This is a genomic window from uncultured Oceanisphaera sp., assembly GCF_947495715.1.
Taxonomy (GTDB): Bacteria; Pseudomonadota; Gammaproteobacteria; order Enterobacterales; family Aeromonadaceae; genus Oceanimonas; species Oceanimonas sediminis.
On record NZ_CANLZU010000021.1, the window covers coordinates 1 to 57,671 of the forward strand.

The window sequence follows — 57,671 nt, forward strand, 5'->3', positions numbered from 1 at the left end:
CCAGGGTCGAACGGCCTCCCCAGTAACTGTGAAATACTCTATCAACTCATCTAACTTAAACATACAAGGGTCGAATTTATTCGACCAAAATCGGTCGATTGAAATCGACCCTACGGAAGACCATTGTCTGTCTTGCTCACCTCACTCCTCACAACAACTTATTCAGCTCGGGTAATACTTCGAACAAATCGGCGACCAGGCCGTAGTCGGCCACCTCGAAGATGGGCGCCTCGCCGTCCTTGTTGATGGCGACGATGATTTTGGAGTCTTTCATCCCGGCCAGATGTTGTATGGCGCCGGACAGGCCCACGGCAATGTAAAGCTCGGGCGCCACTATCTTGCCGGTTTGCCCTACCTGCATGTCGTTGGCGGCAAAGCCTGCATCCACCGCCGCCCGGGTGGATCCCACGGCCCCGTTCAGCTTGTCGGCCAGTCGTTCCAGCAGGGCAAAATTCTCTTTCGAGCCCATTCCCCGACCGCCGGAGATCACCACCCGCGCCGCCGTCAGTTCGGGCCGTTCGCTGGACGCCAGCTCCTCGCCGATAAAGCGGCTACCTTCAGGGCCGGCAACCGGCGCCAGCACCTCAATTTCCGCCTGTTCATCGCCGGAAGCCATGGCGTCAAAAGCGGTGGTGCGCACGGTCAGCACCTTGACTGGATCCAGCGACTGCACAGTGGCGATGGCATTGCCCGCATAGATGGGCCGCCGAAAAATGTCATCGGCCTCGATGGCAATCACATCCGACACCATGCCCACATCCAGCAACGCCGCCACCCGGGGCAACAGATTCTTGCCCTGAGTGGTGGCCGCCGCCACCAGATGACTGTAACTATCGGCCTGCGACACCACCAGGGCGGCGCAGGGCTCGGCCAACTGATGTTCATAACGGGCATCATCTGCCAGCCATACCTTGCCAACGCCAAGCCCGCGAGCGGCCTCGGCCACCGCCTGGCAACCATGCCCCATCACCAGCAGATCAACCTCGCCCCCCAGTCGGGCGGCGGCAGTCAGGGCATGCAAACTGGCCGGCTTGAGTTCAAGGTTGTCGTGTTCCGCTATCACCAGAGTCGCCATCAGATCACCTTTGCGTCATTTTTCAGTTTATCCACCAGCTCGGCCACATCCGCCACCCTGATGCCCGCCTTGCGCACCGGGGGCGCCGTTACCTTCAGCAGTTGGCTGTGTGCCCGACCTTCCACACCCAGCTCTTCGAAGCCGAGTGTCTCCAGCGATTTCTGTTTCGCCTTCATTATATTGGGCAAGGAGGCATAGCGCGGTTCATTCAGCCGCAGATCCGTGGTGACCACTGCCGGCAGCGTCAGCGCCAGAGTCTGCAGGCCGCCATCCACCTCGCGGGTGACCTGCAGTTCGTCGCCCTGTCGCTCGATGCGGGAAGCGAAGGTTCCCTGCGGCCAGCCGGTGAGCGCGGCCAGCATCTGCCCGACCTGATTGTTGTCGGTGTCGATGGACTGCTTGCCAAGCAGTACCAGGCCGGGCTGTTCTCGCTCGACCAGTTTTGCCAGCAACTTGGCCACCGTGAGCGGTTCAACCACGCCCTCGGCAAGCACCAGCAGCGCCCGGTCGGCGCCCAGCGCCAGGGCCATGCGCAGTTGCTCCTGTGCCGCCTGCGGCCCGATGGATACGGCGACAATTTCCGATACCCAACCCGCCTCCTTCATGCGTACCGCTTCTTCCAGCGCAATCTCGCAGAAGGGGTTGGCCGCCATCTTCACATTGTTCAGATCCACGTTACTTTCATCATTCAGTACTCTGACCCTGACGTGGTAATCGATAACCCGCTTGATTGAAACCAGCACCTTCATCCTTGCCTCCGCAGGTGTTCGGACGTGACTTAATACTATGCCATCCCCCCGAATCCTGCCGATTTAGCCGTTTGTTAAATACCACAACCAATACAATACTTTAGCCATTAGCCCGAAAGGATGGAGCCGGATGATGCAACGGGAATCGATGGAGTTTGACGTGGTGATAGTGGGAGCCGGTCCTGCCGGCCTGGCCGCCGCCTGCCGACTGATGCAGCAGGCCGCCGCTGCCGGCCTGACGCTCAGTGTCTGCGTGGTGGAAAAAGGCGCCGAGGTAGGCGCGCATATTCTGTCCGGTGCCCTGCTCGAGCCTCGCGCCCTGGACGAGCTGTTTCCCGACTGGCGCCAGCGGGGAGCCCCGGTCACCACCGCCGTCAGTGAAGAACGGCTTTATATGCTGACCAGCGAACAGGGCGGTATCGAGCTGCCCCCTGCACTGGTACCGACACCGCTGCACAATAACGGCAACTACATCATCAGCCTGGGTAATCTGTGCCGCTGGCTGGCGGCACAGGCCGAACAGCTGGGGGTGGCCATTTTTCCCGGCTTTGCCGCCCGGTCACCGCTCTACGACGATCAGGGTGCCGTGTGCGGTATTCTCACCGGCGACATGGGGCTGGCGGCCGATGGTAGCCCCAAGCCCGGTCACGTACCGGGCATGGAATTGCGTGCCCGATACACCCTGTTCGCCGAGGGCTGTCGGGGCCATATCGGCAAGGAGCTGATCGCCCGCTTCGGGCTCGATCAAGGTCGGGATCCTCAGCATTATGCGCTGGGCATCAAGGAATTATGGCGGGCGGCGTCGCATCGTCATCAGCCGGGGCTGATATTGCACGGCACCGGCTGGCCACTGGCAGAAGCGCAAGGCGGTTTTTTTCTGTATCACGGCGATGAGGATCTGCTCACCGTGGGCCTGATTGTGGATCTCGACTACAGCAATCCTTATCTCGATCCTTTCGAAGAATTTCAGCGGCTGAAACAGCATCCCTTGCTGGCACACCATCTCTTTGAAGGCAAGCGACTGGCGTTTGGTGCCCGTACTCTTGCCAAGGGCGGTTTGAACTCGCTGCCGCAGATGACCATGCCCGGCGCCCTGTTACTGGGCTGCAACGCCGGCACTCTGAACGGCGCCAAGCTCAAGGGCATTCATACCGCCATGAAGTCGGGCATGCTGGCCGCCGATACCCTGGTACAGTCTTTGGCCGGGGGAGATACCGGCGCACGCAGACTCACCGACTTCGATGCGACCTTCAAGGACAGCTGGCTGCACCGGGAACTGTATCAGAGCAGAAATTTCACTCCCGCACTGCACAAGTTCGGTCCCTGGCTGGGAGGCGCCTTCAATTACCTGAATCACAACTGGCTGGGAGGCAGGCTGCCATTGACCCTGCACGACCGCACACCCGATCACGCCACCCTGTTTCCCGCCGCCGAGTGCCGTAAAATCCATTACCCCCGGCCAGACGGCCAGTTGTCGTTCAACCGGTTATCATCGGTGTACCTGGCCAATACCGGCCACATTGAGGATCAGCCCTGTCATCTGCAACTCGGGGATCCCGAGTTGCCAATACGCGACAACCTGCCCCGCTTCGATGAACCGGCCCAGCGTTATTGCCCCGCCGGTGTTTACGAAATTATTGATACGGACGGTTCACCCCGCTTTCAGATCAATGCTGCCAACTGTGTGCACTGCAAGGCCTGCGACATCAAGGATCCGGCGCAGAATATTCGCTGGACACCGCCGGAAGGCGGCAGCGGGCCCAACTACCCCAATATGTGAACACTAGGGTCTGTTGACCTTTCGAGATGATTTTTGCAGCCGTTTGTGGGGTCTTGATACAAGGCAGCGCTTATGCCGTGTAGTCACTCTACATAAATAAGCGATAACGCAGTAGCAAGCCCCCACAAGCGCTGCCCTGCGGGTTCGGCTAAACGCGTTTTTCTCTTTGTTGAGAGGGCATTGCTTAGAATGACTAGGCTACATCCCTCTCGCCGCGATAAAAACGCGTTTAACTCGAACAAAACTTAACCGCGAAAGGTCAACAGACCCTAAACATAAAAAAATCCCCGAAAGCAGTGATTCAAATGACCGAGGAGAATCAATGCATTCAGGGATATGGCAGTGCTTGTTATTATTTTTTATCGTTAGCTCTGTAGTAACGCCGGGCACGTCCGTTCTTGTGTGCGTTGCAAAAACTCTACGCTTCAGCCCTTCGTTAAACAAGCCAGACTTTAGTCCTACAGCCGCAGGCCGCCGTCCATTTCCAGCATGCGACCATGAAAATAATCGTTGTCGATGAGGTACTGCAGGCTGTGCACCAGCTCGTCGACCTCGGCCAACCGGCCCAGAGGAATGTGTTGGGTAATGCGGGCCATCGCCTCCGGTTTCATCTGCGCCGTCATGGTGGTGTCGATCACACCGGGAGCGATGCCCGCCACCCGAATACCATAACGGCTGAGTTCACCGGCCCAGCACACCACCAGCGCCGCCACCCCGGCCTTGGTGGCCGCATAATTGCTCTGACCCCGGTTACCGGCCCGGGCCACCGACGAGATATTAACGATAAGCCCGCCTTCGTCCCGTCCGGCCATGACTGCCGCCGCTTCCCGCCCGCAGAGAAAGGTGCCGGTCAGATTGACATCCATCACCTGCTGCCACTGCTCCAGGCTCATCTTGCCGGTGAGTTTGCCATCCTCCAGCTTGACCAGCAGGGCATCACGCATCAGGCCCGCGTTATTGACCAGCACCTGCAGCCCACCCAGCTCTCGCACCAGATGGCCAAAGGTTTCCGTTACCTGGGTTTCGTCGGTAATATCACACAGATAAACGCCTACCCGGGCGCCGGTGGCCGCCACCATTTCGCCGCTTTTGGCCAGCGCCGACTCGTCGTTGTCGATCAGCGCCAACGTCGCCCCCTGCCGGGCCAGATGATACGCCATCGCCTGCCCCAGCCCACGGCCCCCGCCGGTAATCGCCACCACCTTGCCTTTGATATCCATGATTATTTACCTCCCTCTGTCGGCCGAAACAGTCGGAACAGGCTGGAAAAGTCCAGCTCCTCATGGCCTGCCACCTGATGCAGGTTGAACAACGCCCTGGCCGCCGATCCCATGGGTACCGGCGAGCCGCTGTCTCGACTCAGATCCATGGCCAGATTCAGATCCTTGCACATCAGTTTGACCAAAAAACCGCCCTGATAACCGCGGGATGCGGGCACCTTGTCCATCACGCCCGGCACCGGATTATAAAGCTGCAGCACCCAGTTATTGCCCGAGCTCAGCTTGATGATCTCCGACAGCACGCCGGGATCCAGGCCGTTGTTGATGCCCATGTTCAGCGCCTCGCAGGTGCCTGCCATCTGCACCGCCAGCAGCATGTTGTTGCAGGCCTTGGCAATCTGGCCCGCGCCGTGCTCCCCCGCATGCAGCACCTGCTTGCCCATCTGCTGCAATACAAGCTTTGCTTTAGCAAACTGCGCTTCGCTGCCGCCAACGATAAAGGTAAGGGTACCGGCCTCGGCGCCGGCCACGCCGCCCGACACCGGAGCGTCAACAAACTCCAGCCCATGGGTCAGGGCCTGAGCCGCCGTGGCCCTGGCGGTGGCCGCGTCTATGGTAGAGCAGTCGATCACCAGGGTGCCCGCGGGCAGATGATCGAACAAGGGGGTCGGACCACTCACGTAGAGTGAGTCCACCTGGGTACCGCTTTGCAGCATGGAGATCACCACTTGTGCCTGCTGCACCGCCTCAACGGCAGAAGTGGCCGGCACGGCTCCCTTCTCGGCGGCACCTTGCACCGCGGCCTGCTGCAGATCGAACGCCTGCACTCTGTGCCCGGCCTTGAGCAGGTTCGCCACCATGGGACTACCCATGTTGCCCAGACCGATAAATGCGATGGTTGCCATCATGCTTACCTCCGTTACAGACTCGCCAGTGGGCTCACCGGCCAGGGTGACGCGAACAAATGCGCCAGCAAGACCTCATCCACCTCGTCGAGACGGCTGAAGGTCCAGTCGGGCCGGTTGTCCTTGTCAATCAGCCGGGCTCGCACCCCCTCGGCAAATTCCCGAAACCGGCACAGTTGCACCGACAGCGCCAGCTCGGACCGAAACACCTCGGCCAGCGAACGATGACGACAACGCTGCAACTGCTCGGCAATGATACGAATGGCCAACGGGCTGCCCGCCGCCAGACTCTGCCGGGCGTGTTGATACCAGGCATCTTCCATTTCGGCACCACGTATCGCCGCCACCTTTTCCGCCAGGCTGTCTTTATCCAGCAAGGAACGGATCTGTTGTTGATGGCGCCGCAACGGCGATACCAATTCGGCAAAAACCTCGTGCGATTCGACTTCCAGCTGGCGCAACACCCGGTTCACCGCCGCCTGGGGTTGATGCCAGTTTTGCACCGCAAGCAGGGCCGGCAGCAACTCGGCACTCTTGTCGGCGGCGATGGTCCTGTTGCCCAGCCCCAGCCAGTGCGCATCCTTCCCATTGATGGCGCACCCGGTCAGCGCCATAAACTCGCCCATTCCCGGCGGCAAATGATTGAGAAACCAGCTACCGCCCACATCCGGATACAGGGCTATGGTCACCTCCGGCATCGCCAATCGGCTGGTCTCGGTCACGATGCGATGCGAACTGGCAGTGAACAGCCCCATGCCACCGCCCATGACGATGCCGCCCCCCCAGCACAGCACCGGCTTGCCGAAGGTATGCAGCAGATAATCGAGCCGGTATTCCTGCTCGAAGAAGCGCGCCGCCAATTCGGGAACCGGCGTCAGCCCCCGCGCGTCGGCAGGCCCGGCTTCTCGGATGGCGTGATACAGACTCACCACATCGCCGCCGGCGCAGAAGGCCTTGTCACCGGCCCCATCCAGCAGCACCACCACCAGCTGCGGGTCCTGCTGCCAGGCCCTCAGAGTCGACAGCATTCGCTCGATCATCTTCAGCGTCAGGGCATTGAGACTGCGTTCGGCATTCAGCCGGATGTGACCGATACGGTTACCATCTTCAGTCGGGTATTCCTCGATGATCAAGCCGCTCATGCATTCTCCTTGGCTTATAAAGTCTCCATTAAAGGTCCGGTCATATGTGCAGGGCGATGGAAACAAAATTTACTGCGAGCTGATCACACAGGCGATGCAGGTACATCAGGGAGAATAAAGGGAACCACAGAGCCGACCGTGACATGCCATGGATGGCATGTCCGAGCCTACAAGGATGTACTCGTGGCGTGTCGGCGTTGTGGTCCCTTTATTCTCTTTTCTCCGGCCTGCATCCGACGTCATCACAACTCCCCGCTTCCTTCCGCCAGCACCCGCCGGGCAATCAGCAGCTTCATGATTTCGTTGGTGCCTTCAAGAATACGATGCACCCGGGTATCACGCAGATAACGCTCCAGCGGATACTCCCGAATATAACCGTAGCCGCCATACAGCTGCAGCGCCTGATCGCACACCCGAAACCCCACATCGGTGGCAAAGCGCTTGGCCATGGCGCAATAGGTGGTGGCATCCGCATGCCCCCCGTCCAGCCTGCAGGCGGCCAGCCGCACCAGCTGACGAGCCGCCACCAGCTCGGTCGCCATGTCGGCGATGGTAAATTGCAGCGCCTGAAACTCGGCCAGCTTGCGGCCAAACTGGCTGCGCTCCTGCAAATACTGCCGCGCCTGATTCAGCGCCTGCTGGGCCGTACCCAGCGAGCAGCTGGCAATGTTGATACGCCCGCCATCCAGCCCCTTCATGGCGATTTTGAAGCCTTCGCCTTCCCGCCCCAGCAGCTGCCCGGCCGGAACTTTTACCCCCTCGAAGGTGACGGTGCGGGTCGGCTGACTGTTCCAGCCCATCTTGTCTTCGGGCCGACCGTAGCTGATGCCGGGACTGTCGGCGTCCAGTGCAAAGGCGGAGATCCCCCCGGCGCCCTCACCGCCGGTGCGGGCCATCACCACCAGTACCTGGGTGCTGCCGGCGCCGGAAATAAACATCTTGCTGCCGTTGAGCTCATAATGATCGTCGACCCGCCGGGCAACCGTTTTCAGGGCGGCCGCATCGGAGCCGGCGTTGGCTTCGGTCAGGCAGTAGGAGCCAAGCAAACGGCCGTCGTTCAGTCCCTCACCCCAGCGATCCCGGCAGCCCTGTGCTCCGAAGCTGGCTATCATCCAGGTGACCATGTTGTGAATGGTGAGAAAAGCGGTGGTAGAGGTGCAGCCCATGGACAGGCGCTCGAAGATAAGACTGGCATCGAGCCGGCTCAGCCCGAGGCCACCGGCCGACTCGGGGGTGTAGAGGCCGCAAAAGCCGAGCCCGCCCGCCTTTTGCAGTACCTCGACCGGAAAGTGATGATCCCGATCCCAGTCGGCGGCGTGAGGCTCCAGTTCATTACGGGCAAAGTCATCGGCCAGCTCGACGAAGGCACGCTGTTCGTCACTCAGTTCAAAGTCCATACACACTCCCTAAGCAAGCGGTAAGCCGTAAGCTGTAAGCGAAAAACAACCCACAGTAACCCCACCCCAGCCCTCCCCTTGCGTTGCACCCCGCTGTCATTCTGTGGCTCACGAGTTCAGGGGAGGGAGCTAACAGCCCCTCCCCCTTGGCAGCGGGACTACAGACATCACAGTGGGGTTTCGCCAGGGGGAGGCTGGGTGGGGGTGTTATTTCTGGCCTTGGCATCGGAACGGCAGAACATGCAACTATCCTGCAGAAGCCCCTCCCCAGCCTCCCCCTGGCGTTGCACATTGGCACTACTCTGTTGAAACAGAGGTCAAGGGGAGGGAGCAAAACCGACCCAGAGGTCTCATTTGGGACCCTTACGGCTGATCGCTTAAGGCTTACGGCTGTCATTTCAGGTGAATCGACATGTTGGGTCCGGCGACGACGTCATCATCAAACCAGCGGGCGGTGACGGTTTTGGTCTCGGTATAAAAACGCACCGCCTGCTTGCCGTAGGCATGCAGGTCGCCGTAGAAAGAGTTGCGCCAGCCGGTGAAGGAGAAAAACGGCAAGGGTACCGGTATCGGCACATTGATGCCCACCTGCCCTACCTGAATTTCGTGCTGATATTTGCGCGCCGCCGCCCCCGAGGCGGTAAAGATCGAGGTGCCGTTGCCGTAGGGATTGGCGTTCACCAGCGCGATGGCCTCCTCCAGGTTGTCTACCGTTATCACCAATAATACCGGGCCGAAAATTTCTTCCTTGTAGATGCTCATCTCGGTGGTCACGCCGCTGAACAGGGTGGGCCCCAGCCAGTTGCCGTCCGGGTAACCGCTCACCTCGGCATGACTGCCGTCGAGCAGGCAGTTGGCGCCCTCGCGCTTGCCCTCGGCAATCAGCCGCAGCACCCGCTCCCTGGCCGATGTGCTGATCAGCGGGCCGTAACCGGCCTTGGGGTCATTCCAGATACCGGGGCGCACTTTTGCCATCGCCGCCTGCAACTCGGGAATCCAGCTGGCGGCTTCGCCCACCAGCACCGCCACCGAAATCGCCATGCAACGCTGGCCGGCAGCACCGACCGAGGCGCCAACCAGATTGTTGATCGCCTGCTGCCGATTGGCGTCGGGCAACACTACCATGTGGTTTTTAGCGCCGGCAAAGGCCTGCACCCGCTTCAGATGATCGGTGCCGGTACGGTAAATATGCTGGCCCACCGCCACCGAGCCGACGAAGGAAATCGCGCGCACCTTTGGGTGTACCAGCAGCCGGTCGACCACTTCCTTACCACCATGCACCACTTGCAGCAGACCGTCGGGGGCGCCCGCTTCCATAAACAGCTCCGCCAGTCGCATCGGCACCAATGGATCCTGCTCCGAAGGCTTGAGCACGAAGGTGTTGCCGCAGGCGATGGCCAGCGGAAACATCCACAGCGGTATCATCGCCGGAAAGTTGAACGGCGTGATGCCCACGCACACCCCCAGCGGCTGGGTCAGGCTGTAGCAGTCGACGCCACTGGCCACGTTTTCCAGCGCTTCGCCCATGCTGAGGGCCGCGATATTGGCCGCCTGCTCCACCACCTCGATGCCGCGCCAGACATCGCCTTTGGCATCTTCGAAGGTCTTGCCGGTATCACGACTGAGCAAGCGCGCCACATCGTCGTGATGCTCTTTCAGCAGCGCCTGATACCGCAGCATTAACCGGGCCCGCTCCGGCACCGGTGTTTCCTTCCAGGTCACAAACGCTTCGCTGGCCGCCTGTATCGCCGCTGCCACTTCCGCCTCGGTGGCACAGGGCAGGCGGGCGATCACTTTCTGGGTGGCCGGGTTGTTGACCTCCAGCCACTGATCGGTGCGGCTGGCCACCATGCTGCCGCCAATCAGCAGCGGAATCTGATACGCCATGGCTATTCCTCCCTTCAGGTTCAATCAACACCGGGTTACATCAGCTCCAGTGCCATTGCCGTGGCTTCACCACCACCGATACACAACGCCGCCACCCCTCGCTTCAGCCCGCGTCGGCGCAGGGCATGCAGCAGGGTCACCACAATACGGGCACCGCTGGCACCAATGGGGTGACCCAGGGCGCAGGCGCCACCATTGACGTTGACCTTGCCCGCATCGAGCCCGAGTTCGTTTATCGCCAGCAGAGTCACTACCGCAAAGGCTTCGTTGATTTCAAACAAGTCCACCTCGTCGACCTGCCAGCCGACCTTGTCCAGCAGCTTTTGAATGGCACCGATGGGCGCCAGAGTGAACTCGGCAGGCAGCTGAGCATGGGTGGCATGGCCCAGTATTCGGGCCAGGGGAACAATACCCTGCGCCCGGGCCTGCTCGGCGGTGGTGACCACCAGCGCGGCAGCACCGTCGGAAATGGAGCTGGAATTGGCGGCCGTGACGGTGCCGTCTTTGGCAAAGGCAGGCTTGAGCCGGCGAATCTTTTCCGGCCTGGCCTTGCCCGGTTGCTCATCGGTAGCCACCGCCACCCTGTCATGCTTATGCTCGACCAGTACGGCGGTAATCTCATCGGTAAATGCCCCTTCGGCCATGGCGCGGCGGGCTCGACTCAGGGACTCGAGTGCAAAGTCATCCATCGCCTCACGGCTTACGCCGCACTTGTCTGCCGTTTGCTGGGCAAAGCTGCCCATCAGCCTCCCTTCGTAGGCGTCTTCCAGGCCGTCGAAAAACATGTGATCGAGCAGTTGAGTATGCCCCATGCGCAAGCCCGCCCGCGCCTTAGGCAACAGGTAGGGCGCCAGGCTCATGCTTTCCATGCCGCCGGCCACCATCAGCTCGGCACTGCCGGCCCTGAGCTGATCGTGCGCCAGCATCAGCGCCTTCATGCCGGAACCACACATCTTGTTGACCGTGGTGCAACCCGTGCCCACCGGCAACCCCGCCGCCAGCGCCGCTTGCCGGGCCGGCGCCTGCCCCAGGCCCGCCGCCAGCACGCAGCCCATCACCACTTCGTCAATTTGCTCCGGCGTGACTCCGGCCCGTTGCAGGGCGGCGGCAATGGCGGTCCCACCCAATTGTGGCGCCGGTACCGTGCCCAGCTCCCCCATCAGAGCCCCCATTGGCGTGCGGGCCGCCCCCACTATCACTATTTCGCTGTTGCTCATGCTGGCTCCACCCATCCGTGAAACAAAGCAGAAAGTGTCTATTTATTCTGCTGAATAAGGACAAAGGGCCAGCTCCGCCGACTCGCTGTGAATACCTCCATGTACGCTCACACATGCCTTCCCTGGCATGTGACGGTCTGCGGAGCCGATCCCTTTGTCCTCTCGCAAATAGCGGCGTCATCTGTATGGAACTCCACCCCCCCACTCCTGCGCACCATCTCAAATACTTATTCAAGCTTAGCCGCCGCCAATCGCCCTGTGGCAACTATAGTTAATTCGGCAACACCGGCAGCAAACGAACCCATATTTGGCACCGCAGTCCCTGCCCCCATCAAGAGGAGGACGCCATGACTCTCAACTCCCCCCTGAATATTGGGTTGGACGACACCCTGACCCTGCTGCGCGAGCAGGTCGCGGCCTTCGCCAAACACGAAGTCGCCCCGCTGGCCGATGCCATCGATCGGGAGAATCGTTTCCCTGCCGAGCTGTGGCCCAAACTCGGTGACATGGGATTGTTCGGCATCACGGTGGACGAGGCCTGGGGCGGCGTGAACATGGGTTATCTGGCCCATGTGCTGGCGATGGAAGAAATAAGTCGGGCCTCGGCGGCGGTAGGGCTGTCTTACGGCGCCCATTCCAATCTGTGCGTCAATCAGATCCATCGCCATGGCAGCGAAGCCCAGAAACAACGCTACCTGCCACCCTTGCTCAGCGGCGAGCATATCGGCGCCCTGGCCATGTCCGAGCCCAATGCGGGATCCGACGTGGTGTCGATGAGCCTGCAGGCCCGGGCCGACGGCGATCACTTCGTGCTGAACGGCACCAAGATGTGGATCACCAACGGGCCCGAAGCCCAGGTGCTGGTGGTGTACGCCAAGACAGAGCCGCAGGCCACAAGCCGCGGTATCAGTGCCTTCATCGTGGAGCGCGACACGCCCGGTTTCAGCCACGCCCAGAAGCTCGACAAACTCGGCATGCGCGGCTCCAGCACCTGCGAACTGGTGTTTCAGGACTGCCGGGTGCCGGCGGCCAATCTGCTCGGTCCGCTGAACGGCGGAGTGGATGTGCTGATGAGCGGCCTCGATTACGAACGGCTGGTGCTGGCCGGCGGGCCGCTCGGCATCATGCAGGCGGCCATGGATCTGGTGCTGCCCTACGTGCGCGAACGCAAACAATTCGGCCGGGCCATCGGCGACTTTCAGCTGGTGCAGGGAAAGCTGGCGGACATGTACACTCAAATGAACGCCGCCCGCTGCTATACCTACATGACCGCCATGGCGGCGGACCGGGGCGAGCTGAATCGCAAGGATGCCGCCGGCGTGATTCTGCTGGCTTCAGAAACCGCCACTCAAATGGCACTGGACGCCATTCAGCTGCTGGGCGGCAACGGCTATATCAACGAGTTTCCCGCCGGCCGACTGCTGCGGGATGCCAAGCTGTACGAAATCGGCGCCGGCACCTCGGAGATCCGCCGCATGCTGATCGGCCGCGAGCTGGTACAGAATCGGTGATTGTTTATGTCTGGAACAGACAGTTTCAAGCTTACAGAGCGGATGAAGGGATCTGCTCAGCCGACCATCACGTGACAGGGATGTCATGTGTTGAGCGTTACAGGGATGTACTTGAAGCGTGTCGGCGGAGCAAACCCTTTACCCGTTCATTAACGGAGCACACACGCAACGCGGGAGTCGGTCATGACCATACTGCCCAATAACGTTAACTCGGAATCGGACCGGTTCCAGCGTAATCATGAGGCCATGGCCGCCGAAGTGACGGCACTGCGGGAGCAGGTGGCGACCATCGAGCTGGGCGGCGGCGAGACCAACCGACAACGACACACAGGCAGAGGCAAGCTGCTGCCTCGGGAGCGAGTCCGCCTGTTGCTGGACCCCGGGGCGCCCTTTCTGGAACTATCGCAACTGGCGGCCCATGAGGTTTACGACGACGCCGTGCCGGCGGCCGGGCTTATCGCCGGTATCGGCCGGGTCAGCGGCGTCGAGTGCATGATAGTGGCCAACGACGCCACGGTAAAAGGCGGCACCTATTACCCGCTCACGGTCAAGAAGCACCTGCGCGCCCAAGAGATTGCCGCCCGCTGCCGCCTGCCCTGTATTTACCTGGTCGACTCGGGCGGTGCCCACCTGCCCAGCCAGGCCGAGGTATTCCCGGACCGGGAGCATTTCGGCCGCATCTTCTTCAATCAGGCGCGTATGTCTGCCGCCAATATTCCCCAGCTGGCGGTGGTGATGGGACTTTGTACCGCCGGTGGCGCCTATGTGCCGGCCATGGCCGACGAGTCAGTCATAGTACGCAACCAGGGCACCATCTTTCTCGGCGGGCCGCCGCTGGTGCGTGCCGCCACCGGCGAGGTGGTCAGCGCCGAGGAGCTGGGCGGGGCCGAAGTGCATACTCGGCAGTCGGGGGTGGCGGATCACGTCGCCGAAGACGACGCTCACGCCCTCTGTCTGACTCGCCGCCTGGTGGCCAATCTCAATCGTTCACCACTGCCCGCCCCGACTCATGCCCCCCTGCCGCCCCGTTACCCGGTAGCAGAGCTCTACGGCATCGTCGGTACCGACTTGCGCAAGGCGTTCGAGGTGCGCGACGTCATTGCCCGGCTGATGGACGACTCGGCCTTCGACGAATTCAAACGCGACTACGGCACCAGCCTGGTCACCGGCTTCGCCCGTCTGCACGGCTACCCGGTCGGCATTATCGCCAACAACGGCATTCTGTTCAGCGAATCGGCCCAGAAAGGCGCCCACTTCATCGAGCTGTGCTGTCAGCGCCGCATCCCCCTGCTGTTTCTGCAGAACATCACCGGCTTCATGGTGGGTAAAAAATATGAAGCCGAAGGCATCGCCAAGCACGGTGCCAAGCTGGTGATGGCGGTGGCCTGCGCCAATGTGCCCAAAATCACCCTGATCATCGGGGGCAGCTTCGGCGCCGGCAACTACGGCATGTGCGGCCGGGCCTATGAACCGGACTTTTTATGGATGTGGCCCAACGCCCGCATTTCGGTAATGGGCGGCGAACAGGCCGCCGGTGTGCTGGCCAGGGTGCGGCGCGAAGCAAAGGAAAAAGCCGGTGACGCCTGGAGCGAACAGGACGAAGTCGAATTCAGGGCGCCCATCGTCGCGCGCTACGAGCGGGAAGGCCACCCCTGGTATGCCAGCGCCCGACTGTGGGACGACGGCGTGATCGATCCCGAAGACAGCCGCACCGTGCTGGCCATGAGTCTGGCACTGGCGCTGAACCGGCCCATGGACGAGCCCCGCTTCGGGGTATTTCGCATGTAGGAGGCAAGATGAAGGAGCCCGTGCTACTGCAGCAATGCCGCCCCGGCGTGTGGGAGCTGATACTGAACCGGCCCGAACGCCGCAACGCCTTCGACGCGCGGCTGATTGCCGCCATGCGCGAGCAACTGGAGCAGGCTGCCCGCCAACCCGGACTGCGGGTGCTGGTGCTGCGCGGGGCCGGTAGCCACTTCAGTGCCGGGGCGGATCTGGGCTGGATGCAACAGACGGCCAGCCTCGATGAGAGACAGAATCTGATTGATGCCCGGCAACTGGCCCAGCTGTTGTGGCAGCTGGATACCTTTCCTCATCCGACCCTGGCGCTGGTGCAGGGCGCCGCCTACGGTGGCGCCCTGGGGTTGATTGCCTGCTGCGACCTGGTGGTGGCCGCGGCGGACGCACGCTTTGCCCTGAGCGAGGTGAAGCTGGGCCTGATTCCCGCCACTATCAGCCCCTATGTGTTGCGCGCCATCGGCGCCCGCCTGGCTAGGCGTTACATGCTCACCGCCGAAGTCATGGCAGCCGACGTGGCCGAGCGGCTGGGGCTGGTGCATCTGCAGGCCTCCCCCGACCAAAGCCTGGATGACGCGGCGGCGCCCCTTATTCAGGCGATAAGTCGCAATGCCCCCCAGGCCCTTGCCGCCGCCAAGCAGCTGGTGCGGGATTTTTCCGGCCGGGTCATCGACGAGGCGTTAATCGAAGACAGTGCCCGCCGCCTTGCCGAGCTGCGGGTCGGCGTCGAGGCCCGGGAAGGGCTGGATGCCTTTATCAACAAGCGCAAGCCTGCCTGGGAGGACAAGGATGTTTAACCGAATACTGATTGCCAACCGGGGTGAAATTGCCTATCGCATCATCCGCACCGCCCACCGGCTCGGCATCGAGACGGTGGCCGTGTATTCCGATGCCGATGCAAATGCCGCCCATGTGGAGCTGGCCGACCAGGCCTGGCGGCTGGGGCCGGCCCCGGCCAGCGACAGTTATCTTTGCCAGGACAAGTTACTGGATATCGCCAAGGCCTGTGGCGCCGAGGCCATTCATCCGGGCTACGGCTTTCTGTCGGAGAACGCCGACTTCGCCCATGCCTGCGCCGAGCAAGGATTAGTCTTTATCGGGCCGCCCGCCGCCGCCATCACCGCCATGGGCTCCAAGTCTGCCGCCAAGGCGCTGATGAGTGCCGCCGGTGTGCCGGTAGTGCCCGGCTATCACGGGACCAATCAAGATCTCGGCCAGCTGAGAACAGAGGCCGAACGCTGCGGCTTTCCGCTGCTGCTGAAGGCGGTAGCCGGCGGCGGCGGCAAGGGCATGCGGGTGGTCCATTCGATTGATGACTTCGACGAGGCACTGGCCTCGGCCCGCCGCGAGGCCAGTGCCGCCTTTGGCAATGACGCCATGCTACTGGAACGCTACCTGCCCCAGGCGCGTCATGTGGAGGTACAGGTATTCTGCGACCAGTTCGGTCACGGCATTTATCTGTCGGAGCGAGACTGCTCGGTGCAGCGCCGTCACCAAAAGGTGCTGGAAGAAGCCCCCGCCCCCCATCTTGCACCACAAACCCGCATCGCCATCGGCGAAGCGGCGGTCAGGGCGGCGCTGGCCATCGACTATCGCGGCGCCGGCACGGTGGAGTTTCTGTATCTGGCCGACGGCGACTTTTTCTTTATGGAAATGAACACCCGCCTGCAGGTGGAGCACCCGGTCACCGAGCTGATCACCGGCCTGGATCTGGTGGAGTGGCAGTTACGCGTCGCCTACGGCGAGCCACTGCCGCTGGCCCAGGAACAAATAAAGCTTCAGGGGCACGCCGTGGAGGCCCGAGTCTATGCGGAAGATCCCGAGCATGAGTTTCTGCCCGCCGCCGGCACCCTGCATTATCTGCACGAGCCCGGCACCGGCACCACTGGCAGTCCAGCGGCCGTTATTCGGCTGGATACCGGCGTGCGCCAGGGTGACGAGGTCGGAATATTCTACGATCCATTGATCGCCAAACTGATCGTCTGGGCCGAGACCCGCGAGCAAGCCCTGCGCCAGCTGGCCCGCTCGCTGGCGCAATATCGTATCGGCGGCGTGCGCACCAATCTGCGCTTTCTGCATAGGCTTGCCGAATCGGCCCCGCTGAAGGCCGCCGAGCTGCACACCGGCTTTATTGAGCAACACGGTGAGCTGTTGTTTACCCCACCTGCCCTGCAGCCATCCCGGGTGCTGGCACTCTGCGCCGCCTTTGTACTGCTCACCGAATCCGACGAAGACAGCTCCCCTTTTGCCAGCCGTCAGGGCTGGCGGCTCAATCTGCCGGCCAGCAGGAAATTAGTGTTGAAACGGGAAGAAAAAATCGGTGAAGTCGACATTGATGCCGATCATTCGGGCTGGCGAATGACGGTTGACGATCAGTCACATAGCATCACCGCCGAACTGCACGGGGACCAACTGCAGGCGGTGCTCGACGGCATACCGCTGCGTTGCCATCTGGCCCGGTACCGGGATCGACTCTGGCTGTTTTATCAGGCCGAGTGTTACCAGGTGCAATTGCACCAGGCCGATGTCCAGCAGACCGGCACCCATGATGGCGGCGGCCTCAGTGCCCCCATGCCCGGGATGGTCAGCCAGCTCAAGGTGGCGGTCGGCGATGTGGTTGCCACCGGCCAGACGCTGCTGGTGCTGGAGGCGATGAAGATGGAGCACCCCATCGTCGCCCCCATTGCCGGGCGGGTAGCCGAGGTGTATTACCGGCAAGGCAGCCAGGTCGATGAAGGTGCCGAATTGCTGCGACTGGAGCCAGAGTTGAAGCCCGAGTTACAGCCAGAGCAGGAGCCAAAGGCGCCATGAACGACAAGGTCAAACTGGTGGAAGTCGGCCCGCGCGACGGCCTGCAGAACGAGCCGGGGCTGGTGCCGACGGCGGTGAAAATCGCGCTGGTCGAGCGTCTCGCCGACTGTGGCCTGGGCCATATCGAGGCCGCCAGCTTTGTCTCGCCCAAATGGGTACCGCAAATGGCCGACGGCCACGCCGTGCTCACCGGTATTCGGCGCCGGCCCCAGGTGATCTACAGCGCCCTCACCCCCAATATGCACGGCCTGGAGGCAGCCCTGACCGCCGGTGCCGACGAAGTGGCGGTGTTTACCGCCGCTTCCGAGTCGTTCTGCCGGCACAATATCCATTGCTCCATCGCAGAGAGCCTGACCCGCTTCGCGCCGCTGCTGGCCAAGGCCCGGCAGCATCGGCTACGAGTGCGCGGCTATGTGTCCACCGTGCTCGGCTGCCCCTATGAAGGCAAGGTGTCGCCCGCCGCCGTGGCCCGGGTGGCCGACGCCTTGTACCAACTGGGCTGCGCTGAAATCTCTCTCGGCGACACCATCGGCATAGGCACCCCGAACCGGGCCCGGGCCATGTTGGCCGCGGTACGCCGGCAGGTGCCGATAGAAAACCTGGCCGTGCATTTTCACGATACCTACGGCCAGGCGCTGGCCAATATTCATGCGCTGCTGGAAGATGGTATTCGCATCATCGACAGTTCGGTCGCCGGGCTCGGCGGCTGCCCCTACGCCCCCGGCGCCTCGGGTAACATCGCCACCGAAGAGGTGGTTTATCTGCTCAACGGGCTGGGCCTGGACACCGGCGTCGATCTGGACCGACTGGTAGACACCGGCCGCTGGATCAGCCAGCAGCTGGGCCGGCACAACGGCTCCAAGGTGGGCCTGGCCTGGCCAAAGTGAGGGGGTAAAAATCTGGCAATGTCGGACAAAGGATCCGCTCCGCCGACTCGCTATGAATACCTCCGTGTACGCTCTCTGTTTCATCCCTGAAACAGAAGGTCGCCGGAGCAGATCCCTTTGTCCTTCTTGATGCTACCGCGTCTTCGGTTAGCCTTGTCTACGGGCAACTCGGTATTCAAGAAGAGGCAACAGAGAACGGCTCCCACGACCGTGAAATGCCAGGGATGGCATTTCCGAGCTTACATGGACGTACTCGTAGCGCGTCGTGGGAGGTGGCTGTGTTGCCTCTGGAGATAAAGCCAATTCATCGTAAAAGGTTAGATCTGTGCATCAGAACCTGCTCTGCAGGTTTTCGCGGCTGAAGCACGCGACTACTCCCCTCAAATCCCCAATCCCTATTCCCCAATCCCTGAACTGAAAAAGGGAGCCGAAGCTCCCTTTTTTAGCGGACCGAATTCGAACCTTACTGGTTAACGAACTCGACACCCTTGACGATATCGCCTTTCAGGGTTTCCAGCATGCCGTCCATCGCGGCCTGTTCGAATGCGCTGATTTCGCCGTAAGGCAGCACTTTCTCAACGCCGTTCTTGCCCAGCAGTACCGGCTGTGCGAAGAATTGAGCGTGCTCGCTGCCGCCGTCGACGTAGGTGCACTCGACCACATTGGCTTCGCCCTGCATGGCCTTGACCAGAGACAGTGCGAAACGACAGGCAGCCTGACCCATGGACAGGGTGGCAGAACCGCCGCCGGCCTTGGCTTCAACCACTTCGGTACCGGCATTCTGGATGCGGTAGGTCATCTTCTCGATTTCTTCATCGGAGAAAGAAGCACCTTCTACCTGAGACAGCAACGGCAGTATGGTCACGCCGCTGTGGCCACCGATCACCGGTACTTTAACATCAGAAACATTCAGACCCTTGGCTTCGGCCACGAAGGTCTCGGCGCGGATCACGTCCAGCGTAGTGATACCGAACAGCTTGTTCTTGTCGTAGACACCGGCTTTCTTCAGCACTTCGGCGGCAATCGGCACAGTAGTGTTCACCGGGTTGGTGATGATGGCGATGCAGGCCTTGGGGCAAGTGGCAGCGGCTTTCTCGATCAGGTTTTTGACGATACCGGCGTTCACGTTGAACAGGTCGGCACGATCCATGCCCGGCTTACGAGCAACACCGGCGGAGATCAGCACGATATCGGCGCCTTCCAGCGCAGGAGTCGGATCTTCACCACCAAAACCAACCACGCTGACGGCAGTCGGGATGTGGCTCAGGTCGGCGGCAACACCGGGAGTGACGGGGGCAATATCATACAGGCTTAATGCAGAACCGGCAGGCAGGTTGTTTTTCAACAGCAGGGCCAAAGCCTGACCGATACCACCGGCGGCTCCAAGTACGGCAACTTTCATAGCTGAACTCCGTTTTATTATGGGTTGTTAGACGTTTCCTAGGGCTTTAGCAACATAGCGAAAGCGCCGTAGAAAGACAATGGGTAAGGCTGGGTGAATGCGCAGTTCTGTGAAGCGCGCGGCTCATCCTTGAGTCTGAAATTCCAGTGCTCGCCGTTCAAGCAGACGAAACAAAAAGGTCAGCAGACCATTCAAAACCAGATAAATGGCGCCCGCCATCCCGAACACCGCCAGGGTGTCGTAGGTCTGGCCGTTAAGCCGCTGGGCCAGGCCCATGATTTCCATGATCGAGATGGTACTGGCCAGCGAGCTGCCCTTGAGCACCAATACCACTTCGTTGGAATAAGCCGGAATCACCCGTCTTGCGGCATGGCGCAGCTTGACGCTCAGCGTCTGCCAGCCATTCATGCCCAGCGCCTGGCAGGCCAGGGTTTCGCCTTTCGGCACCGCCTCCAGCGCGCCCTTGAACAGGCGGCAGGTATAGGCACCGGCATTCATGCCCAGCGCCAGAATGGCACAGAACATGGGCTCGCGCAGATAAGTCCAGGCCCAGCTGGTCTTGATCCAGTCAAACTGGGCCGGGCCATAGTAAACCAGAAAAATCTGTACCAGCAGCGGCGTCCCGGTCAGCAACAGCAAATAACCTTCCGTCAGTTGCGCCAGCACCGGCACCCGGCGCTCCAGCACCCAGGTCAGCAGCAGCGCGATCACCAGCCCCAGTAACAGGCCGGCACCGGTAATGGTCAGGGTGATTTTCACCCCCTGCAGCAGGGTCGGCAAATAATTAAGCCACTCAGTCATAACGGGTTACCCTGGTTCTCAGCCGTTTCAGCCCCTGCTGGCTAAGCACGGTAATCGCCAGATAAATCAGCGCCGCCATGCCGTACCAGGTAAAGGGTTCGTAGGTGCGGGCAGCAATGGCCTTGGCCTGATACATCAAATCGTGCACCCCGATCAACGACACCAGCGCCGTGTCCTTCAGCAGGATCAGCCACTGGTTACCCAGCCCCGGCAGCGCATGGCGCCAGGTTTGCGGCAACACGATACGCACAAAGGTGTACAGGGGCGGCAGGCCCAGTGCCTGCGCCGCCTGCCGCTGGCCCTTGGGCACCGCGTTCAGCGCCCCGCGCAACGTCTGGGCGGCGTAGGCGGCAAACAGCAGCGACAAGGCCGTCACTCCACACCAGAAGGGGCTGAATTCCAGATACTCGCCGGTCAGCAAAAACAGTATCTGGGTCGAGCCGAAATAGATAAAGAATACCACCAGGATTTCGGGCAGGCCGCGCAGTACCGTGGTGAGCAGGGTGGTCGGCCAGCGTAAAACCGCAAAGCGGCTCATCTCGGCGCCGCACAGCAAAATGGCCAGCACCAGGCCGGCCGCCAATGACATCAATGCCAGCCCCAGCGTCATCAGGCTGGCATTCATCAGGTGAGTCAGCATCTTACTGGGGGAAATACTTTTGGTAGAGACGGTCGTAGCTGCCGTTGGCCTTGAGCTCGCTCAGGCCCTGGTTCAGCTTGTCGAGCAGCTCCTGATTCCCCTTGGTCACCGCGATGCCGAAGCCGGTACCAAAGTAATTGTCATCGGTGATGCGCTCACCCAGTACCGCATAGCCGTCGTTCTTGCCCAGCCATTCCCCCACCACGGCGGTATCGGCAAACACCGCATTCAAACGACCGTTGGTCATGTCCAGCAGGGCGTCCTGCACACTCTGATAGGGACGCGCTTCCAGGCCTTCGCTTTCCAGCTTGTCCTGAATGTATTTCTGGTGCGAGGTGCCGTTCTGCACGCCGACTGTCTTGTCGTTAAGATCGTCGATGCCGTCGAACTTGCCGGTTGGCGCCACGAATACGGCGGAATTTTCATAATAGATATCGCTGAAGTCCACCTGCTTGGCACGCTCGGGGGTGATGTCCATGGCGGCGATGGCGGCATGATAACGACGGAACTTGAGGCTCGGAATCAGGCTGTCGAAAGACTGGTTGTGAAAGCTGCACTGCAGGGCGGCCACGTCACACAGCGCTCGGGCCAGATCGAGATCGAACCCCTGCATCTCGTTGTTTTCATCGACAAACTCGAAGGGAGGATAGGCCGCATTGGTAACAAACTTCACTTCTGCCGCCTGAGCGGTGCCAACGGTGGCCAGCAGGGCCAGGGATAACAGGGTCTTGTTCATGATGATGTCCTTATGGTCATTAATGGGTCAGAAACTCGGCCAACCGCTGAGTCTGAGGGTGTTCGAGCAGCCCGGCATCGCCGTATTCCACCAGACGGCCCTGTTCGAGATAGGCCACCCTGGTCGCTATGCGGCGGGCAAAGCCGACTTCGTGGGTCACAATCACCTGAGTGATACCGGTTTGACCCAGCTGCAGTATGATGTCGGCCACTTCCTTGGTGATCTCCGGATCCAGTGCCGCCGTGGGTTCGTCGAACAGCAGCACCGACGGATTCATCATCAGCGCCCGGGCAATGGCCACCCGCTGCTGCTGACCGCCCGACAAGGCGCCCGGCCAGGCATGCCGCTTGTCGGCCAGCTTGAGCTGACTCAGCAGGTAACCGGCCTTATCCTGCGCCTTGGTCTTGTCCATGCCCAGCACCTTGAGCGGCGCCTCCAGCAGGTTCTGCTCTACCGTCAGATGTGGCCACAGGTGATATTGCTGAAACACCATGCCCACCTTGCCGCGCAGTTGCTGCGCTCTTTTCTGCAACTGGCTGCTGCGAACATCGGGAAAGGAAAAATGTTCACCAGCAATGGTCAATTGACCGGAATCCGGAATATCCAGCAGGTTGAGCAACCGTAACAGCGAACTTTTACCTGCACCGCTTGGCCCAAGTAGCACTAATGTCTCTCCGGCATCGCATTTAAGCGAAACCTGGCTTAAAATTTCCTGACCAGCCCAGGACTTGCAAATGCCGCTGAATTCTATGCCCATGCGCTATGTTCACATCATTTGTCAGAGTGTTCGGCTGATTTTATTTTGCATTGTTGTTAATGCAAGCTTATTTTGCATCTTTATGCAAAATAAATGACTATTCCTTGATAAAAAATGGCCACGGATAGACAATATGTCCCATTCAACCACGCTCAGTCGGCTGCAAAAAATGAACGAAAAGCAAGAACAACTGATCAAGGCCTTCAAGGCCCTGCTCAAGGAAGAACGCTTCGGCTCCCAGGCAGAGATAGTGAGTGCGCTGCAGGATTCGGGGTTCGACAATATCAACCAGTCCAAAGTCTCGCGCATGCTGAGCAAGTTCGGCGCCGTGCGTACCCGCAATGCCAAGATGGAAATGGTCTATTGCCTGCCGGTCGAACTGGGCGTGCCCACCAGCAGCAGCCAGTTGAAAAATCTGGTGCTGGATGTGGGCCACAACAGTGCCCTCATCGTGATCCATACCAGCCCCGGTGCCGCCCAGCTGATTGCGCGCATGCTCGACTCGCTCGGCAAGGCTGAAGGCATTCTCGGCACCATCGCCGGTGATGACACCATTTTCATTACTCCCACCAACGATACCCCGATAGAAACCCTGTTCCAGGGTGTACTGGAGCTGTTCGAGCAGTACGTCTGACTCGGGACTCGGGACTCGGGACTCGGGACTCGGGACTCGGGACTCGGGACTCGGGACTCGGGACTCGGGACTCGGGACATTGTAGGCCCCGCTTTAGCGGGGCATCAAGCACACACCCGGCCCGATTAGCCCTGAATAAATCAGGGACTGCGAGCATCTCTGTACCAATCCCTAATCCCTAATCCCCTGTCCCTAATCCCGGGGTTCATCAGCCCTGAGCGGTCGAATAAATTCGACCCTACGCCCCTCGATTTCCCCTCACCCCTCACCCCTCACAATCGATTTTACACATCGCCCTGCGTAACCAGCCACTCTTGCGAGGGCGCGAAGAAGGCGGCGCCGGTTTCGGCCTGGGTAAACAGCGTCAGGTGATCGAAGTGCCCGTTGTCGTCGGGCTGAAACATGTTTTCCAGCATGCGGGTAAAGTGCAGCGAGGTGTTGCAGCAGGCTACAAACACCAGCCCCTGTGTGGAGGCCGTGCCCCAGGGCATACTCTGGCGCAGAATTTCCATGCTGTTGCCGGCCGCATTCTTGAGGCTGGTTCTTCTGGTATGAGCCGTTGGTGCTTTGTGGGCCGACTCGTACTCGATGTTATCCACCTTGGTACGACCGTAGACATCTTCCTGCGCCTTCACCGCCAGCCTTTGCCAGCGAGCCATCTTGTGCTTGTAACGCTGCACATGAAGGTAGCTGCCATCGACAAAACGGCCCTCGCTCACCAGCGCCACTTCGGCCTTGTGTTCCCCTTCCGGATTTTCGGTACCGTCCACAAAACCGGTCATGTCGCGACCATCGAGATAACGAAAGCCCTGCCGCTCGTCTTTCAACTCGACCTTGCCGGCCAGTAACGCCATGACCCGTTGCACCGCGATATAGGCCACATCCAGCCGGTCGGCACGCAGCTGAAAGAACAGATCGAACGGGGTTTCCGGGGCGATACGTTGTCCTTCCTGCTGGGCCGGAAAGGGCGCCAGCTCGGCCGGGCGAGCCGCAGGATAGAGTTCATCCCAGGCCTCGTTGCCCACGGCTACCAGCCCGGTAAAGGCCGCATCGGGATACTCTTGCTGCAGGGCCTGCCACAAGGTCGGCACCTCGGCCAGGGCGGCGCGAGTCGCACCGAAAGCATCGGGCTTGATGTCGAACATCAGATAATAGGCATGAAGATTGGGTTCGGCGCAAATACCGGCTTGTGCTGTCATTCTCTGCTCTTCCGTTGCTTCGAAAGAGGCCAGTATAACGACAAAAACGGGGGCTAGGGAACGGGGGCTACGAGTCCCAAATCACGAATCCCCAATCCCCGGAGTCAGGCGACGGCGCGCTGGCCTTCGGAATCGGGAAAGAAAGTCAGGGCATGGGGCAGCACCTTCACGCTGACCTGGCTGACCGCCGGCAGGGGCTCGTTGATGCTCACTTCCAGCTGCAGACCCTGACATTCCACCACACAGCGGGTATGGGTGCCGAGGAACTGCTGTTCCAGCACCCGGCCATTGCCCTGTTCGGTCAACGACAGCTGAATTTGCCGCGGCCGCAGCATCAGCTGGCCGCTGGTGCCCGGATCGACATTAAGTGCCGCCTGACTCGCAATGGGGCCCATGGCGGTCAGCAGGGAATTGTTGTCGAGCACGGTGGCGGGCACATAGTTGGCCTGACCGAGAAAATCGGCCACGAAGCGGCTTTGCGGATGCTGGTACAGGGTTTGCGGCCGCCCCACCTGCTCGATATGGCCGGCGCGGAACAGCGCCAGCCGATCGGAAAAGGCGAAGGCTTCTTCCTTGCTGTGGGTGACGAAGATGGCGCTGATCCCCTGCCCCTTGAGCAGATCCCGGATTTCACCGATCAGCCGCATCCGCACCTGGGTGTCGATGTTGGAGAAGGGTTCGTCCAGCAACATCAGTCCCGGCTGGCAGATCATGGCCCGGGCAATGGCCACCCGTTGCTGTTGACCACCGGACAGCTGGTGCGGGTAACGCTCCCCCAGATCCGCCAGGTTTACCAGCTCCAGTACCTCGGCGACCCGCGTCTTGATGCGCGCCTTGCTGCTTTCCTTGCTTTGCAGGCCAAAAGCCACGTTTTGCGCCACATTCAGATGCGGAAACAAGGCGTAGTCCTGAAAAATCATGCCGATATTGCGCCGTTCGGGCACCACCTCCACGCCGTTACCGTTCATCTGCCGACCGTGGATATAAATGTCCCCTTCGGTCACCGGCAGCAAGCCCGCCACCGCCTTCAGCAACGTGGTCTTGCCGCAGCCACTGGCGCCCAGCAGACACATGATTTCATTTTCGGCCACCTGCAGTGACAGATCATTCAGTATGGGATTACCGTTATAACTACAGCAAATGCCGTTTACATCCAATGCCGCCATCAGTGATGCTGCTCCAGTGATCGATTCAGGAAAATCAGCGGTATCAGCCCGACCAGCACGATGACGATGGCGGGCAGGGCCCCCACCTCCAGCTGTTCGTCGGACACAAACTGATATACGTAGGTCGCCAGGGTCTGAAAGTTGAACGGGCGCAGCAGCAGGGCCGCCGGCAGTTCTTTCATGCATTCGATAAACACCAGCAGGGCGCCGGCCAGCATGCCCTTGCGGATCAGCGGCATGTGCACCTTCATCATCATGGCGCCCGGGCCATAGCCCATGGTCTGGGTCACCATGTCCAGCGACGGCGATACCTTGCCGAGGCTGCTTTCCACCGCCCCCACCGCCATGGCGCCGAAGCGCACCAGATAACCGAAGGCGATGGCGGTCATGGTGCCGGTCAGCAGCAGGCCGGGCTCGCTCATCCCCAGCCACAAGGCCAGATCGTTGATGGCAAAGTCGAGGCTGGTCAGCGGCACCAGCACCCCGATGGCCAGCACGGTACCGGGCAGGGCATAGCCCATGCTCGCCAGTCGCATCGGCACAACCGTGTAGCTTTTACCGGTGAGTCTGTGGGTCATGCCCAGCAGCAGGGCGATGAACAGTGCCAGCCCGGCCACCAGGGTCGACAGCGCCAGGCTGTTGATGCTGTATTCGAAGAAGCGCGCATTCCAGGCCTGTTCAAAATAATGAATGGCGTGATAGCAGAGAATGACAAAGGGCAGCAGAAAGCCCACCAGCACCAGCCCCCAACAAAACGCCAGGGCGCCCCATTTCGATACGCCGCCCAGTTGATAACCGGTTTCCTGTTCGTGGCCCATTCCCTTCTGAAAAACCTGCTGGCGCTTGCGACTGATGCGCTCGACACTCAGCAACAGCATCACCACCAGTAACATCATGGCGGCAATTTTGGCGGCGGCATTGAGGCTGCCATAGCCGAGCCAGGTGTCGTACACCGCCGTGGTCAGGGTATTGACCGCAAAGAAGTTGACGGTACCGAAGTCGGACAGGGTTTCCATTGCCACCAGCGACAGTCCCACCGCGATGGAGGGGCGTGCCAGCGGCAAACTGACCCGTCTGAAGCTTTGCCAGGGCGTGCAACCCAGCAGGCGGCTGGACTGGATCAGGCTGGTGGACTGCTCCAGAAAGGCAGTTCGCGCCAGCAGATACACGTAAGGGTACAGCACCAGCCCCAGCATCAGGGCGGCACCGCCGAGGGTGCGAATGGGCGGAAAATAATAATCGGCGGCAGACTGCCAGCCAAACCACTGGCGCAAGGTGACTTGCACCGGGCCGGAAAAGTCCAGCAGGTCGGTATAAACGAAGGCGACGATATAGGAAGGCATGGCCAGGGGCAGGATCAACGCCCATTGCAGCCAGCGTTTGCCGGGCAGCTCGCACATGGCCATCAGCCAGGCGGCGGGTACCCCGCATAGCAGACTGAACACCATGACCAGCAACACCAGCCAGAAGGTATTGTTGATATACGCAGGAAGCACCGTGCCCCACAGATGACGGAAGAGGTCTTCTGCGGGTAACAGTGCTTCATATAATAGTGCCATCACAGGCAAGGTCAGCAGCAGAGCCAGTGCCCAGCTGCCGACCGTCCAACCAGGTCTTTTCATCTACAACTCGGAACGGGGGCTGACCCCCGTCTTTTTACAGGTCGTATTGGACTTCGTCCATCAATTGCACCGCTTCTTTGGCATGTTTTGCCACATCGGTCAACGGACGAGCGTCGGATTTGAATTCACCCCAGCTCTTCACCAGCTCGGACGGCTCCACGCCGGGCTTGACCGGATATTCATGATTGGCGGAGGCATACAGGTGCTGCGCCTCGTCGCCGGCCAGGAATTCCATCAGCTTGACGGCGGCATCCTTGTTCTTGGCATGCTTGGCCAGGGCCACGGCAGAAATGTTGACGTGGGTACCGCGATCCGCCTGATTGGGGAAGTTGATGTAGGCGGATTCGGCCCACTCGCGCTGCTTTTCGTTGGTCAGCATGACGCCGTAGTAGTAGCTGTTGCCCAGGGCGTAGTCACAGACACCATCGCGAATGGCCTTGACCTGATCCCGGTCACCGCCCTGGGGCTTCTGCGCCAGATTGGCTTTCACGCCTTCGAGCCAGGTCTTGGTGTATTCAACACCGTGCTCGTCAATCATGGAGGCAGCCAGTGCCACGTTGTAAGGATGCTTGCCGCTACGGGTACAGATTTTACCCTTGTACTTGGGATCGGCCAGCTCTTCATAGGTGATATCATCACGCTTGCCAACCCGGTCAACCGAGCTGTAGATGGCGCGGGCACGGGTGGTAAGGGCAAACCACTTGCCGTCGGCATCCCGGTACTGGGCCGGAATATTCTCTTCCAGCACCTTGCTGTCGACCGCCTGGGTCAGATCCTTGTCGACCACATCCATCAAACGGCTGACGTCGACCGTCAGTACCAGATCGGCCGGTGACAGACGGCCTTCGCGCTGCAGGCGCTCACCCATGCCGTCCTTGATAAACACCACATTGACGTCGATACCGGTTTCCTGGGTAAAGGTGTCGATGATCGGCTTGATCAGAAAATCCTGGCGATTGGAGTAGACGTTAACTTCTTCGGCAAACGCCTGGCTGGTGAAGCTGGAAACCAGCAGTGCCGCCGCCGACAGGAAAAATTTCTTAGACATCATCCAGATCCATTTTGTTGAGTGAGAATAATTAACGTTTAGAAGTATACCCGGACGCGACCCGGAATCAATAAGCAACTGGCATCTAAATAGTAAAAGTTTTCATCCTCAATAGTATTCACTCGTTGAGCCGGATTTTCCTTGCGCTGGATCAGCTGGCAGACAAAAAAACAAAGGGAGACCTCATGGCCTCCCCTGACTACTGATACCAAACTGAGAAAGTAACTGTTCTATTCATCTGTTCTGAAAAGGCCGAACGAAGGATCTCCACCATCGACACGCTGCAAGCACTTCCCTGTGGCGCTCAGCACATGACGTCCTGTCATGTGATGGTCGCTGGAGTAGAACCCTTCATCCGCCCCAATGCTGCGGCGTCGTCTGTGGGAGCGACCTGCAGACAACTCGGTACTTAAGGAGAGGCAACAGAGATCGGCTCCCACGACCGTGACAATGCCAGGGATGGCATTTCCCGAGCCCTCAGGGGGCGAGCTTGTCTCGCCGTGACGAAAGGTTGTAGCTAAACCGAGCATCCAGTGAATGCTCGCAATTAGCTGCAACTGTGAGTGTCTTTTATCAGTGGCGTGTCGCGGGAGGTGGCTCTGTTTCCTCGTGTATTCAGTTTTAAACTAGATCATATTTTTACTTAGATTGGTATTAGTTACGCTTCAGGGTCACAAACTCGGGATAGGCATCGATGCCACAGTCAATTCTGTCCATACCCGACAGCTCATCCTCTTCGGTCACGCGAATGCCCATGGTGCGTTTGAGCAGATACCAGACCAGCAGACTGGCACCGAATACCCAGCCACCAATCACCAGGATGCCGGCCAACTGCACCCACAGGGTGGCGTCGGGGTTGGTCACCGGTACCAGCAGCAAGCCCAGAATACCGCAGACACCGTGTACCGAAATGGCCCCGACCGGATCATCGATGCGCAGCTTGTCCAACGCGACGATGGCATACACCACCACCATGCCCGCCAGCAGGCCGATACCGGCGGCCCACAGATGACCGGGCGACAGCGGGTCGGCGGTAATGGCCACCAGGCCTGCCAGAGCACCGTTGAGGATCATGGTCAGATCGGCCTTGCCCCAGGTCAGCTTGGTCACCACCAGGGCACCGATGGCACCGGTGGCGGCGGCGGCATTGGTGTTGACGAAGATACCGGCCACGGCGGTGGCATTTTCCACATCCGACAGCAACAGCTGCGAGCCGCCGTTGAAACCAAACCAGCCCATCCACAGAATAAAGGTACCCAGGGTCGCCAGCGGCATGTTGGAGCCGGGAATGGGGTGAATTTCGCCGTTTTTACCATACTTTCCCTTACGTGCTCCCAGCAGCAGCACCCCGGCCAGCGCCGCACAGGCCCCCGCCAGATGCACTATGCCGGAGCCGGCAAAGTCGGTGAAGCCCCACTCGGACAGGAAGCCACCGCCCCAGGTCCAGTAGCCTTCTACCGGATAGATAACGCCGGTCATTACCACGCTGAAGGCGAGGAACACCCACAACTTCATGCGCTCGGCCACGGCCCCGGAGACGATGGACATGGCGGTAGCCACAAACACCACCTGAAAGAAGAAATCGGCTTCCAGTGCATGATCGGCACCCGCGTCTACCTCCCCTATCAAACCGCCCAGGCTCGGCAACCAGCCACCCTCGGGGTTATCCAGATACATGAGGTGATAACCCACCAGCAGGTACATGGTGCAGGCAATGGCAAACAGCAGTACGTTCTTGGTGAGAATTTCGGTGGTGTTCTTGGCGCGCACCAGGCCCGCCTCCAGCATGGCGAACCCCGCCGCCATCCACATCACCAATACGCCGGACATCAGGAAATAAAAGGTGTCCAGGGCAAACTTCATTTCGGTTAAGGTATCCATTATGCTCTCCCTCGCTTAAATGGCTGCCATGTCCCGCTCACCGGTACGAATACGCACGGTTTGCTGCAGGTCATATACAAAAATCTTGCCGTCGCCGATCTTGCCGGTGTAGGCGGTTTCGGTAATGGCTTCGATCACCTGTTCCACCTGATCACTCTGGGTGGCAATCTCCAGTTTTATCTTGGGCAGAAAGTCCACCGTGTATTCGGCTCCGCGATACAGCTCGGTGTGTCCCTTCTGGCGGCCGAAGCCTTTTACTTCCGTCACCGTCATGCCGTCGATGCCGACGTGGGCCAGTGCCGAACGTACGTCATCGAGTTTGAAGGGTTTGATAATGGCGCAGATCATTTTCATGGCGAGCTTCCTTGTGTGTCTGGATTGATTAAAGACAGACAAGCTTCGTGCCAGTTTTTTTATTCTTTTATTTTCAAGGTATTAACACGAATCCGCGGATTGGCTTGAGCATGGTGATATGATGCTGGTGCAGTAGAACCACTAAAGGCACCAGTATGGTGCAATGGAGTCACCATGTTATCTCTATCGGCCCGGGTGCAGATCCCCGAGCAGGAACTGGAATTTATCACCATGCGCGCCAGCGGGCCCGGCGGCCAGCATGTGAACAAGACCGACTCGGCGGTGCAGCTGCGTTTCGACTACGCCAACAGCCCCAGCCTGCCCGAGTCCTACAAGGCGGCACTGCGGCAAATGAAGGACAATCGAATACTGGCGTCGGGCTGGATCATGATCCGGGTCGAAAGCCACCGCAGCCAGCTGATGAACAAGGAAACCGCCAAAGAAGCCCTGCTCGCCCTGCTGCAGCAAGCCGGCAAACCGGTCAAGGTGCGCCGTCCCACCAAGCCCAGCAAAAATGCGAAACGCAAACGCACCGACAGCAAGACACTCAGGGGGAAAATCAAAAGCGGGCGGGGGAAGGTAAAGCTGTGACTGGGGAATGGGGAATGGGGAATGGGGAATGGGGAATGGGGAATGGGGAATGGGGAATCGATCGTATAATCCCTAATCCCTAATCCCTAATCCCTAATCACCAATCCCTGTTTACCGGTTACTGCAGAACTCCCGCCATTGCTCCAGTACCCGGGCCAGATCGTCCAGGCCGCAACCGGCGTACAGCTCGTCGTCGTAGTAGGCCAGACCGTCTTCCATATCATCGGTATCGAAGGCCAGGGCGTGAGCGCTGAGCTCGGCTTCTTCCCGGGTCAGCAGCAGGGTGCATTCGGGATAGGTCTTTTTGAATTCCTGCGTTTCGCCCGCTTCAAGAGTCTTGATGGTCTCGAGTAGCGCCGTCGCCTCGGCAATACCGACCTCGTCGGTCAGCCATTGCCCCATCACCTCGTGGCCCATGGTAAAACGGGCTCGATGATGGCCATTCAGATCCCGAAAAAATTCAAACTCCACAGACACCTCCAGCAATAAAGCCGCGATTCTACTCCCGGTGGCTGGCACTGAACAGCGCTGTTTCAGCCGGTCATACCGGGTGGCGACCGGCGTCTCATCAGGCGCAACCGCAGTCGGTCCCGTAACCGGCTGAATGTCAGGATAAAAGGCAGAAAGATCAGCGCCCACAGGCTGCGGTAGCGGTTGTTTTCCGGCTTGCCGGCGCCGAAGGTCAGCGGCTCCGGCTGCCAGCCGGTGACATAGAGGGTGCCGAACATCCAGTCCCAGAGCGACAGGTTGGTGCCGAAATTGCGGTTGAAGTGCCTGGGGTCGTTGCTGTGATGGATTTGATGCTGGGCCGGGCTGTTGATCACATGCTCGACCACAGGGCCAAACGACAACCAGATATGGGTATGCCGCAGGTTGGCGGCCAGGGAGTTGAACAGCAGCACCATATAGCTGGAGCCGAACAGGGTATATTTGCTCACGCTGCCGCCACAAAGGTAATAAAAGCCGCCCGCATAAGCGCCGATAAAGACGCCCTTGGCCAGCTTCTCGGCCACTTTTTCCACCACATGGATACGACTGGCGGTGGCCGGCACCATCACCTCTGCCGAATGATGTACCTTGTGAAACTCCCACAGCCAGCGACAGTGAAAGGCTCTGTGCACCCAGTAATGCACAACATCGGCCACCAGAAACAGGCCCAGACCGTAGAGCAGCATCAGCCCCATGTTTTCACCCAGCTGCGGACGCTCGCCCCATACCCGTTCAAAGAAACCGACATAGTCCCGGGACTCCCAGATATAGGGATCCACCAGCGCCACCACCGGCAGCACAAACAGCAACTTGAGCACGCCGCGCACCAGGTAATACAGATAGTCCAGTCGGGCCGAAGGGTGCAGCAGTACCTCCCGGCCGCCGATAAAGCGCCAGTAACTGCTGGCCGTGGTGGTGCCATCCTGCAAGCGCCGCCGGTAAAGCAGCAACGCCGTCAGGTAGGAGATGCCGATAAAGACCACCGAGAAACGGCCGTTGAGATCGAAAATGCCCACCAGCCGCTCGAGCATCGGGTTCAGCAGCAGGGCCTGCAAAGACAGCAGCAGCGCATCGAGGCGTTCCATGGTTCATCTCCGTACGATTGGTTCGGCCTGGCATTTCCGACCGGTGCGCACGAGATTCTAAAAGAAAACCATTCGCAACACCATTGCAAGTCATGAATAGTAAATAATACTAATTCCAGCAATGATCTGGTCATATTGAGGCCCCAGACCAGAGGCAACACAGCCGTCTCCCTCGACACGCCATAAACCTTCCCTGGGGCTCGGAAATGCCGTCCCTGGCATTTCACGGTCGTGGGAGCCATTCTCTGTTGCCTCTTCTGGAACACCGAGTAGCCCGCTGACGGCGCCAACAGGCCTCGCCGGAGCTTCAAGGAGGACGAAGGGATCTGCTTCACCGACCATCACATGACAGGGAAGTCATGTGTTGAGCGTCACAAGGAGGTGCTTGAGCGAGTCGGCGAAGCGGGCCCTTTGTCCGGGGTTGATATCCCAGCCAAAAAGATAGAATGTTGAATGTGAAGGGTATAACGAGTGGCAACCAACAGCCCTCATCGCTCCCGAACGATCACGCCTTTTCCGGATTCACAGGCATCCGGTAACGATATTGTTCACAACACTCCATGAAAATTCAGCTCCAGGAAACTGGCCTGATGCATTTATCTCCAGTATCCTATGCCGCTTTCCTCCACCAGAGGGAATATTCGGTCATATTCCGCAATATATGCAGATAAAAAGTCTTTACATAAAGAAAATCTGACCCATCAGACAGGCCAATCATAAAAACAATCAGGCCGTCTCATTAATAAATTGTATACATCATTGGAACGCAGACACCATGAGTCATGACCCGCACCATCAGACCAGCCAACAGGAACTGGTCTATAAGCTACACGATAAACCGCCCTTCGTTCAGTCGCTGTTCGCCGCCATTCAGCACCTGCTGGCGCTGTTCGTGGCGGTGATCACCCCGCCGCTGATCATCTGTCAGACCCTGGGTATTCCCGCCGCCGACACCTCTCATATCATCAGCATGTCGCTGTTCATTACCGGTGTGGCGTCCTTTATTCAGATGAAACGTTTCGGCCCGGTCGGCACCGGTCTGCTGTCGATTCAGGGCACCAGCTTCAACTTTCTCGGCCCCATCATCGCCAGTGGCCTGGCGATGAAAGACGGTGGCGTCACCACCGAAGCCATGCTGGCCGCCATTTTCGGTACCGCCCTGCTGGCCGCCCCCACCGAGATGATTCTGTCGCGTTTTCTGCACCTGGCCCGTCGCATCATCTCGCCGCTGGTCAGCGGCATCATAGTGACCCTGATTGGCCTGACGCTGATCCAATTGGGTCTGACCTCCATCGGTGGCGGCTTCGGCGCCATGTCCAGCGGCACCTTCGGTGCGCTCGACAACCTGGCCCTGGCCGGTACCGTGCTGGGTATCATCATTCTGATGAATCGCAGCCGTAACCCCTATGTTCGCCTGTCGTCCATTCTGGTTGCCATGGTCACCGGCACCCTGCTGGCCTGGTACATGGGCAAGCTGGCCCCGCTGGAAGGGACTCTGCCCTCCATGGCCTTCCCCATTCCGCTGCAATACGGCCTGGGTTTCGACGCCTCGCTGTTTATTCCGCTGGTACTGGTGTTCCTGATCACCGCGCTGGAAGGCATCGGCGACACCACCGCGACTTCCGAAGTGTCCGGCGAGCCGGTCTCAGGCCCCATTTACATGCGCCGCCTCAAGGGCTGCGTGCTGGGTGATGGCGTCAACTCGTCGCTGGCCTCGGTGTTCAACACCTTTCCGGTGTCGACCTTCAGCCAGAACAACGGCGTGATCCAGATGACCGGTGTTGCCAGCCGTCATGTCGGTTTCTTCGTGGCGGGTATTCTGGTGATCATGGGCCTGTTCCCGGCCATCAGCACCCTGGTGCAGCGCATTCCCGAGCCGGTACTGGGCGGCGCCACCCTGGTGATGTTCGGCTCCATTGCCGCCGCCGGGGTACGCATTTTGTCCCGAGAGCGTCTGGACCGTCGCGCCCTGTTCATCATGGCCATATCCTTCGGCATGGGCCTGGGCATTTCCCAGCGCCCGGATATCCTGCAGTTCATGCCCGAACTCATCAAGAACGTGTTTTCTTCCGGCATCGCCGCCGGTGGTATCACCGCCATCCTGATGAACATCATCATGCCGCTGAGCCAGCCGCAGGCAGAAGAAACCACCGAAGCGCAACAGGCTTAAAATACTGGGAATGGGGATTGGGGATTGGGGATTAGGGATTCGAGGATCGGGACTGGTGAAACCGGCCTTTATTCCCCGCTCCCTATTCCCTATTCCCCGCCCCCTAATCCCTCAACAAATTACAACGCCCAGCGCCGCAGCAGGTTGTGATACACACCGGTCAGCTGAATGCTGGCCTCGCTGTCGGCTCCCAGCTGCTGGTTCACCTGCTGTATGCCGGTGTCCATATCAAACAACAGGCTACGCTGGCCGTCATCCCGCACCATGCTCTGAATCCAGAAAAACGAACAGATCCGCGCCCCCGCCGTGACCGGTTTCACCTGATGCAGGCTGCTCGACGGGTACAGGATCAAATCACCCGCCGGCAGCTTGACGCTGTGGGCGCCATAGCTGTCTTCCACCACCAGCTCACCGCCTTCGTATTCATGTGGCTCGCAGAAAAACAGCGTGGCCGACAGGTCGGTACGAATCGACTCGCCGGTGGCCCTGTTGACGCGCACCGCGTTATCCACGTGCACGCCAAACGACTGACCGCCCTGATAACAATTGAACAGCGGCGGAAAAATTTTGGCCGGCAAGGCACCGGCAATAAACAGCGGATGCCGGGCCAGGGCCGACGTGATCAGCTCGCCGATTGCGCGCGCCGTTTCGTCATCTTCCGGCAACTGCAGGTTGTTCTTGGCCCGGGCCGACTGAAAGCCGGCGGTAATGTTACCGTCGGTCCATTGAGCGGCCAGCAGCTTTTGTCGGCACTCGGCCAGCTGTTCGGCGCTGAGCACGCCGGGAATATGTAACATCATGATGAAATACTCATTTCGTTATAAATGGTAAAGCCCCGTCAGGGGCTTGAAATAACTAAGGGTGCTGCCATGACTTGAATGCCACTGTGCTCCTGCTGGAAGGGCAAAAGGAATGACTCCACCGGCCCTCTGCGCCAGGGACGGCGCAGTGGAGCCCCCAGGGAAGGGTTTACGGCGAGCCGGTGGAGTTGGCCTTTTGGCCGACATACACGGCTCCGACAGATGGCTTTGCTATCAGACAACACTGCTGCCGGCACCTGCACTGCGAAGCACCAGCACGGTTACCTTCGCCGACACGCTTCAAGCCCATCCATGGGACGCTCGGCAAATGCCATCCCTGGCATTTGACGGTCGGCTACGGTAATCCCTGCTGCTACTTCGAGCAACGCCGAGTCGCTGACAGATTGCTCACAGCTCATCATCGCAGTAGATGATTAGCCTCAGAACCGATAGTTGGCGGACAGCACTGCCGAGCGACCATCGCCGAGCTCTACCGCAGAGCTGCGCGTATCGGTACCCGGACGACCGCGCACCCGCTCCACATATTCCTCATCGAACAGGTTGTTCACGTTCAATTGCAGGCTCAATGCCTCGTTCACCCGGTAGGAGGCCATGGCATTGTGCAGCCAGTAGCTGTCAATCTTGGCATCCACATCGGAGGCCACATAACGAGAGCCGACATAACGGGCGCCGTAGCCGATTTCCAGCCCGGAAGCCAGTTCATAGGTGGTCCACAGGTTGCCGCTGTTGCGTGGCGTGTTACCCAGTGGCTGACCTTCGGCCGAGCGGCCTCCGGTCTGCGGCGCGGCCGCCGACTTCAGGGTTTCGCTGTCGAGCAGGGTGTAGTTGGCAAACACTTTCCATTGTTCGGTCAGCTCGCCGGTCAACCCCACTTCGACCCCCTGCACCCGCTGCTCGCCAGCCAGTTGCAGATCGTCATTGGCATCCTTCTCCCGGGCATTGGTTTTATCGACCCGGAACAGGGCGCCGTCGAGTCCCAAACGGCCATCCATCAGCTCCCACTTGGTGCCCAGCTCCCAGGTGTTGTTTTTCTCGGGCGCCAGGTTTTCGGCACCGTTACCGCGAGGTAAACCACCAGAGGTGGCCAGCGCTTCGGCCGACGGGTTAAAGGAGGTGCCGTAAGCCAGGTAGATGCGACCATTGTCTGCCGGTTTGAATACCAGCCCGGCACGACCGCTGAACATCTGATCGCTGCTGTGCACCTGTTCGGCGGAAATGGCACCAGTAGTGCGGTCAACATTGGTCAGCAGTGCCTCACCAGAGATCCAGTCGTGGCGCAGACCCAGGCTCAGATCCCACTGCGGGGCAAGAGTGATGGTATCAAATATATAGAGAGCACGAGTATCCAGCTCGGCGTCTTTTCCGCCCCGGAAGTTAGCACTGGTAGGGCCATTCCAGACACCCGGCGGGTTGGCAAGCTCATAATTAATACCGGTGAAATCCAGCCCATTGTTGGAGGCGGTCAGATCATAAGTCTCGCGAGAAATCTCGCCCCCCACCAGCATATCGTGCTTGAGTGCGCCGGTGTCGAACTCAAAGGTCAGGCCGGTCTGATTGACCCACAGCTCGGTCTGGGCATCGCGCCGATAAGCCTGCGGGCCGGCCGGCGTGTAACGGCCGGGGGCCAGGCCGTCGGTATTCACATGAGCGGCAGAAATGGTGGTGTCTCTGTCTACCCGGCTGTAGCGGGTCTGGTTCTCGATGCGAACGGTATCGCTCAGCTCGTGCTCCAGTTTGAGGGTAACGGCATCGGACTGGATTTTCTCTTCATCCAGATTGCGCCAGCCGAAGTAACTTTCCGAATCCACACCGGGCAGTATCTTGCCGTCGCGAGCCGGCAAGCCGTAGTCGGGCAAGTTATCGTCGGTCTGATGGAAATAGCTCAGGGTGGCCCGGGTCTGCTCACTCAGACCTATGGTAACGGAAGGCGCAATACCGAAGCGCTGGCGGTCAACCTCATCGCGCCCCGGTACCTCGTTTTCGTGCGCCATCAGGTTGATGCGAAACGCACTGTCGACTCCGACATCGTCCAGGGTCTTGTTGGCATCCAGGGTCAGCCGGTGATAGTTATCGGTGCCGATGCCGGCGCCCACTTCGGCAAAGTCGCGCAGCTTCGGGGCCTTGCTGACCTGATTGATGGCACCGCCGGTGGTGCCGGCGCCGCCAAATACCGAGTTGGGCCCTTTTAGCACTTCCACCTGTTCGATATTGAAGGTGTCGGTACGGTTGTTCTGGCTGCTGTCACGCAGGCCGTCGATCTGCATGTTGGAATTGGCACTGAAGCCGCGAATATTGATCTTGTCGCCGGAGCCACCACCGCCCTCGCCCGCATCGAAGGTAATGCCCGACACGTTCGACAGCACCTGCCGCAAACTCAGCGCCTGCTGCTCTTCCATCACCTTCTTCGTCACCACGGTCACGGTCTGCGGTGTCTCCAGCAGCGGTTTTACGTACTTGGACGAGGCCGACTCGTTCGCCTTGTAGCCCTGCTCGCGTACATCCTTGACGGTAATGATATCGAGCTGGGTGACATCCGGCGATTCGGCCTGTGCCGGAACGGCCAGAGCCGCCACCGCCAGGCCCACGGCCGACGCCATCATTTTTCTGGGAGGAAGAGCGGAGGACTGAATAAAGGTATGCACGAACAACTCCTTGTAAAAATAGAAAGATAAAACCACAAAACAAAAGGAGAAGCATTCTCATTTATTTTTTGATTTAGATCAATATGAACGGTTAAATTTCAATATGTTCCCTTCAACCAGATGGTGCAGTGCGTAATAACAATCTGACTAAGCAAATGATCTGTTTACCTGCCTTTTAAAGGTCGAACGAAGGGTCTACTCCATCGACACGCTGCAAGCACCTCCATGTGACGCTCAGCACATAACTTCCATGTCATGTAATGGTCGCTGGAGTAGAACCCTTCATCCGCCCCTCTGCTGCGGCGTCGCCTGTGGGAGCCCCTGCAGACAACTCGGTGTTTGAGAAGAGGCAACAGAGATCGACTCCCATGACCGTGAAATGCCAGGGAAGGCATTTCCGAGCTTACAGGGAAGTACTTGTAGCGTGTCGTGGGAGGTGGCTGTGTTGCCTCTGATCTCGGATTTAAATTAATGATCAGATCTTTATTCAAATTGGTATAAACAGACAATGCGGTGCGAGAGCAAGCGCATGATCCGAGGCCGAGCAGCAGGATCAAAAAAGCCAGCCCGAAGGCTGGCTTTGACGTTCACACTGTCACTTTGGCGGTTTAGATGGCCTGCTGGAAAATCACCGTGTCGGCTTTTTCCACATAGCTGTCCAGCTCGTCGAAGTTCAGGTAACGATAGGTGTCGGCCGCGGTGGCATTCAACTCCCTGGCGTAGGTCTGATATTCCTCGACCGTCGGAAGCTTGCCGTGAATGGCGGCCACGGCAGCCAGCTCGGCAGACGCCAGGTACACGTTGGCGCCCTTGCCCAGACGGTTGGGGAAGTTACGGGTAGAGGTCGACACCACAGTGGTGTTGTCGCCTACCCGTGCCTGGTTACCCATGCACAGGGAGCAGCCCGGAATCTCGATGCGGGCACCGACCCGGCCGAAGATGCCGTAATAGCCTTCGACCGTCAGCTGATCCTTGTCCATCTTGGTGGGCGGTGCCACCCACAGCTTGGTCGGCAGCTGGCCCTTATACTTGTCGAGCAGCTTGCCGGCGGCACGGAAGTGACCGATGTTGGTCATGCAGGAACCGATGAATACCTCATCGATCTGCTCGCCGGTCACGTCGGACAGCAGGCGGGCGTCGTCCGGATCGTTGGGGGCACACAGAATGGGCTCCTTGATCTCGCTCATGTCGATTTCCAGTACGTGGGCGTACTCGGCATCGGCATCCGCTTCCAGCAGCTCGGGGTTGGCCAGCCACTCTTCCATGCCCTTGATGCGGCGTTCCAGGGTGCGCGGGTCACCGTAGCCTTCGGCCATCATCCACTTCAGCATCACGATGTTGGAGTTGAGGTATTCGGCAACCGGCTCCTTGTCCAGCTTGATGGTACAACCGGCGGCGGAGCGCTCGGCAGTCGCATCGGCCAGCTCGAACGCCTGCTCGACTTTCAGCTGGGGCAGACCTTCGATTTCCACCACACGACCGGAGAACTCGTTGATCTTGCCTTCTTTGGCCACGGTCAGCAGACCGTTCTGAATGCCGTAGTAAGGGATGGCATGTACCAGATCACGCAGGGTGATGCCGGGCTGCATTTCGCCCTTGAAGCGCACCAGTACCGATTCCGGCATGTCCAGCGGCATCACGCCGGTGGCAGCGGCAAAGGCCACCAGACCGGAGCCCGCCGGGAAGGAAAGACCGATGGGGAAACGGGTGTGGGAGTCACCGCCGGTGCCCACGGTATCGGGCAGCAGCATGCGGTTCAGCCAGGAGTGAATAACACCGTCGCCCGGACGCAGCGATACACCGCCCCGGTTCATGATGAAGTCCGGCAGGGTGTGATGGGTGGTCACGTCTATCGGCTTGGGATAGGCGGCGGTATGACAGAACGACTGCATGGTCAGGTCGGCAGAGAAGCCCAGACAAGCCAGATCTTTCAGCTCGTCCCGGGTCATGGGACCCGTGGTGTCCTGAGAGCCGACCGTGGTCATCTTGGGCTCGCAGTACTGGTTGGGGCGCACGCCTTTCACGCCGCAGGCCTTGCCTACCATCTTCTGGGCCAGGGTAAAGCCCTTGCTGGAGTCGGCCACGGCAGCCGCACGCTTGAACACGGTGGAGGCATCCAGACCCAGCGCTTCGCGGGCCTTGTCGGTCAGACCGCGACCGATGATCAGCGGAATACGGCCGCCGGCGCGAACTTCGTCCAGCAGCACGTCGGTTTTCAGCTTGAAGGTGCTGACCACTTCATCGCTGTCGTGACGGCAGACCTTGCCTTCATAGGGATAGATATCGATCACATCACCGGTGTTCAGCTTGGTGACATCGCATTCGATGGGCAGGGCACCGGCATCTTCCATGGTGTTGAAGAAGATGGGGGCAATCTTGTTACCGATGCAGATGCCGCCGGCGCGCTTGTTGGGCACGAACGGAATGTCGTCACCCATGTGCCACAGCACCGAGTTGGTGGCGGACTTGCGGCTGGAGCCGGTACCGACCACGTCACCCACGTAGACCAGCGGGAAGCCTTTTTCTTTCAGCGCTTCGATGGCGGTGATCGGGCCGATCACGCCTTCTTCGTCCGGCTCGATGCCGGGACGACCGTTCTTCAGCATGGCCTGCGCGTGCAGCGGAATGTCCGGGCGGGACCAGGCGTCCTGAGCCGGAGACAGATCATCGGTGTTGGTTTCGCCGGGCACCTTGAACACCGTCATGGTGATCTTGTCGGCCAGTTTGGGGCGCTGCAGGAACCATTCGGCCTCGGCCCAGGACTGCATCACCTGCTTGGCGAAGGCATTGCCGGCCTTGGCCTTTTCGTCCACGTCGTGGAAGGCGTCAAACATCAGCAGGGTGTGACTCAGGGCCGTGGCGGCGATCGGCGCCAGGGCGTCAACGTCCAGCAGCTCGACCAGGGGGGCGATATTGTAACCGCCCTGCATGGTACCAAGCAGCTGGGTGGCCTGCTCGGCAGACACCACGGGGGAGCTCACTTCACCCTTGGCCACGGCCGCCAGAAAACCGGCTTTTACATAAGCGGCTTCATCAACACCCGGGGGGATACGGTTGGACAGTAGTTCATAAAGAAAGGATTCTTCGCCGGCGGGGGGATTTTTGAGTAATTCAACCAGGGCGGCAACTTGCTCTGCGTCGAGGGGTTTGGCTACCACTCCCTCGGCGGCACGTTCTTCGACGTGTTTACGATAGGCTTCAAGCACGACTGTATCCTCTTATTATCATTCGCCATCTAGGGCGGGAATATCCTTGTTTAGGGCGTCCTTGCTGGGGGCTAGTCCCTTGCGGATGCCGCAGCAGTATATAAGTTTTAACCGTAAATTAAAATCGAGCCCCCCTGCCCTTTGGTCGAATACGAGACTAAGCCGATGTTTTTAAAATAATTATCGACTCGCTCAACCCCACTCAAGGCTAATACAAGCCATTAACATCAGAAGCTGAACAGGTTGCCGAAATACAGATACACACTGCTTTTATCTCCTTCCCCCAGCCCATAGGCCAGATACAGGGGCCCCCAGTTGGTATCCACACCGATGAAAACACTACCGGCCATCAATGCCGACTCCCAACTGACCTCGGCGCCGGTATTCCAGACCCCGCCCCGTTCCAGCGAGCCGCCCAGGTAGACCGGCGAACGGAAGGCGCCGAAGTCGTTATCAAACCAGCGATAGTGGTACAAAAGGCCGCCAAAGCCGCTGTAGCGCCCGTTGAGTTGATCGCGCTGATATCCGGAAAGGTTGAACAGCCCCCCCAGGCTGCGGGCAAATACCGGTACTTCCTGTTCGGCGCTGGAGCCCCCCAGAACCAGCTTGCCGATAAGGGTATGACGCTCAAGCTGATAGGGCCTGAGCCACTCCAGCTCGTAATCCAGTCCGCTCACGCTCTCTCTGCTCCCCGCAGCGTTCAGACTGTTACGGAAATAGCCCAGTCGCAGCTCGGCCGCCTCGCCATGAGTGGGAAAAAACACGTTATCCAGGGTATCGTGACTGAAGCGCAGATAAGGACCAATAGAGTCTATATCCAGCTGATCATCGGTATTGCGTGCCTCGATATCGCCCGTCAGTCCCTGTACCCCCAGCGCCAGCTCGCTCCAGGGGCGCAGGTTGTAGCCCAGCTCGGTGCTGAAACGCCAGGTGGCATAATCCACTACCAGGCTGGTCAGGGGACGAAACAGCTCATACTGGGGGTCGGTGGTATCGAAGAAGAAGCTGCGACTGCGTTTGTCATATTCTCCGCGCAGCTTCCAGAACAGGTCGTAGTCGGTGTCCAGCGGGGTATAAAACTCGCTGGCCAGCTGTTTGTTGCTGCCGAAGGTGGTCTCCACCAGCCACTCGCCCCCCAGCATGTTGATATTGGTACGGCGGAACTGGGCGCCGATTTCATAATTGGATTGACTGGAAAAATCGTCTTCCAGCGCAAACTTCAGATCGACAAAGCCCGGCCCCCAGCCCTTTTCGCTGGTTTCTACCGTCAACACCTGCTGGTCGTCCTGCTCTTCGATGCGATAGCTGACCCGTTCGAAGGCATCCAGCGCATAGAGTCGGCGCACCCCGGCTTCCAGATCCTCGGTTTGATGAAACCGGCCCGGTACCACCCCCAGCACATCGCGGATCACCGCCTCGCTGAGCCCGGAGCGATTCTTGACTTCGATGCGATCCAGATAGACGGCGTCGGAACGTTGCAGCTGCGCTCGCCGGTCGAGCTTGCCGGATTGGTAGGCAAAGTAGTCTGCTTCGCTCAGCGCCAGCGCCTGCAGCCGGGGCAGCAGGGCCTGCGCCGCCGCTTCACCACGGCGAATGGCCTCGGGCATCAGCTCGAAGTCGCCGACACCGATGCCGTCGATGGCCGGGGTGAGCAGCATGTCCTGCTCCGACATCAGGGCCAACTGGCGTTGTGTGCTGGAGCGGGTCAGGTAATTGGTGAGCTGGCTGACCATGGCCAGGGCGCCGTCCAGTTGTTTTCGGGACAGCATGGCATCACCGATATCGACGGCAATCACCACATCGGCGCCCATCGCCTTGGCCACATCCACCGGCATGTTGTTGACCACGCCGCCGTCGGCCAGCAGGCGCCCCTCAATCTCTACCGGCTGCAGGGCGCCCGGCACCGACATCGAAGCCTGCATCGCCGTCGCCAGGTGCCCTTCTTTCAATACCACCGGAGTGACGGTTTCCATGTCGGTGGCCACGGCACGAAACGGAATGGGCAGCTCGTCGAAGCTGTGCAGACCCGGCAGGTTGAGCGTACTTTGTCGCAGCAGCGCCCCCATGGCCTGGCCCTGAAAGAAACCGGCGGGCAGGCTCAGCTGCCAGTTTTTGTTGATGCCGACATCGGTACGCAACAAAAACTCGTCGTTCTGACGCTTGCGCCTGAGCGACAGCTGATCCCGCCCCACCTTGTCCTGATAGCCCTGATTCCAGTCGAGCGCCAACAGCTGCCGCTCCAGCTCGGTGGCATCCAGCCCCAGCGCATACATGCCGGCCACATAGGCGCCCATGCTGGTACCGGTAACGATGTCGACCGGTATACGGTGCTGTTCCAGCACCTTGATCACCCCGATATGGGCCGCGCCCTTAGCCCCGCCGCCACTGAGTACCAGGGCGATGGTCGGCCGCCCAGCCTGGCCCACGCCCTGAGCATGGGCCGCAACGGTGCTCAGCAAGAACAGCAGGGGGAGTAGGTAACGGCGCATGGGGTTATCTCGAGGCGATAAGGTAACGCCATTGTAGGTGCTGACCACAGCGGCAGGAAGCGAGAAAACGGCCGTTAAAAAGCACCGAACACCGCCAGGGGCGATGCTCGGTGCATATAGGAGTTATCGGGGCCGAGACTCACGCCGATGGAACGGGCCTCGACACGACGAATTCAGGCGGGCAGTCGAAAGCGGCCAACCTGTCTTTGCAGCTCGGCACTGAGCCGCGCCAGCTCGGTACTGCTGGCGGCGGTTTGTTCGGTAGCGGCGGCGGAGTGATCCGACAGCTCACGAATACTGAACACCGAGCGATTGATTTCTTCCGCCACCGAACTTTGCTGCTCGGAGGCGGTGGCAATCTGGCTGTTCATCTGCTGAATATCCGATACCGAACGGGTAATAGCCTCAATAGAAGCACCCGCTTCGTTGGCAATGGTGACGGTGTGCGCCACAACGTCGGTGCTTTCTTTCATCATCACCACCGACTCCTGCGCCTTGCCCTGCAATCCCCTGATCAGGGTTTCAATTTCGGCGGTGGCCTGCTGGGTACGCTGGGCCAGCGCCCGCACCTCGTCGGCGACCACCGCAAAACCGCGGCCCTGTTCACCGGCCCGCGCCGCTTCTATCGCCGCGTTCAGCGCCAGCAGGTTGGTTTGCTCGGCCACCCCCTTGATCACATCGAGAATGCTGCCGATGTTCAGGCTTTCCGCTTCCAGCTGATTGATGGTGTTCAGCGACTTGCCGATATCTTCCGCCAGCTTGCCGATCTGACTGCTGGTCATATTGACTTTTCGGTTGCCGTCGCCGGCCTCGGTATCCGCCGTATTGGCCGAGCCAAAGGCGGTTTCTGCGTGGCGAGCCACTTCCAGCACGGTGGCCGCCATTTCGTTCATGGCGGTAGACACCTGCTCCAGCTCAAGTCGCTGCTGGTTAACGCCGGAACGACTCTGTTCCGACACCGACGACAACTCTTCTGCCGAACCGGCGATATGGTTGGCACTCTGATTGAGTTCGCTCACCAATTGGCGCAGGTTCACCGTCATGGTCTGCATTCGGTTCATCAGCAGACCCAGCTCGTCCTTGCGCCGGTGTTTGATATCCTGACTCAGATCGCCCTCGGCAATGCGACTGGCCTGGTCCACCAGCAACTGCAACGGCTTGACGATACCCAGGGTAATCAGCACGGCAAAGAAGATGCCTGCCACCAGACCGGACAACGTGACCAGCAGGATCAGCAACCTAGCGCCATTGCTGTCGGCGGCCATGCTCGCCTGCTGACTGGCCAGCAGTGCTTCGGATGCCGTGGCTATCTCTGTGGCCAGCTTATCGATACGCTGCTCGATATCATCCAGGCCATTCACCGTTGCGATAAAGTTCTGCTGCTGTTGCTGAAATTGCTTAAGCAGCTCCAGCAGCTCTTTTATGTCGGCGTCGTCCTGCATGTGCAGTCGATTTTCCAGGGTAAGCAGTAGTCCATTCAAACGGGAAGACAGCTGTATGGCGTCACCTTCATTACCACTGAGGGCAAAGTCTTTCTGGCTCAGGCGGATGCCGGTCAGGCGCACCAGCCAGCTCATGGCACTGACGTCGCTGGCGCTGAGGTATTCGGCCCGCTGCTGGGCGGAAAAACCCAGCGCATTGAGATCGAACAACTGCTGCTGCGCCGCCTCGTTCAGCTCAAGCATCTGTTTCAGCTCGGTGTCATAGGCCTGGGTGCCGGTCAGGATCCGCTCGATCAGCGCCTGATTTTCCGTCATATCCAGAGACTGCCGCAGCTGCTCCGCCCGCTCCGACGCCAGGGCAATGTGCTCTCTGGCCTGGGCCAGCCGCTCGGGATCGTCCAGTAACAGATAGTCCTTCTCGAACAGGCGGGCCTTGGTTACCAACAGGTCGATGCTGGAGGACTGCGCCAGTTTGTTCGACCGATCCAGCACGGACGACAGGGCATAAAAACTGATACCGGCGATGATTAGCGTCGCCAGTATCACCAACGAAAAACCCAGGGCCAGTTTAACCCTGACACTCAAGGAGCCTAATTTGGAGAGCATCGCGTATTCCTTTACAGGGGGCTGTTGTTAATACCTTGTTTCAATCAACAACCATATCGGCTGTCGGTAAAAAGTGTGAAGTATTTCCGCGTGAAAGGTGATCTTGGACACAAATGAAACAAAACCAATTTCTCATCCGCCACACAGACCGGTGGCAAGAAACAAAAAACGGGTATAGATCGATATGGATTGAACGAGAGTGGAAAGCAGACAAAAAAACGCCCGGCAGAGCCGGGCGTTTTTACTGACAAAACCGTAGAAGAAACTTACTTCTTCTTCTTGGCCTTGGCGTTCGGCATGTCGGTGATGGAGCCTTCGAATACTTCGGCTGCCATGCCCACAGACTCGTGCAGCGTCGGGTGAGCATGAATGGTCAGCGCGATGTCTTCGGCGTCGGCACCCATTTCGATGGCCAGACCGATTTCACCCAGCAGCTCGCCGGCGTTGGTACCGATAGTGGCACCACCCAGCACGCGATGGGTTTCCTTGTCGAAAATCAGCTTGGTCATGCCGTAGGAAGAGTCGGAGGCGATGGCACGGCCGGAGGCCGCCCAGGGGAAGCTGGCCACTTCAACATTCAGGCCTTTTTCCTTCGCTTCCTTCTCGGTGATACCTACCCAGGCAACTTCCGGCTCGGTATAGGCGATGGACGGAATCACTTTCGGGTCGAAGTAGTGCTTCATGCCGGCGATGACTTCGGCCGCCACGTGGCCTTCGTGCACACCCTTGTGCGCCAGCATCGGCTGACCGACGATGTCGCCGATAGCATGGATGTGCGGCACATTGGTACGCAGCTGCTTGTCGACGTTGATGAAACCACGCTCGTCGACGTTGACACCGGCTTTCTCGGCGTCCAGCGACTTGCCGTTGGGGGTACGGCCGATGGCCACCAGTACGGCGTCATAAACGGTGGTGTTGCTCTCGCCTTTCTTGTTTTCCATGGTCACGTGAATGCCGTCGTCTTTGGCTTCTACGGCAGTAACCTTGGTTTCCAGCATCAGGTTGAACTTGTTTTTAACCTGCTTGGTATAGATCTTGATCAGATCTTTATCGGCGGCCGGAATCACCTGGTCGAACATCTCGACCACGTCAATCTTGGAACCCAGTGAGTAGTACACGGTTCCCATTTCCAGACCTATGATACCGCCACCCATGACCAGCAGCTTCTCGGGCACTTCTTTCAGTTCCAGCGCGTCGGTAGAGTCCCAGATGCGGGGATCTTCATGCGGAATGAACGGCAGTTGGATCGGACGAGAGCCAGCGGCGATGATGGCGTTGTCGAAGTTGATGGTGGTGTTGCCACCCTCGCCTTCCACGACCATGGTGTTGGCACCGGTGAACTTGGCAAAACCGTTCACGACCTTGACCTTGCGCATCTTGGCCATGCCACCCAGACCCTGGGTCAGCTGACCGATCACTTTTTCCTTGTGTGCACGAACCTGGTCCAGATCGATTTTGGGCTCGCCAAAAGTGACACCATGGCTGGCCATCATCTTGGATTCTTCGATGACCTTGGCGATGTGCAGTAACGCTTTGGAAGGGATACAGCCAACGTTCAGACAAACGCCGCCCAGCGTTGAATAACGCTCAACGATTACGGTTTCCAGACCCAGATCGGCAGCACGGAAAGCGGCAGAATAGCCAGCAGGACCCGCGCCCAATACCACAACCTGAGCTTTGACTTCTTGACTCATGGTGACCTCTATTATGATTTTTAGCCCCGTTCAAGCAATGGTCGCTGAAAAGTCCAGACTCGATATGACCACTACAGGTTAAACGGGCCAAAGTTTACTGTTCTGTTATAGAAAAGAAAGTAAAAAGGCAGGCGAATGCCTGCCTTGTCACATTAAAGGGCTAAACGACGAAGGTCGCTCAACACACCACTCATCATGGTGATGAAACGAGCACCGTCGGCGCCGTCAATCACCCGGTGGTCATAAGACAGCGCCAGCGGCTGCATCAGGCGAGGCTCGAACTCTTTGCCGTTCCATACCGGCTTGATGCTGGACTTGGACACACCCAGAATGGCCACTTCCGGCGCATTCACGATGGGGGTGAACTGGGTGCCACCGATACCGCCCAGAGACGAGATGGTGAAACAGCCGCCCTGCATGTCGGCCGCGGTCAGCTTGCCGGCACGCGCCTTCTTGGAGATTTCGCCCAGTTCCAGTGCCAGCTCGCGAATGCCTTTCTTGTTGACATCGCGCACTACCGGAACCACCAGACCGTTGGGGGTATCTACCGCCACACCGATGTGGATGTACTTCTTCATGATCAAAGACTGCTCGTCTTGTGACAGTGAAGAACAGAACTTGGGATAGGCTTCCAGCGCCTTCGCAGCCGCCTTCATGATGAAGATCAGCGGGGAAATCTTGTAACCCAGCTTCTGCTTCTCGGCGATGGCGTTTTCCTGCTTGCGGAAGTCTTCCAGCTCGGTGATATCGGTTTCGTCAAACTGCGTCACGTGCGGGATTTTCACCCAGTTGCGGTGCAGGTTGGGACCGGAGATCTTCTGAATGCGGGTCATGGCCACTTCTTCGACTTCACCGAACTTGGCAAAATCAACCTTCGGCCAGGCCAGCACGGCCATGCCGCCGCCCGCTACTGCAACACCGGCGGGTTGCGCGGCAACCTGCTTGATGATGCCCTTGACGTAGGTCTGCACGTCTTCTTTCAGGATGCGGCTCTTGGGACCGGTAGCGGCAACCTTGGACAGGTCGACACCGAATTCACGGGCCAGACGACGTACCACAGGCGTGGCGTGCACGTAGGCGTTGTTCTCGACGAACTCGGCCTTGGCGGCAGGCGCGGCAGCCGCAGGGGCTGCTTTAGGGGCTTCTGCTTTCGGTGCTTCTGACTTGGCCGGTGCAGCAGCTGGGGCAGCTGCAGGAGCGGCACCTTCCACTTCAAACACCATCACCAGAGAGCCGGTAGAGACCTTGTCGCCGGTGGCGATTTTGATTTCCTTGACCACACCGGCGAAGGGCGCAGGCACTTCCATCGAGGCCTTGTCACCTTCCACGTTCAGAATGGACTGCTCGGCTTCCACCTTGTCGCCCACGGCAACCATGATTTCAGTCACTTCGACTTCGTCACCGCCGATGTCGGGGACGTTAACGTCTTTGGCTTGCGGTGCAGCAGAAGCCGCAGGCGCCGCTGCCGGAGCAGAGGCCTCGGCGGCTGCTGCAGGAGCCGCTTCGCCCGCCACTTCGAAGACCATGATCAGCGAGCCGGTGTTGACCTTGTCGCCAACGGCTACTTTGATCTCGACCACTTTACCGCCGAAGGGAGACGGGACTTCCATGGAAGCCTTGTCGCCTTCTACCGCGATCAGGGTCTGCTCTTCGGTCACGGTGTCGCCGACGGCCACGGAGATTTCGGTCACTTCGACTTCATCACCACCGATGTCCGGCACCTGAACTTCTTTCAGGGCAGAAGCAGAAGCGGCCGGTGCCGCTACTGCAGGGGCTTCGGCCGCAGGTGCCTCAGCCGGGGCGGCGGCGCCGCCCTCTGCTTCGAATACCATGACCAGGCTGCCGGTGTTGACCTTGTCACCCACGGCAATCTTGATTTCCTTGACCACGCCGGCGGCGGGGGCCGGTACTTCCATGGAGGCCTTGTCACCTTCCACGGCGAGGATGGACTGCTCTTCCTCGACCTTGTCGCCTACGGCTACCAGAATCTCGGTTACTTCAACCTCGTCTGCGCCGATATCCGGCACCAGAATATCTTTAGACATGTATTACCCCTTATGCGTACAGCGGGTTGATCTTGTCGGCGTCGATGCCGTACTTGGTAATGGCATCGGCCACAACCTGCTTGTCCAGCGTGCCCTGCTTGGCCAGCTCGGTCAGTGCAGCAATCACTACATAGTGCTTGTTGACTTCGAAGTGACGACGCAGGTTTTCACGGCTGTCGGAACGACCGTAACCATCGGTACCCAGTACCTTGTAGCTGACAGACGGCATGAAGGCACGAACCTGATCGGCATAGTTCTTCATGTAATCGGTGGCAGCGATGGCCGGCTCGGTACCCATTACCTGAGCGATGTAAGGCACGCGCGGCTCTGAAGTCGGGTGCAGCATGTTCCAGCGCTCGACGTCCTGACCGTCACGGGTCAGTTCGTTGAAGGACGGTACGCTGAACACGTCGGAGCCGATACCGTACTCTTCAGACAGGATCTTGGCCGCTTCACGCACGTCGTTCAGTATGGTGCCGGAGCCCATCAGCTGAACCTTGCCCTGGTCGCCGGCAACGGTATCCAGCTTGTAGATACCCTTGCGAATACCTTCCTCGGCGCCTTCCGGCATGGCCGGCTGATGGTAGTTCTCGTTCAGGGTAGTCAGGTAGTAGTAAATGTTTTCCGGGTTGTCGCCATACATGCGACGCAGACCGTCCTGCACGATAACCGCAACTTCGTAAACGTAAGTCGGATCGTAGGTCACACAGTTCGGGATCACGTTGGCCTGAATGTGGCTGTGGCCATCTTCGTGCTGCAGACCTTCACCATTCAGGGTGGTACGACCGGAAGTACCGCCGATCATGAAGCCGCGCGCCTGTTGGTCACCGGCTGCCCAGCACAAGTCGCCCACACGCTGGAAACCGAACATCGAGTAATAGATGTAGAACGGAATCATTGGGAAGTCGTTGGTGCTGTACGAGGTAGCGGCAGCCAGCCAGGACGAAGTAGCGCCCAGCTCGTTGATGCCTTCCTGCAGTACCTGACCCTTGATGTCTTCCTTGTAGTAAGCCACCTGCTCACGATCCTGCGGGGTATAGGTCTGACCGTTGGGGCTGTAGATACCGATTTGGCGGAACAGGCCTTCCATACCGAAGGTACGGGCTTCATCGGCCAGAATCGGTACGATGCGCTCACCGATGGACTTGTTCTTGAGCATGATGTTCAGCGCACGCACGAAGGCCATGGTAGTAGACACTTCACGCTTCTGCTCTTCCAGCAGCGGCTGGAACTCTGACAGCTCGGGGATTTGCAGCTTGTCGGTGGTTTGCTCCAGGCGAGTCGGTACATAGCCTTTCAGCGCCTGACGACGGGCATGCAGGTATTCGTGCTCGCGGGTGCCTTCCTTGATGTCGATGTAAGGCAGGTTCGGCAGCTCTTCGTCGCTCACTTCGATGTTGAAGCGATCGCGGAAGTGCTTGAGCGAAGACATGTCCATCTTCTTGACCTGGTGTGCAATGTTCTTGCCTTCGGCCGCGTCACCCATGCCGTAACCCTTGATGGTCTTGGCCAGAATAACGGTCGGCTTGCCTTTGGTGTCCGCGGCATTTTTGTATGCGGCATACATCTTGGCAGGATCGTGACCACCCCGGTTGAGGGCGAAGATTTCGTCGTCGGACATATCCTTGACCAGTTCCAGGGTCTCGGGATATTTGCCGAAGAAGTGCTCGCGCACATAGGCACCGTCTTTGGACTTGAAGGTCTGGTAGTCACCGTCAACGGTTTCGTTCATCAGTTGAACCAGCTTGCCGCTCTTGTCTTTGGCGATCAGCTCGTCCCAACGACGACCCCAGATAACCTTGACCACGTTCCAGCCGGCGCCGTTGAAGACACCGTCCAGCTCGTCGATGATCTTGCCGTTACCGATAACGGGGCCATCCAGACGCTGCAGGTTACAGTTGATGACGAAGCACAGGTTGTCCAGCTTCTCGCGGGCGGCGATGGTGATGGCGCCCTTGGATTCCGGCTCATCCATCTCGCCATCGCCCAGGTAGGCGTATACGCGCTGCTCGGAGCAGTCTTTCAGGCCACGGTTTGTCAGATACTTCAGGAAACGAGCCTGATAGATGGCGTTGATCGGACCCAGACCCATGGAGACGGTCGGGAACTGCCAGAAGTCGGGCATCAGCTTGGGATGCGGGTAAGACGGAATACCCTTGCCGTCCACTTCCTGACGGAACATGTCCAGCTGGGCTGCAGTCAAACGACCTTCGGCAAAGGCACGGGCATAGATACCGGGCGAGATATGGCCCTGGAAGAACACCAGATCGCCGCCGTCTTTTTCGTTACGGGCGCGATAGAAGTGGTTGAACGCCACTTCGTACATGGTGGCACTGGAAGAGAAGGAAGACATGTGTCCGCCCAGATCCAGATCTTTCTTGGAGCCACGTAATACGATCATTACCGAGTTCCAGCGGATAATCGCACGAATACGACGTTCCAGATCCCAGTTACCCGGGTACTCAGGCTCGTCTTCAGACTTGATGCTGTTGACGTAGTCTGCGTGGGCATTTCTGGCCACAGCCACACCGGACTTGATGGCTTTGGTGGTGAGACGCTCGTAGATGTACTGGGCGCGCTCAGGTCCTTCTTGACGGATCAATGACTCGAGGGCGTCAAGCCACTCTTGAGTTTCTATTGAATCCACATCGTTGTTCAGGATATCAGACATGGCTGTTTCCTATCTCGTTTGGGGCACCTGCCCATGGGTTTCGTCGTTGCCGAAGGCGTTGTTATTCCTGCTGTCGATGTCGGCGCAAAGACCGCTGAATGCGGTTTTCTTCACGCTGAATGTCGAGCAGGGTTTCTTCAATAAAGGCCAGGTGCTCATGACAAGCATCCCTGGCCTGTTCCGGCTCGCGAGACAATATGCTTTGAATCAGATTGGCGCGATGTACGCGAATCTTTTCCACCATACCGGCGCGCCGGTTAAGAATTTTGATATTGCGCAAGATACTGCTTTCCAGCATCGGCTGAATGGCCCGCAACAGGTGCAGCAGCACCACATTGTGTGCCGCCGCCGCCACCGCGATATAGAACTCGGCGGCGGCCTTGGCTTCGGCCGGCAGATCGCCCAGCTCCTGCGCCTGCACTATGGCCTGCTGGGCATCACGGATGGTATCGAAGTCGGCCTCATTACCGCGCGTGGCGGCATAAAAGGCGGAGATACCCTCCATGGTATGACGAAACTCCAGCAGGTCGTATTGCGACTCGGGGTGTTCCGCCAGCAGCTGAAACAGCGGATCGGCCAGCCCCTTGGTCAGGGCGTTCTGCACATAGGTGCCGCCGCCCTGGCGCCGGGACACCAGCCCCCGCGCTTCCAGCTTTTGAATGGCCTCTCGTACCGAGGGTCGCGATACCGCGAACTGCTCGGCAAGCTCGCGCTCGGGCAACAGGCGTTGTCCGGGCTGCAGGCTGCCTTCCACTATCATCTGCTCGAGTTTGGCGGCGATGGTGTCGGCGAGTTTAGGCTGTTTGATACGCTGGTATGACATCGGGTCCGCTTTAAAATTGGTAAGACCAATTAACACTGTTAAAAAAAGGTATCAGAGCGGAGATAAAATGTCCAATAAATTAATCCGGATTGCGCACAATAGATGGCAAAACAAGCAGAAAAACCCGGGCATCATTCAACACTAGATCAGGTATCACAAAACACCAGTCGCGGTGATTGGTAAGGCCAAATAAATTACTGTGAGGTGTGAGGTGTGAGGTGTGAGGTGTGAGAAGAAAGAAAGTCTGAGAGCTCCTCAGCCCTTCCTCCTCACCCCTTACCCCTCACTGTATTTAAGGCTGCACCCGCAGTGACAGGTCCAGCGCCTGCACATGCTTGGTGAGCGCGCCTACCGAGATGAAGTCCACCCCGGTGGCGGCGTAGGCGGCGATGGTGTCCTGGGTGACGTTGCCGGACACTTCCAGTTGGGCGCGACCGGCGCTGGTGGCCACCGCCGTGCGCATGTCGTCGGTACTGAAGTTGTCGAGCATGATGATATCGGCGCCGGCATTCAGCGCCTGCTCCAGCTCGGCCAGGGATTCCACTTCTACCTCGACCGGCTTTTCCGGCTGCAGGCGACGCGCCTCGGCCACCGCCTTGTCGATGCCGCCACAGGCGAAGATGTGGTTTTCCTTGATAAGAAAAGCGTCATACAACCCCATACGATGATTGTGGCCACCACCGCAGGTCACCGCGTATTTCAGCGCCTGGCGCAGGCCGGGTACCGTCTTGCGGGTATCCAGCAGGCGGCATTGGGTACCGACCAGCAGATCCACATAGCGGCGGGTCACTGTGGCCACCGCCGACAGAGTCTGAATGAAGTTGAGCGCGGTGCGCTCGCCGGTCATGATGGCGCGAGCCGGGCCGCTCAGGGTCAGCAGCCGCTGGCCGGCGGTGATCCGGTCGCCATCGGCAACCAACCATTCAAGCCGGACTTCACCGCCCAGTTGCACGAAGGTCTCTTCGGCAAAGGCCTTGCCACAGAAGATACCGTCTTCCCGGGTAATCAGGTGGGCCACCACCGGCTGCTGCTCGGGCAGCAGCTGGGCGGTAATGTCCTGCGCGGGATCCACAGTGCCACCCAGATCTTCGGTCAGGGCCGCAGTCACGTTAAAACGAATTTCTTGTTCCAGCATAGAATTCAGCATCTTGTTCAGCCTTTTTTCAACGTTTTATTGTCTTGTCCATTTATTCAATATTTCAAGAAATCTTTCTTGTTCCCAGGCTCCGCGTAACCGCTTTAAGCCATAAGCCTGTCTCTGAATCAAAAATCAACGTGTGGAATAAAGAGGCAACAGGGTTGCCTCTTCCGACACGCTGCAAGCACATCCCTGTGACGCTCAGCAAATGCCATCCCTGGCATTTGACGGTCGGCTGAGGCAATCCCTGTAGCCTCTTCTTGACGCCCGAGCTAGCTGTTGGCATCACAAACAGGCGACGCCGGAGCTTCAAGGAGGACAGAGGGATCTGCTCAGCCGACCATCCGCGCCACGGATGGCGCGGCTGAGCCCCCAAGGATGGGTTCACGGCGAGTCGGCGGAGCGGGCCCTATGGCCGAAGTGCAAACATTGAGCTAAAAACCAAGCGATTTTTCTACTCTAGATTTGTGACCAAGAGACAAGCTTAAAGCTTAACGCTTTCTTTATCGCTTCAGCGTCATCTGCCCGTCCCGCTGGATCAGTTCAAACTGACGCAGGGCGTTCATGCCCAGCAGGATTTCGTCGCTGTCGGCGGGCATGATAATAGCGTTCAGATCGTACAGGGTGAAGGGACCCAAAGACAGGGTTTTCAGTCGGGTGCGATAGCCGGTGACCACGCCCGCCGCCGTGCTCAGTCGCACCGCTTGTTCGACTTCCAACCCCAGTCGGGCCGCCACCGCCTGGGGGATGGCCACCTGAGTGGCGCCGGTGTCCAACAGAAACACCACCGGCTCGCCGTTGATACTGCCGCCGGCCAGATAATGCCCCTGCCGGTTCTGCTCCAGCACTATGGTTCTGGCATCCAGCCGCTGTACCTGTTGGTTGGGGTTGTAATCCTGCTCCAGCTTTTGCTGAAAATACCAGGTCAGCAGCACCATCCCCAGTCCCCACGCCAGCAGCCACATGATGCGGCCCAGCCGGCGCTGAGTATTGGTTGTCTTACTCATGCTGCCTTCCCCGGGGCTTGCCCCTTTGCTATCGAGGCTTTTAGTATACCCCCAAGCTCCCTTCCCTTGTGTGCCAATCATGTGCAAAGAGTGTGCAACCATGTCCCTGACCCCGCCCCTGAATCTGAATAACGACGGCTGGCTGTCTCCCGCCCGCCACTGCCCTTCGCCCCATTGCGATGAACGGCCGGACGGCGATATTTCGCTGCTGGTGGTGCATTGCATCAGCCTGCCGCCGGGGCGTTTCGGCGGCCCCCATATCGATCGGCTGTTTCTGGGCAATCTGAATCCGAATGAGGATCCCTACTTCGCCGGCATTCATCAACTAAAGGTGTCGGCCCACTGCCTGATCCGCCGCGATGGCGAGCTGGTGCAGTATGTGCCCTTCAACAAGCGGGCCTGGCATGCGGGCCTGTCCTGCTTTGAAGGGCGGGAGCGATGCAACGATTTTTCGATAGGCATCGAGCTGGAGGGCACCGATACCGGCAGCTATACCGCCGCACAGTACCGACAACTGACCGCGGTCAGTCGGCTGCTGCTGGCCCACTATCCGGCCATCACCCCCGCGCGCATCGTCGGCCACAGCGACATTGCGCCCGGGCGCAAGACGGATCCGGGCACCGGTTTCGACTGGGACTTTGTCGAGCGGTTGCAGGAAGCTCCTTAGTGCAGAAAGAGGAAAACGACCAATATAAAAAATAGGCAGGTTTGCGGGTGTTTTTCGCCGTTTTAACGCAAAATTTCTATCAATACATTGGGAAAAATTTCAAAGGCTTGCTATAGCTATTAGGCGGGCTTCAATTAGCGCCCCACTTAGGCACCCAGTGCGATAGCGTTAGCAACAACGTTTTATTGAATCAAGGATGACGATATGAACCAGCTTCCCGTTACACGCCGCCAGGGCGGCTTTACCCTGATAGAACTGATGATAGTGGTGGCGATCGTGGCCATACTGGCTGCCGTGGCACTGCCGGCGTATCAGACCTATACCCAAAGAGCCAAATTCAGTGAGGTAATAGCGGCAACTGGCTCAGCGAAGACGGCCATAGAGGTCTGTGTACAGTCAGGTGAAACAACTATGTCTACCTGTGATACCAAAGCAGAAAGTGCGATTTCAGGCGCAGTTGATACTGATCTGGTTTCAGGTGTTGCTATATCTCAAGATGGTACTGATTACACAGTTGTAGCATCTGGTGACGGCGCATTATCAGGTGCATCATATACATTAACCGGAACTCCGGACAACGGAAGGGTGATATGGGAACAAGAATGCAGCCCGACTGAGCTTTGTTAATTATTTCATGACCATACCAATCAACACCTCCCAAAGCGGCCTGGCCAGAAGCCTGGCCGCTTCCGACCAGTTAAGCGCCGACCAGCTGACCCAGGCGCTCGCGCTGACCCGGCAGGAAGGCAAGTCGCTTAGTACCGTGCTGGTGGAACATCGGTTTCTGTCCAGTATCGAGCTGGCCCACTTCTGCGAGCGGGAATACGGGCTGCCGCTGACCGACCTGGATGAGATAGCGCCGGATCAGGTTCCGCCCCAGTACATGAGCATGGATCTGATTGAGCGCCATCATGTGGCGCCTGTCATGCTGCAGGGCCGGGTGCTGTATCTGGCGATGTCGGACCCTACCAAGGTGTCCGCGCTGGAAGACTTCGGCTTTCGCTTCAACCTGGTTACCGATGCCGTTCTGGTAGAGGAAGACAAGCTGCAACTGCTGCTTGCTCGCCTGCAACAGGCCGGTGACGCACTCGATCTGGATCATATCGAAGATAACGATATTGCCGACCTCGAGCTGGGTGAAGATCCCGAAGAGCGTTATCACGACGAGCTGGGCAAGTCCGACGACGATGCTCCCATCGTCCGCTACATCAACAAGATCATACTGGATGCGGTGCGTCGCGAAGCCTCGGATCTGCACTTCGAACCCTATGAGCGCTTCTATCGTATTCGCTTTCGCATCGACGGCATGCTGCACGAAATCGCCTCGCCACCGGTCAACCTGGGCACCCGTTTTGCCGCCCGACTCAAGGTAATGGCGCGACTGGATATCGCCGAGCGACGATTGCCGCAGGATGGTCGTATCAAGATCAAGCTGACCCGCAACAAATCGGTAGACATGCGGGTCAA

The 57,671-nt window shown here is 59.1% G+C and carries 44 protein-coding genes (1 of these 44 running past the window's edge); 12 read left to right on the plus strand and 32 right to left on the minus strand.

From position 1 onward, the window contains the following. Positions 1-148: 148 nt before the first annotated feature. Both Q0753_RS13535 and Q0753_RS13540 read right to left on the minus strand, forming a co-directional pair. The gene (locus tag Q0753_RS13535; RefSeq protein ID WP_298722072.1) at positions 149-1,075 is read right to left on the minus strand and encodes an FAD-binding protein; all 927 of its coding nucleotides are present in this window, start codon (positions 1,073-1,075) and stop codon (positions 149-151) included. Continuing rightward, positions 1,075-1,824, minus strand: coding sequence for an electron transfer flavoprotein subunit beta/FixA family protein (locus Q0753_RS13540; protein WP_298722075.1), 750 nt, complete (start codon positions 1,822-1,824; stop codon positions 1,075-1,077). The genes Q0753_RS13535 and Q0753_RS13540 overlap by 1 nt, the downstream gene beginning before the upstream one ends. 133 nt (positions 1,825-1,957) lie before the next feature. Between Q0753_RS13540 and Q0753_RS13545 the strand changes: the two genes are divergently transcribed. After that, a complete protein-coding gene (locus Q0753_RS13545) occupies positions 1,958-3,604 on the plus strand; it encodes an electron transfer flavoprotein-ubiquinone oxidoreductase (RefSeq protein ID WP_298722229.1) in 1,647 nt (548 codons plus the stop codon). A 458-nt stretch (positions 3,605-4,062) separates the two neighbouring features. Here Q0753_RS13545 and Q0753_RS13550 read toward each other — a convergent pair whose 3' ends face one another. The 6 genes from Q0753_RS13550 to Q0753_RS13575 form a co-directional block, all read right to left on the minus strand. Further along, a complete protein-coding gene (locus Q0753_RS13550) occupies positions 4,063-4,824 on the minus strand; it encodes an SDR family oxidoreductase (RefSeq protein ID WP_298722078.1) in 762 nt (253 codons plus the stop codon). A 2-nt stretch (positions 4,825-4,826) separates the two neighbouring features. Then, positions 4,827-5,729 carry a 3-hydroxyisobutyrate dehydrogenase gene (mmsB, locus tag Q0753_RS13555; protein WP_298722232.1) on the minus strand — a complete coding sequence of 301 codons (903 nt, stop codon included), beginning with the start codon at positions 5,727-5,729 and terminating at the stop codon, positions 4,827-4,829. A 14-nt stretch (positions 5,730-5,743) separates the two neighbouring features. Next, positions 5,744-6,871 (minus strand): enoyl-CoA hydratase/isomerase family protein, encoded by a 1,128-nt coding sequence (locus Q0753_RS13560; RefSeq protein ID WP_298722081.1) that lies wholly within the window; start codon positions 6,869-6,871, stop codon positions 5,744-5,746. A gap of 242 nt (positions 6,872-7,113) precedes the next feature. Continuing rightward, positions 7,114-8,268, minus strand: a complete 1,155-nt coding sequence (locus Q0753_RS13565) for an acyl-CoA dehydrogenase family protein (RefSeq protein WP_298722084.1) — start codon at positions 8,266-8,268, stop codon at positions 7,114-7,116. Positions 8,269-8,661: 393 nt separating this feature from the next. Further along, complete coding sequence (locus Q0753_RS13570) at positions 8,662-10,155, minus strand: CoA-acylating methylmalonate-semialdehyde dehydrogenase (RefSeq protein WP_298722087.1); 1,494 nt, start codon at positions 10,153-10,155, stop codon at positions 8,662-8,664. Between the two features lie 35 nt (positions 10,156-10,190). Next, on the minus strand, positions 10,191-11,372 hold the full coding sequence (locus Q0753_RS13575; protein WP_298722090.1) for an acetyl-CoA C-acyltransferase: 1,182 nt from the start codon (positions 11,370-11,372) through the stop codon (positions 10,191-10,193). Positions 11,373-11,719: 347 nt separating this feature from the next. On the opposite strand from Q0753_RS13575, the gene Q0753_RS13580 reads away from it, so the two are divergent. The 5 genes from Q0753_RS13580 (at position 11,720) to Q0753_RS13600 (ending at position 18,378) form a co-directional block, all read left to right on the plus strand. After that, positions 11,720-12,883, plus strand: a complete 1,164-nt coding sequence (locus Q0753_RS13580) for an isovaleryl-CoA dehydrogenase (protein ID WP_298722094.1) — start codon at positions 11,720-11,722, stop codon at positions 12,881-12,883. 183 nt (positions 12,884-13,066) lie between these two features. Continuing rightward, entirely contained in the window at positions 13,067-14,671 is a 1,605-nt protein-coding gene (locus Q0753_RS13585) for a carboxyl transferase domain-containing protein (protein WP_298722097.1), read from the plus strand. A gap of 8 nt (positions 14,672-14,679) precedes the next feature. Then, positions 14,680-15,477, plus strand: coding sequence for an enoyl-CoA hydratase-related protein (locus Q0753_RS13590; RefSeq protein ID WP_298722100.1), 798 nt, complete (start codon positions 14,680-14,682; stop codon positions 15,475-15,477). Beyond that, entirely contained in the window at positions 15,470-17,491 is a 2,022-nt protein-coding gene (locus tag Q0753_RS13595; protein WP_298722103.1) for an acetyl/propionyl/methylcrotonyl-CoA carboxylase subunit alpha, read from the plus strand. Before Q0753_RS13590 ends, Q0753_RS13595 begins: the two co-directional genes overlap by 8 nt. Then, positions 17,488-18,378: a hydroxymethylglutaryl-CoA lyase gene (locus tag Q0753_RS13600; RefSeq protein WP_298722106.1), complete on the plus strand. Its 891-nt coding sequence runs from the start codon at positions 17,488-17,490 to the stop codon at positions 18,376-18,378. Before Q0753_RS13595 ends, Q0753_RS13600 begins: the two co-directional genes overlap by 4 nt. Positions 18,379-18,841: 463 nt before the next feature. Here Q0753_RS13600 and mdh read toward each other — a convergent pair whose 3' ends face one another. The 5 genes from mdh to Q0753_RS13625 all read right to left on the minus strand — a co-directional run bounded on the left by mdh (position 18,842) and on the right by Q0753_RS13625 (position 22,714). Further along, a complete protein-coding gene (mdh, locus tag Q0753_RS13605; RefSeq protein ID WP_298722109.1) occupies positions 18,842-19,780 on the minus strand; it encodes a malate dehydrogenase in 939 nt (312 codons plus the stop codon). A 123-nt stretch (positions 19,781-19,903) separates the two neighbouring features. Then, the gene (gene artM, locus Q0753_RS13610; protein ID WP_298722112.1) at positions 19,904-20,581 is read right to left on the minus strand and encodes an arginine ABC transporter permease ArtM; all 678 of its coding nucleotides are present in this window, start codon (positions 20,579-20,581) and stop codon (positions 19,904-19,906) included. Further along, the gene (artQ, locus tag Q0753_RS13615; protein WP_298722115.1) at positions 20,574-21,221 is read right to left on the minus strand and encodes an arginine ABC transporter permease ArtQ; all 648 of its coding nucleotides are present in this window, start codon (positions 21,219-21,221) and stop codon (positions 20,574-20,576) included. The genes artM and artQ overlap by 8 nt, the downstream gene beginning before the upstream one ends. 1 nt (position 21,222) lies before the next feature. Further along, positions 21,223-21,957 (minus strand): transporter substrate-binding domain-containing protein, encoded by a 735-nt coding sequence (locus tag Q0753_RS13620; RefSeq protein ID WP_298722120.1) that lies wholly within the window; start codon positions 21,955-21,957, stop codon positions 21,223-21,225. 19 nt (positions 21,958-21,976) lie between these two features. After that, complete coding sequence (locus tag Q0753_RS13625; RefSeq protein ID WP_298722123.1) at positions 21,977-22,714, minus strand: ATP-binding cassette domain-containing protein; 738 nt, start codon at positions 22,712-22,714, stop codon at positions 21,977-21,979. Between the two features lie 133 nt (positions 22,715-22,847). Between Q0753_RS13625 and argR the strand changes: the two genes are divergently transcribed. Then, on the plus strand, positions 22,848-23,348 hold the full coding sequence (gene argR / locus Q0753_RS13630; RefSeq protein ID WP_298722129.1) for a transcriptional regulator ArgR: 501 nt from the start codon (positions 22,848-22,850) through the stop codon (positions 23,346-23,348). Between the two features lie 284 nt (positions 23,349-23,632). On the opposite strand, the gene Q0753_RS13635 is transcribed toward argR, so the two are convergent. From Q0753_RS13635 to glnK, 6 genes are all read right to left on the minus strand, one after another. Then, entirely contained in the window at positions 23,633-24,547 is a 915-nt protein-coding gene (locus Q0753_RS13635; protein WP_298722132.1) for a Dyp-type peroxidase, read from the minus strand. Between the two features lie 104 nt (positions 24,548-24,651). Next, a complete protein-coding gene (locus Q0753_RS13640) occupies positions 24,652-25,713 on the minus strand; it encodes an ABC transporter ATP-binding protein (RefSeq protein ID WP_298722135.1) in 1,062 nt (353 codons plus the stop codon). Next, on the minus strand, positions 25,713-27,335 hold the full coding sequence (locus tag Q0753_RS13645) for an iron ABC transporter permease (RefSeq protein ID WP_298722138.1): 1,623 nt from the start codon (positions 27,333-27,335) through the stop codon (positions 25,713-25,715). Before Q0753_RS13645 ends, Q0753_RS13640 begins: the two co-directional genes overlap by 1 nt. Before the next feature lie 34 nt (positions 27,336-27,369). Beyond that, positions 27,370-28,383, minus strand: a complete 1,014-nt coding sequence (locus Q0753_RS13650; RefSeq protein ID WP_298722140.1) for a Fe(3+) ABC transporter substrate-binding protein — start codon at positions 28,381-28,383, stop codon at positions 27,370-27,372. A 654-nt stretch (positions 28,384-29,037) separates the two neighbouring features. Then, positions 29,038-30,264, minus strand: a complete 1,227-nt coding sequence (locus Q0753_RS13655; protein WP_298722143.1) for an ammonium transporter — start codon at positions 30,262-30,264, stop codon at positions 29,038-29,040. Positions 30,265-30,279: 15 nt separating this feature from the next. Beyond that, the gene (glnK, locus tag Q0753_RS13660; protein WP_298722146.1) at positions 30,280-30,618 is read right to left on the minus strand and encodes a P-II family nitrogen regulator; all 339 of its coding nucleotides are present in this window, start codon (positions 30,616-30,618) and stop codon (positions 30,280-30,282) included. Between the two features lie 174 nt (positions 30,619-30,792). On the opposite strand from glnK, the gene arfB reads away from it, so the two are divergent. Next, positions 30,793-31,209 carry an alternative ribosome rescue aminoacyl-tRNA hydrolase ArfB gene (gene arfB, locus Q0753_RS13665; protein ID WP_298722149.1) on the plus strand — a complete coding sequence of 139 codons (417 nt, stop codon included), beginning with the start codon at positions 30,793-30,795 and terminating at the stop codon, positions 31,207-31,209. Positions 31,210-31,320: 111 nt separating this feature from the next. Here arfB and Q0753_RS13670 read toward each other — a convergent pair whose 3' ends face one another. Further along, positions 31,321-31,680, minus strand: coding sequence for a YacL family protein (locus Q0753_RS13670; RefSeq protein ID WP_298722152.1), 360 nt, complete (start codon positions 31,678-31,680; stop codon positions 31,321-31,323). 62 nt (positions 31,681-31,742) lie between these two features. After that, positions 31,743-32,783, minus strand: a complete 1,041-nt coding sequence (locus tag Q0753_RS13675; RefSeq protein ID WP_298722155.1) for a sterol desaturase family protein — start codon at positions 32,781-32,783, stop codon at positions 31,743-31,745. A 775-nt stretch (positions 32,784-33,558) separates the two neighbouring features. On the opposite strand from Q0753_RS13675, the gene Q0753_RS13680 reads away from it, so the two are divergent. After that, positions 33,559-34,953 (plus strand): nucleobase:cation symporter-2 family protein, encoded by a 1,395-nt coding sequence (locus Q0753_RS13680; protein ID WP_298722158.1) that lies wholly within the window; start codon positions 33,559-33,561, stop codon positions 34,951-34,953. Positions 34,954-35,072: 119 nt separating this feature from the next. Here the strand turns inward: Q0753_RS13680 and Q0753_RS13685 are convergent, their stop codons facing one another. The 11 genes from Q0753_RS13685 to Q0753_RS13735 all read right to left on the minus strand — a co-directional run bounded on the left by Q0753_RS13685 (position 35,073) and on the right by Q0753_RS13735 (position 55,537). Next, positions 35,073-35,753, minus strand: coding sequence for a Fe2+-dependent dioxygenase (locus Q0753_RS13685; RefSeq protein ID WP_298722160.1), 681 nt, complete (start codon positions 35,751-35,753; stop codon positions 35,073-35,075). 440 nt (positions 35,754-36,193) lie between these two features. Further along, positions 36,194-38,416 carry a TonB-dependent siderophore receptor gene (locus Q0753_RS13690; protein ID WP_298722162.1) on the minus strand — a complete coding sequence of 741 codons (2,223 nt, stop codon included), beginning with the start codon at positions 38,414-38,416 and terminating at the stop codon, positions 36,194-36,196. Between the two features lie 608 nt (positions 38,417-39,024). Beyond that, on the minus strand, positions 39,025-41,622 hold the full coding sequence (acnB, locus tag Q0753_RS13695) for a bifunctional aconitate hydratase 2/2-methylisocitrate dehydratase (protein WP_298722165.1): 2,598 nt from the start codon (positions 41,620-41,622) through the stop codon (positions 39,025-39,027). Between the two features lie 227 nt (positions 41,623-41,849). Continuing rightward, entirely contained in the window at positions 41,850-44,111 is a 2,262-nt protein-coding gene (locus Q0753_RS13700) for a patatin-like phospholipase family protein (RefSeq protein WP_298722168.1), read from the minus strand. Between the two features lie 173 nt (positions 44,112-44,284). Beyond that, entirely contained in the window at positions 44,285-46,159 is a 1,875-nt protein-coding gene (locus Q0753_RS13705; RefSeq protein WP_298722171.1) for a methyl-accepting chemotaxis protein, read from the minus strand. A gap of 266 nt (positions 46,160-46,425) precedes the next feature. Then, positions 46,426-47,853 (minus strand): dihydrolipoyl dehydrogenase, encoded by a 1,428-nt coding sequence (gene lpdA, locus Q0753_RS13710; protein ID WP_298722174.1) that lies wholly within the window; start codon positions 47,851-47,853, stop codon positions 46,426-46,428. A 152-nt stretch (positions 47,854-48,005) separates the two neighbouring features. After that, positions 48,006-49,898, minus strand: coding sequence for a pyruvate dehydrogenase complex dihydrolipoyllysine-residue acetyltransferase (aceF, locus tag Q0753_RS13715; RefSeq protein WP_298722177.1), 1,893 nt, complete (start codon positions 49,896-49,898; stop codon positions 48,006-48,008). Positions 49,899-49,908: 10 nt separating this feature from the next. Then, positions 49,909-52,569 (minus strand): pyruvate dehydrogenase (acetyl-transferring), homodimeric type, encoded by a 2,661-nt coding sequence (aceE, locus tag Q0753_RS13720; protein WP_298722180.1) that lies wholly within the window; start codon positions 52,567-52,569, stop codon positions 49,909-49,911. Between the two features lie 61 nt (positions 52,570-52,630). Next, a complete protein-coding gene (gene pdhR, locus Q0753_RS13725) occupies positions 52,631-53,392 on the minus strand; it encodes a pyruvate dehydrogenase complex transcriptional repressor PdhR (RefSeq protein ID WP_298722183.1) in 762 nt (253 codons plus the stop codon). Between the two features lie 292 nt (positions 53,393-53,684). Next, a complete protein-coding gene (gene nadC / locus Q0753_RS13730) occupies positions 53,685-54,527 on the minus strand; it encodes a carboxylating nicotinate-nucleotide diphosphorylase (protein WP_298722235.1) in 843 nt (280 codons plus the stop codon). A gap of 506 nt (positions 54,528-55,033) precedes the next feature. Further along, positions 55,034-55,537 carry a retropepsin-like aspartic protease gene (locus tag Q0753_RS13735; protein WP_298722186.1) on the minus strand — a complete coding sequence of 168 codons (504 nt, stop codon included), beginning with the start codon at positions 55,535-55,537 and terminating at the stop codon, positions 55,034-55,036. Positions 55,538-55,637: 100 nt separating this feature from the next. On the opposite strand from Q0753_RS13735, the gene ampD reads away from it, so the two are divergent. The 3 genes from ampD to pilB form a co-directional block, all read left to right on the plus strand. Then, complete coding sequence (gene ampD, locus Q0753_RS13740; RefSeq protein WP_298722188.1) at positions 55,638-56,204, plus strand: 1,6-anhydro-N-acetylmuramyl-L-alanine amidase AmpD; 567 nt, start codon at positions 55,638-55,640, stop codon at positions 56,202-56,204. 204 nt (positions 56,205-56,408) lie between these two features. Next, complete coding sequence (locus tag Q0753_RS13745; RefSeq protein WP_298722190.1) at positions 56,409-56,831, plus strand: prepilin-type N-terminal cleavage/methylation domain-containing protein; 423 nt, start codon at positions 56,409-56,411, stop codon at positions 56,829-56,831. A 7-nt stretch (positions 56,832-56,838) separates the two neighbouring features. Continuing rightward, positions 56,839-57,671: the beginning of a type IV-A pilus assembly ATPase PilB gene (gene pilB, locus Q0753_RS13750; RefSeq protein ID WP_298722192.1), read on the plus strand. Its footprint extends 880 nt past the window's final position; only the first 833 of its 1,713 coding nucleotides appear in the window; it begins with the start codon at positions 56,839-56,841; its stop codon lies beyond the right edge, outside the window.

Coding starts and splice junctions, on each gene's coding strand:
- Q0753_RS13535 (WP_298722072.1), bottom strand. CDS start 1,075: ATGGCGACTCTGGTGATAGCGGAACACGACAACCTTGAACTCAAGCCG.
- Q0753_RS13540 (WP_298722075.1), bottom strand. CDS start 1,824: ATGAAGGTGCTGGTTTCAATCAAGCGGGTTATCGATTACCACGTCAGG.
- Q0753_RS13545 (WP_298722229.1), top strand. CDS start 1,958: ATGCAACGGGAATCGATGGAGTTTGACGTGGTGATAGTGGGAGCCGGT.
- Q0753_RS13550 (WP_298722078.1), bottom strand. CDS start 4,824: ATGGATATCAAAGGCAAGGTGGTGGCGATTACCGGCGGGGGCCGTGGG.
- mmsB (WP_298722232.1), bottom strand. CDS start 5,729: ATGGCAACCATCGCATTTATCGGTCTGGGCAACATGGGTAGTCCCATG.
- Q0753_RS13560 (WP_298722081.1), bottom strand. CDS start 6,871: ATGAGCGGCTTGATCATCGAGGAATACCCGACTGAAGATGGTAACCGT.
- Q0753_RS13565 (WP_298722084.1), bottom strand. CDS start 8,268: ATGGACTTTGAACTGAGTGACGAACAGCGTGCCTTCGTCGAGCTGGCC.
- Q0753_RS13570 (WP_298722087.1), bottom strand. CDS start 10,155: ATGGCGTATCAGATTCCGCTGCTGATTGGCGGCAGCATGGTGGCCAGC.
- Q0753_RS13575 (WP_298722090.1), bottom strand. CDS start 11,372: ATGAGCAACAGCGAAATAGTGATAGTGGGGGCGGCCCGCACGCCAATG.
- Q0753_RS13580 (WP_298722094.1), top strand. CDS start 11,720: ATGACTCTCAACTCCCCCCTGAATATTGGGTTGGACGACACCCTGACC.
- Q0753_RS13585 (WP_298722097.1), top strand. CDS start 13,067: ATGACCATACTGCCCAATAACGTTAACTCGGAATCGGACCGGTTCCAG.
- Q0753_RS13590 (WP_298722100.1), top strand. CDS start 14,680: ATGAAGGAGCCCGTGCTACTGCAGCAATGCCGCCCCGGCGTGTGGGAG.
- Q0753_RS13595 (WP_298722103.1), top strand. CDS start 15,470: ATGTTTAACCGAATACTGATTGCCAACCGGGGTGAAATTGCCTATCGC.
- Q0753_RS13600 (WP_298722106.1), top strand. CDS start 17,488: ATGAACGACAAGGTCAAACTGGTGGAAGTCGGCCCGCGCGACGGCCTG.
- mdh (WP_298722109.1), bottom strand. CDS start 19,780: ATGAAAGTTGCCGTACTTGGAGCCGCCGGTGGTATCGGTCAGGCTTTG.
- artM (WP_298722112.1), bottom strand. CDS start 20,581: ATGACTGAGTGGCTTAATTATTTGCCGACCCTGCTGCAGGGGGTGAAA.
- artQ (WP_298722115.1), bottom strand. CDS start 21,221: ATGCTGACTCACCTGATGAATGCCAGCCTGATGACGCTGGGGCTGGCA.
- Q0753_RS13620 (WP_298722120.1), bottom strand. CDS start 21,957: ATGAACAAGACCCTGTTATCCCTGGCCCTGCTGGCCACCGTTGGCACC.
- Q0753_RS13625 (WP_298722123.1), bottom strand. CDS start 22,714: ATGGGCATAGAATTCAGCGGCATTTGCAAGTCCTGGGCTGGTCAGGAA.
- argR (WP_298722129.1), top strand. CDS start 22,848: ATGTCCCATTCAACCACGCTCAGTCGGCTGCAAAAAATGAACGAAAAG.
- Q0753_RS13635 (WP_298722132.1), bottom strand. CDS start 24,547: ATGACAGCACAAGCCGGTATTTGCGCCGAACCCAATCTTCATGCCTAT.
- Q0753_RS13640 (WP_298722135.1), bottom strand. CDS start 25,713: ATGGCGGCATTGGATGTAAACGGCATTTGCTGTAGTTATAACGGTAAT.
- Q0753_RS13645 (WP_298722138.1), bottom strand. CDS start 27,335: ATGAAAAGACCTGGTTGGACGGTCGGCAGCTGGGCACTGGCTCTGCTG.
- Q0753_RS13650 (WP_298722140.1), bottom strand. CDS start 28,383: ATGTCTAAGAAATTTTTCCTGTCGGCGGCGGCACTGCTGGTTTCCAGC.
- Q0753_RS13655 (WP_298722143.1), bottom strand. CDS start 30,264: ATGGATACCTTAACCGAAATGAAGTTTGCCCTGGACACCTTTTATTTC.
- glnK (WP_298722146.1), bottom strand. CDS start 30,618: ATGAAAATGATCTGCGCCATTATCAAACCCTTCAAACTCGATGACGTA.
- arfB (WP_298722149.1), top strand. CDS start 30,793: ATGTTATCTCTATCGGCCCGGGTGCAGATCCCCGAGCAGGAACTGGAA.
- Q0753_RS13675 (WP_298722155.1), bottom strand. CDS start 32,783: ATGGAACGCCTCGATGCGCTGCTGCTGTCTTTGCAGGCCCTGCTGCTG.
- Q0753_RS13680 (WP_298722158.1), top strand. CDS start 33,559: ATGAGTCATGACCCGCACCATCAGACCAGCCAACAGGAACTGGTCTAT.
- Q0753_RS13685 (WP_298722160.1), bottom strand. CDS start 35,753: ATGATGTTACATATTCCCGGCGTGCTCAGCGCCGAACAGCTGGCCGAG.
- Q0753_RS13700 (WP_298722168.1), bottom strand. CDS start 44,111: ATGCGCCGTTACCTACTCCCCCTGCTGTTCTTGCTGAGCACCGTTGCG.
- Q0753_RS13705 (WP_298722171.1), bottom strand. CDS start 46,159: ATGCTCTCCAAATTAGGCTCCTTGAGTGTCAGGGTTAAACTGGCCCTG.
- lpdA (WP_298722174.1), bottom strand. CDS start 47,853: ATGAGTCAAGAAGTCAAAGCTCAGGTTGTGGTATTGGGCGCGGGTCCT.
- aceF (WP_298722177.1), bottom strand. CDS start 49,898: ATGTCTAAAGATATTCTGGTGCCGGATATCGGCGCAGACGAGGTTGAA.
- aceE (WP_298722180.1), bottom strand. CDS start 52,569: ATGTCTGATATCCTGAACAACGATGTGGATTCAATAGAAACTCAAGAG.
- pdhR (WP_298722183.1), bottom strand. CDS start 53,392: ATGTCATACCAGCGTATCAAACAGCCTAAACTCGCCGACACCATCGCC.
- nadC (WP_298722235.1), bottom strand. CDS start 54,527: ATGCTGGAACAAGAAATTCGTTTTAACGTGACTGCGGCCCTGACCGAA.
- Q0753_RS13735 (WP_298722186.1), bottom strand. CDS start 55,537: ATGAGTAAGACAACCAATACTCAGCGCCGGCTGGGCCGCATCATGTGG.
- ampD (WP_298722188.1), top strand. CDS start 55,638: ATGTCCCTGACCCCGCCCCTGAATCTGAATAACGACGGCTGGCTGTCT.
- Q0753_RS13745 (WP_298722190.1), top strand. CDS start 56,409: ATGAACCAGCTTCCCGTTACACGCCGCCAGGGCGGCTTTACCCTGATA.